General features: G+C 40.7%; 55 protein-coding genes (1 of these 55 running past the window's edge). 17 read left to right on the forward strand and 38 right to left on the reverse strand.

The window, feature by feature from the left end; translation table 11 throughout:
* Positions 1 to 108 precede the first annotated feature (108 nt).
* The gene (locus tag HCN54_RS03405; RefSeq protein ID WP_167596538.1) at positions 109 to 774 is read left to right on the forward strand and encodes a uracil-DNA glycosylase; all 666 of its coding nucleotides are present in this window, start codon (positions 109 to 111) and stop codon (positions 772 to 774) included.
* Between the two features lie 152 nt (positions 775 to 926).
* Here the strand turns inward: HCN54_RS03405 and HCN54_RS03410 are convergent, their stop codons facing one another.
* From HCN54_RS03410 to HCN54_RS03440, 7 genes are all read right to left on the reverse strand, one after another.
* A complete protein-coding gene (locus tag HCN54_RS03410; RefSeq protein ID WP_164916946.1) occupies positions 927 to 1,088 on the reverse strand; it encodes a hypothetical protein in 162 nt (53 codons plus the stop codon).
* A gap of 89 nt (positions 1,089 to 1,177) precedes the next feature.
* Positions 1,178 to 2,029: a substrate-binding domain-containing protein gene (locus HCN54_RS03415; RefSeq protein WP_167596539.1), complete on the reverse strand. Its 852-nt coding sequence runs from the start codon at positions 2,027 to 2,029 to the stop codon at positions 1,178 to 1,180.
* Position 2,030: 1 nt separating this feature from the next.
* Positions 2,031 to 4,085, reverse strand: coding sequence for a polyphosphate kinase 1 (ppk1, locus tag HCN54_RS03420; protein WP_167596540.1), 2,055 nt, complete (start codon positions 4,083 to 4,085; stop codon positions 2,031 to 2,033).
* 69 nt (positions 4,086 to 4,154) lie between these two features.
* Positions 4,155 to 5,027 (reverse strand): nucleoside phosphorylase, encoded by an 873-nt coding sequence (locus HCN54_RS03425; RefSeq protein WP_167596541.1) that lies wholly within the window; start codon positions 5,025 to 5,027, stop codon positions 4,155 to 4,157.
* Position 5,028: 1 nt separating this feature from the next.
* Entirely contained in the window at positions 5,029 to 5,964 is a 936-nt protein-coding gene (locus HCN54_RS03430) for a DUF1835 domain-containing protein (RefSeq protein WP_167596542.1), read from the reverse strand.
* Between the two features lie 16 nt (positions 5,965 to 5,980).
* The gene (locus HCN54_RS03435) at positions 5,981 to 6,313 is read right to left on the reverse strand and encodes a translation initiation factor (protein WP_072984751.1); all 333 of its coding nucleotides are present in this window, start codon (positions 6,311 to 6,313) and stop codon (positions 5,981 to 5,983) included.
* A 4-nt stretch (positions 6,314 to 6,317) separates the two neighbouring features.
* On the reverse strand, positions 6,318 to 7,268 hold the full coding sequence (locus tag HCN54_RS03440; RefSeq protein ID WP_167596543.1) for an isopenicillin N synthase family dioxygenase: 951 nt from the start codon (positions 7,266 to 7,268) through the stop codon (positions 6,318 to 6,320).
* 221 nt (positions 7,269 to 7,489) lie between these two features.
* Between HCN54_RS03440 and HCN54_RS03445 the strand changes: the two genes are divergently transcribed.
* The 12 genes from HCN54_RS03445 (at position 7,490) to HCN54_RS03500 (ending at position 22,993) form a co-directional block, all read left to right on the forward strand.
* Positions 7,490 to 9,490, forward strand: a complete 2,001-nt coding sequence (locus HCN54_RS03445) for a thiamine pyrophosphate-dependent enzyme (protein ID WP_167596544.1) — start codon at positions 7,490 to 7,492, stop codon at positions 9,488 to 9,490.
* A 146-nt stretch (positions 9,491 to 9,636) separates the two neighbouring features.
* Entirely contained in the window at positions 9,637 to 9,795 is a 159-nt protein-coding gene (locus tag HCN54_RS03450) for a DUF1328 domain-containing protein (RefSeq protein WP_072984756.1), read from the forward strand.
* A 26-nt stretch (positions 9,796 to 9,821) separates the two neighbouring features.
* Positions 9,822 to 10,307: a lipocalin family protein gene (locus HCN54_RS03455; protein ID WP_072984758.1), complete on the forward strand. Its 486-nt coding sequence runs from the start codon at positions 9,822 to 9,824 to the stop codon at positions 10,305 to 10,307.
* An 85-nt stretch (positions 10,308 to 10,392) separates the two neighbouring features.
* Positions 10,393 to 11,094, forward strand: coding sequence for an OmpA family protein (locus HCN54_RS03460; RefSeq protein ID WP_167596545.1), 702 nt, complete (start codon positions 10,393 to 10,395; stop codon positions 11,092 to 11,094).
* A gap of 138 nt (positions 11,095 to 11,232) precedes the next feature.
* Positions 11,233 to 12,357 (forward strand): NAD(P)/FAD-dependent oxidoreductase, encoded by a 1,125-nt coding sequence (locus tag HCN54_RS03465; RefSeq protein ID WP_167596546.1) that lies wholly within the window; start codon positions 11,233 to 11,235, stop codon positions 12,355 to 12,357.
* Positions 12,354 to 13,070, forward strand: a complete 717-nt coding sequence (locus HCN54_RS03470; protein ID WP_167596547.1) for a methyltransferase domain-containing protein — start codon at positions 12,354 to 12,356, stop codon at positions 13,068 to 13,070. Before HCN54_RS03465 ends, HCN54_RS03470 begins: the two co-directional genes overlap by 4 nt.
* The gene (locus tag HCN54_RS03475; RefSeq protein WP_167596548.1) at positions 13,031 to 14,098 is read left to right on the forward strand and encodes a type III polyketide synthase; all 1,068 of its coding nucleotides are present in this window, start codon (positions 13,031 to 13,033) and stop codon (positions 14,096 to 14,098) included. Before HCN54_RS03470 ends, HCN54_RS03475 begins: the two co-directional genes overlap by 40 nt.
* Positions 14,092 to 14,901, forward strand: coding sequence for an SDR family oxidoreductase (locus HCN54_RS03480; protein ID WP_167596549.1), 810 nt, complete (start codon positions 14,092 to 14,094; stop codon positions 14,899 to 14,901). Before HCN54_RS03475 ends, HCN54_RS03480 begins: the two co-directional genes overlap by 7 nt.
* 20 nt (positions 14,902 to 14,921) lie before the next feature.
* Positions 14,922 to 15,941 carry a threonine aldolase family protein gene (locus tag HCN54_RS03485; RefSeq protein WP_167596550.1) on the forward strand — a complete coding sequence of 340 codons (1,020 nt, stop codon included), beginning with the start codon at positions 14,922 to 14,924 and terminating at the stop codon, positions 15,939 to 15,941.
* A 222-nt stretch (positions 15,942 to 16,163) separates the two neighbouring features.
* The gene (locus HCN54_RS03490) at positions 16,164 to 19,520 is read left to right on the forward strand and encodes a DUF2126 domain-containing protein (protein ID WP_167596551.1); all 3,357 of its coding nucleotides are present in this window, start codon (positions 16,164 to 16,166) and stop codon (positions 19,518 to 19,520) included.
* 18 nt (positions 19,521 to 19,538) lie between these two features.
* Positions 19,539 to 22,103, forward strand: a complete 2,565-nt coding sequence (locus HCN54_RS03495) for a circularly permuted type 2 ATP-grasp protein (RefSeq protein ID WP_167596552.1) — start codon at positions 19,539 to 19,541, stop codon at positions 22,101 to 22,103.
* A complete protein-coding gene (locus HCN54_RS03500; protein ID WP_167596553.1) occupies positions 22,103 to 22,993 on the forward strand; it encodes a transglutaminase N-terminal domain-containing protein in 891 nt (296 codons plus the stop codon). Before HCN54_RS03495 ends, HCN54_RS03500 begins: the two co-directional genes overlap by 1 nt.
* Here HCN54_RS03500 and HCN54_RS03505 read toward each other — a convergent pair.
* From HCN54_RS03505 to HCN54_RS03530, 6 genes are all read right to left on the reverse strand, one after another.
* Entirely contained in the window at positions 22,990 to 23,448 is a 459-nt protein-coding gene (locus HCN54_RS03505; protein WP_072984775.1) for a GNAT family N-acetyltransferase, read from the reverse strand. The genes HCN54_RS03500 and HCN54_RS03505 overlap by 4 nt on opposite strands.
* Positions 23,449 to 23,765: 317 nt before the next feature.
* Positions 23,766 to 24,638, reverse strand: a complete 873-nt coding sequence (locus tag HCN54_RS03510; protein ID WP_167596554.1) for an alpha/beta hydrolase — start codon at positions 24,636 to 24,638, stop codon at positions 23,766 to 23,768.
* 204 nt (positions 24,639 to 24,842) lie between these two features.
* Positions 24,843 to 25,061, reverse strand: coding sequence for a hypothetical protein (locus HCN54_RS03515; RefSeq protein WP_072984779.1), 219 nt, complete (start codon positions 25,059 to 25,061; stop codon positions 24,843 to 24,845).
* Positions 25,062 to 25,235: 174 nt separating this feature from the next.
* Positions 25,236 to 25,613 (reverse strand): PH domain-containing protein, encoded by a 378-nt coding sequence (locus HCN54_RS03520; protein ID WP_072984781.1) that lies wholly within the window; start codon positions 25,611 to 25,613, stop codon positions 25,236 to 25,238.
* A 135-nt stretch (positions 25,614 to 25,748) separates the two neighbouring features.
* Entirely contained in the window at positions 25,749 to 27,059 is a 1,311-nt protein-coding gene (gene xylA, locus HCN54_RS03525; RefSeq protein ID WP_205881697.1) for a xylose isomerase, read from the reverse strand.
* Positions 27,059 to 28,549, reverse strand: coding sequence for a xylulokinase (locus tag HCN54_RS03530; RefSeq protein WP_167596555.1), 1,491 nt, complete (start codon positions 28,547 to 28,549; stop codon positions 27,059 to 27,061). The genes xylA and HCN54_RS03530 overlap by 1 nt, the downstream gene beginning before the upstream one ends.
* 137 nt (positions 28,550 to 28,686) lie before the next feature.
* Between HCN54_RS03530 and HCN54_RS03535 the strand changes: the two genes are divergently transcribed.
* The gene (locus HCN54_RS03535; RefSeq protein ID WP_167596556.1) at positions 28,687 to 29,382 is read left to right on the forward strand and encodes an NUDIX hydrolase; all 696 of its coding nucleotides are present in this window, start codon (positions 28,687 to 28,689) and stop codon (positions 29,380 to 29,382) included.
* A gap of 55 nt (positions 29,383 to 29,437) precedes the next feature.
* Here HCN54_RS03535 and HCN54_RS03540 read toward each other — a convergent pair whose 3' ends face one another.
* The 3 genes from HCN54_RS03540 to HCN54_RS03550 all read right to left on the reverse strand — a co-directional run bounded on the left by HCN54_RS03540 (position 29,438) and on the right by HCN54_RS03550 (position 35,374).
* Positions 29,438 to 30,964 (reverse strand): TolC family protein, encoded by a 1,527-nt coding sequence (locus HCN54_RS03540; RefSeq protein WP_167596557.1) that lies wholly within the window; start codon positions 30,962 to 30,964, stop codon positions 29,438 to 29,440.
* 15 nt (positions 30,965 to 30,979) lie between these two features.
* Positions 30,980 to 34,165: an efflux RND transporter permease subunit gene (locus HCN54_RS03545; protein WP_167596558.1), complete on the reverse strand. Its 3,186-nt coding sequence runs from the start codon at positions 34,163 to 34,165 to the stop codon at positions 30,980 to 30,982.
* Between the two features lie 63 nt (positions 34,166 to 34,228).
* Positions 34,229 to 35,374 (reverse strand): efflux RND transporter periplasmic adaptor subunit, encoded by a 1,146-nt coding sequence (locus HCN54_RS03550; RefSeq protein WP_167596559.1) that lies wholly within the window; start codon positions 35,372 to 35,374, stop codon positions 34,229 to 34,231.
* Between the two features lie 385 nt (positions 35,375 to 35,759).
* Here HCN54_RS03550 and HCN54_RS03555 point away from each other — a divergent pair, with 385 nt between their 5' ends.
* Complete coding sequence (locus tag HCN54_RS03555) at positions 35,760 to 36,266, forward strand: hypothetical protein (protein WP_167596560.1); 507 nt, start codon at positions 35,760 to 35,762, stop codon at positions 36,264 to 36,266.
* 64 nt (positions 36,267 to 36,330) lie between these two features.
* Here the strand turns inward: HCN54_RS03555 and HCN54_RS03560 are convergent, their stop codons facing one another.
* The 14 genes from HCN54_RS03560 to folE form a co-directional block, all read right to left on the reverse strand.
* Positions 36,331 to 38,037, reverse strand: coding sequence for a TonB-dependent receptor plug domain-containing protein (locus HCN54_RS03560; protein WP_317172018.1), 1,707 nt, complete (start codon positions 38,035 to 38,037; stop codon positions 36,331 to 36,333).
* Positions 37,977 to 38,498 (reverse strand): carboxypeptidase-like regulatory domain-containing protein, encoded by a 522-nt coding sequence (locus HCN54_RS17555; protein ID WP_317172006.1) that lies wholly within the window; start codon positions 38,496 to 38,498, stop codon positions 37,977 to 37,979. The genes HCN54_RS03560 and HCN54_RS17555 overlap by 61 nt, the downstream gene beginning before the upstream one ends.
* Before the next feature lie 70 nt (positions 38,499 to 38,568).
* Entirely contained in the window at positions 38,569 to 38,874 is a 306-nt protein-coding gene (locus HCN54_RS03565; protein ID WP_167596561.1) for a hypothetical protein, read from the reverse strand.
* Positions 38,875 to 38,923: 49 nt separating this feature from the next.
* The gene (locus tag HCN54_RS03570) at positions 38,924 to 40,336 is read right to left on the reverse strand and encodes an alkaline phosphatase (RefSeq protein WP_167596562.1); all 1,413 of its coding nucleotides are present in this window, start codon (positions 40,334 to 40,336) and stop codon (positions 38,924 to 38,926) included.
* Between the two features lie 21 nt (positions 40,337 to 40,357).
* The gene (locus HCN54_RS03575; protein ID WP_240924942.1) at positions 40,358 to 40,891 is read right to left on the reverse strand and encodes a hypothetical protein; all 534 of its coding nucleotides are present in this window, start codon (positions 40,889 to 40,891) and stop codon (positions 40,358 to 40,360) included.
* Positions 40,881 to 42,140, reverse strand: a complete 1,260-nt coding sequence (locus HCN54_RS03580; RefSeq protein WP_167596563.1) for an ABC transporter permease — start codon at positions 42,138 to 42,140, stop codon at positions 40,881 to 40,883. The genes HCN54_RS03575 and HCN54_RS03580 overlap by 11 nt, the downstream gene beginning before the upstream one ends.
* Entirely contained in the window at positions 42,137 to 42,766 is a 630-nt protein-coding gene (locus HCN54_RS03585) for an ATP-binding cassette domain-containing protein (protein WP_167596564.1), read from the reverse strand. Before HCN54_RS03585 ends, HCN54_RS03580 begins: the two co-directional genes overlap by 4 nt.
* Before the next feature lie 17 nt (positions 42,767 to 42,783).
* On the reverse strand, positions 42,784 to 43,590 hold the full coding sequence (locus HCN54_RS03590) for a hypothetical protein (protein ID WP_167596565.1): 807 nt from the start codon (positions 43,588 to 43,590) through the stop codon (positions 42,784 to 42,786).
* A gap of 26 nt (positions 43,591 to 43,616) precedes the next feature.
* Positions 43,617 to 44,465 carry a DUF5829 family protein gene (locus HCN54_RS03595; protein WP_167596566.1) on the reverse strand — a complete coding sequence of 283 codons (849 nt, stop codon included), beginning with the start codon at positions 44,463 to 44,465 and terminating at the stop codon, positions 43,617 to 43,619.
* Positions 44,466 to 44,737: 272 nt separating this feature from the next.
* The gene (locus HCN54_RS03600; protein WP_167596567.1) at positions 44,738 to 45,046 is read right to left on the reverse strand and encodes a hypothetical protein; all 309 of its coding nucleotides are present in this window, start codon (positions 45,044 to 45,046) and stop codon (positions 44,738 to 44,740) included.
* Between the two features lie 52 nt (positions 45,047 to 45,098).
* A complete protein-coding gene (locus tag HCN54_RS03605) occupies positions 45,099 to 46,013 on the reverse strand; it encodes an NAD(P)/FAD-dependent oxidoreductase (RefSeq protein ID WP_167596568.1) in 915 nt (304 codons plus the stop codon).
* A gap of 9 nt (positions 46,014 to 46,022) precedes the next feature.
* Positions 46,023 to 47,234, reverse strand: coding sequence for a GTP-binding protein (locus HCN54_RS03610; RefSeq protein ID WP_167596569.1), 1,212 nt, complete (start codon positions 47,232 to 47,234; stop codon positions 46,023 to 46,025).
* A 5-nt stretch (positions 47,235 to 47,239) separates the two neighbouring features.
* Positions 47,240 to 47,578 (reverse strand): MerC domain-containing protein, encoded by a 339-nt coding sequence (locus HCN54_RS03615; RefSeq protein ID WP_167596570.1) that lies wholly within the window; start codon positions 47,576 to 47,578, stop codon positions 47,240 to 47,242.
* A gap of 100 nt (positions 47,579 to 47,678) precedes the next feature.
* Complete coding sequence (folE, locus tag HCN54_RS03620) at positions 47,679 to 48,347, reverse strand: GTP cyclohydrolase I FolE (RefSeq protein WP_167596571.1); 669 nt, start codon at positions 48,345 to 48,347, stop codon at positions 47,679 to 47,681.
* A 124-nt stretch (positions 48,348 to 48,471) separates the two neighbouring features.
* Here folE and HCN54_RS03625 point away from each other — a divergent pair, with 124 nt between their 5' ends.
* Positions 48,472 to 48,852 carry a Fur family transcriptional regulator gene (locus HCN54_RS03625; protein ID WP_167596572.1) on the forward strand — a complete coding sequence of 127 codons (381 nt, stop codon included), beginning with the start codon at positions 48,472 to 48,474 and terminating at the stop codon, positions 48,850 to 48,852.
* A gap of 129 nt (positions 48,853 to 48,981) precedes the next feature.
* Here the strand turns inward: HCN54_RS03625 and HCN54_RS03630 are convergent, their stop codons facing one another.
* From HCN54_RS03630 to HCN54_RS03660, 7 genes are all read right to left on the reverse strand, one after another.
* Complete coding sequence (locus HCN54_RS03630; RefSeq protein WP_167596573.1) at positions 48,982 to 50,238, reverse strand: DUF4374 domain-containing protein; 1,257 nt, start codon at positions 50,236 to 50,238, stop codon at positions 48,982 to 48,984.
* A 22-nt stretch (positions 50,239 to 50,260) separates the two neighbouring features.
* On the reverse strand, positions 50,261 to 52,621 hold the full coding sequence (locus HCN54_RS03635; protein WP_167596574.1) for a TonB-dependent receptor: 2,361 nt from the start codon (positions 52,619 to 52,621) through the stop codon (positions 50,261 to 50,263).
* A 32-nt stretch (positions 52,622 to 52,653) separates the two neighbouring features.
* On the reverse strand, positions 52,654 to 53,325 hold the full coding sequence (locus HCN54_RS03640) for a class I SAM-dependent methyltransferase (protein ID WP_167596575.1): 672 nt from the start codon (positions 53,323 to 53,325) through the stop codon (positions 52,654 to 52,656).
* Between the two features lie 124 nt (positions 53,326 to 53,449).
* On the reverse strand, positions 53,450 to 55,060 hold the full coding sequence (locus HCN54_RS03645) for a PepSY-associated TM helix domain-containing protein (RefSeq protein ID WP_167596576.1): 1,611 nt from the start codon (positions 55,058 to 55,060) through the stop codon (positions 53,450 to 53,452).
* A gap of 15 nt (positions 55,061 to 55,075) precedes the next feature.
* Complete coding sequence (locus HCN54_RS03650) at positions 55,076 to 55,354, reverse strand: hypothetical protein (RefSeq protein WP_072984828.1); 279 nt, start codon at positions 55,352 to 55,354, stop codon at positions 55,076 to 55,078.
* 2 nt (positions 55,355 to 55,356) lie between these two features.
* The gene (locus HCN54_RS03655; protein WP_167596577.1) at positions 55,357 to 55,617 is read right to left on the reverse strand and encodes a hypothetical protein; all 261 of its coding nucleotides are present in this window, start codon (positions 55,615 to 55,617) and stop codon (positions 55,357 to 55,359) included.
* A gap of 196 nt (positions 55,618 to 55,813) precedes the next feature.
* A complete protein-coding gene (locus tag HCN54_RS03660) occupies positions 55,814 to 56,164 on the reverse strand; it encodes a hypothetical protein (RefSeq protein ID WP_167596578.1) in 351 nt (116 codons plus the stop codon).
* 80 nt (positions 56,165 to 56,244) lie between these two features.
* Between HCN54_RS03660 and HCN54_RS03665 the strand changes: the two genes are divergently transcribed.
* A complete protein-coding gene (locus tag HCN54_RS03665) occupies positions 56,245 to 57,258 on the forward strand; it encodes a helix-turn-helix transcriptional regulator (RefSeq protein ID WP_167596579.1) in 1,014 nt (337 codons plus the stop codon).
* 249 nt (positions 57,259 to 57,507) lie between these two features.
* On the opposite strand, the gene HCN54_RS03670 is transcribed toward HCN54_RS03665, so the two are convergent.
* Positions 57,508 to 57,671: the 3' end of a hypothetical protein gene (locus tag HCN54_RS03670; protein WP_167596580.1), read on the reverse strand. 394 nt of this gene lie beyond the right edge of the window; the window shows 164 of its 558 coding nt (coding positions 395–558); its start codon lies off the right edge, out of view; it ends in the stop codon at positions 57,508 to 57,510.

Consider the following 57,671-nt stretch of genomic DNA (forward strand, 5'->3'; position numbering starts at 1 on the left):
TAGAACACGATGTTCACTAGTCTTTAAACAGTCCTCTTGTATTTAATGAGTATTCTGCTTTGGTTCTAAAGCTCCTTTACCGACTTTTACTGCAAATTTAAGATTTTCATGAACGTTGACATACACCCAAGCTGGAAAGCACTTTTAGCTGAAGAATTTGATAAACCGTATTTTAAGGATTTGGTAGACTTTGTAAAAACTGAGTATACACAGCATACGTGTTATCCCAAAGGGAAAGATATTTTTAAAGCTTTTGATCTGTGTAGTTTTGATGATCTTAAAGTGGTCATCATAGGTCAAGATCCCTATCACGGTCCGGGCCAGGCGCACGGACTTTGTTTTTCGGTGCCCAATGGAGTTGCGCCACCGCCGTCATTGATCAATATTTATAAGGAACTTGAGACAGATCTAAGCATAAGTGCTCCTGCAAACGGAAATCTGGAGCGTTGGGCTGAGCAAGGTGTTTTGCTGCTTAATGCTACGCTTACCGTGCGTGCGCATCAGGCGGGATCTCATCAAGGCAAAGGCTGGGAGCAGTTTACAGACCGAGTAATTGAATTGATCTCAGAACAAAAAGAAAATGTGGTGTTTTTACTTTGGGGAGGTTTTGCAAAGAAAAAGGCTGCAAAAGTAAACAAGCAAAAACATCATATTTTAACTAGCGGTCACCCATCACCCTTAAGTGCAAACCGCGGGTATTGGTTCGGGAATCAGCATTTCAGCAAAACAAATGCACTTTTGCAGCAGCAAGGTCTAGTGCCTATACAATGGTAGTGATTAACCTCAATGCTAGTTCTCTAGTTGGTGTGCAGAAATACCATTTTAATTTCAAAGCAAGCCTAAGGATCAAGTTCTTTGGCAGAGCCAAATAAAAAAAGCAGCTTTCAAAAAAGCTGCTTTTCTAGATGTTGGATTTGAGGTCAAAATTAAGACGCTTTGTTAAAAGCTAAAGGCTGTCTTAAATCCTTTTGTTTAGGGGTTACATGCTTTCGTGGTTTTTCAGCCACCGGACCCCCTGCTACACTAAATTTAAATAACAAAACATTAATGATCAGCAGGGCACCCAAAATAATTAAAAATGTAACCATAGTTCAAAAATTTTGATTGCTCAATTAATTCGGGGGTAAAATTGTACATTTTTTTCCAGCTAATCGCTAAAAAAAAGATAAAACTTATATTAAATCTTTTTTAAATATTGTTGAGAATCAGACGTTTTATCGACCATATCCAGTTTTTTAAGGTATTTCAATACCAGATCGCGCTCAGAATTTTCTAATTGATTTTGAGACCAACTCGTTATCGATAACCACTTTTTAATGTCTTCTAAATTTTGCTGGTACCGCTCAGCAAGTTGTGTTTCTATACGGCTGAGGCCTTTAAACACACTTGTTTTTGCATTTATAACTTCTAAGACAATACGCAAAATTTCTGATTGATCTTCAATGGCTTTATCGGTGGCGGCAATCACAAAACTAGACCAAGGTGTGGGGAAATCTCCTACGCGTCTAAAGATTCCCTTATCGACTAAAGGTTTAGTCGTGAAGTGTTCCCACATAAAATAATCAGCATCTTTTTGAGCTAATGCCTCAACAGCAGTATCTATGTTGTTGACGACTACACATTCAATTTTTGAAGTATCCCAACCTAATTCATTGGCCTGTACGTAAGCCATCACGTGACTTCCGGAGCCGTATCTGCTTATGGCAGGACGCTTGTCTTCAAGATCTGCGATGGTGTGAAAATCACTTTTTGAAGCCACGTGAACTCCCCAGCGCAACGGACTAGAAACATAATTCTGAATGATTTTAGACGGATTTCCGTTTGCGATATCTTTGATAATCCCTTCGGTGAGAATGATGGCAAGGTCAATTTCATCATTGCGTAAAGCCGCATTCATAGCGCCGGTTCCTCCCGGAAATTCAACCCATTCTACGTGAATTCCTTTTTCGGAAAAAAGCCCTTCTTCAATACATAAATGAATAGGAAGATTAAAATGTTCTGGTACTCCACCAATACGTATCGTGGTCATGCTAGTGATTTTTAAGTTTTAGATAATCATAAATTTCATATTGCGACCGTATGCGCTTATCTCCAGATTTCTGTTTTACATATACATTACTTTCGGCTTCATCTTGAATTCTGGCTTTGACATTATCGGCGAGTTGAAGCACTAAAATATCTTTAAGTTCAGCAAACAGGTCTTTATCATAAACTGGCGTAAGCACCTCAATCCTACGGTCAAGATTGCGCGTCATCCAGTCGGCAGAGCCCATATACATTTGCTCATCGCCGCCATTATAAAACAGGTAAATACGGCCGTGCTCTAAATAACGGTCAACAATTGAAGTCATATATATGTTTTCACTTAAGCCTTTAACTCCCGGAATAAGGCACGTGAATCCACGTACAATTAGTCTGATTTGTACGCCGGCCTGACTCGCTTTATACAACAGCTGAATCATATCTGGATCTTCAAGACTGTTCATTTTTGCAGTGATCTGAGCCTTTTTACCGGCTTGTGCGGCTTCGATCTCATTATGAATGAGTTTCTCAAAAGTTCTACGCGTCGTAAAAGGAGAAATTAAGAGGTGTTTATTCCGTGGAATAATTAGCTCTCCCTCAAGCACTCTAAAAACGCGCCCCAGCTCTTTAGTGATTTTTTTATGCGCAGTAAATAAACCGTGATCACAGTAAATTTTAGACGTTTCGCCGTTAAAATTTCCGGTGCCAATATAGGCGTAACGTACCGGTTTGTCTTGCTCTTCACGAATGATCATCAAAATTTTTGAATGAACTTTAATCCGGGGATAGCTATAAATTACGCGGGCTCCTTGTTCTTCAAATTTGCGTCCCCAAGTGATGTTATTCTCTTCATCAAAACGGGCTTTGGCTTCAATGAAAATCGTTACTTTCTTTCCGTTTTTGATGGCTTTCAGCAGTGCCGAAGTAAGAACAGATTCATCAGCAACGCGATATAACGAAATTTTAATATGCGTCACAGCATCATCTGCTGCGGCTTGCTCCACAAAGCGTTCTACATAATTAAAACTCATAAACGGGAAGTGTACGAGTTGGTCTTTTTCGGCAATTGCTTTGAAGAAGTCCGGAGCTTTCTCGAGAGTGCGGTGTTTTATAAAGGCTTTGTTTTCGTAATGCAGCTCGGGGTTATTGGTAGGGTCTGGGAATTTAAAAAAGTCATTAAAATTGTGATAGCGTCCGCCGGGCATCATATCGATCTTCCCTAAATTTAGTAGTTTGCGCAAGCGCTTAGCTACCGGTTTTGGCATTGCTGCATCATAGAGCAACCGTGTGGGTTGTCCTTCCTGACGTTGTTCTAAAGATTTATAAATACGTTCGGCTAAAATTCCGCCTAATTCATCATCAATGTAAAGTTCGGCATCACGAGAAAGTTTGATCTCATAAACACCATCAATGGTTTCAGAATTAAAAATATTATGAATTTCGTACCTAATGATATCATCTAGAAATGTGATGTGATAGGTGCCTTCGACTTTTCCTAAATCTACAAAGCGATCGTTAGTTTGCGTTGGAATTTTTACAAAACCTATATTTTTTGAATCAGAAAAGGTTACGCATAGATACAAGCTCTGATTTTCAAGAAAAATCTCTTTTTCTTTTGAAGGATCAATGACTTTGGTTTCCAGATTATTCTTGATGTGTGCAATGAACCAAATGTTAGCCAATTGAGCCTGAATGTTAGTATACTGCTCTGAAGGAACCAAAACAATATTGTTCTTGGCAAGTTCAGGCAAGATTTCTTCATTGTAAATTTTACCAAAAGCCTCTTGTTGCTCTTTAACTATCGCGAGAATTTGTTTTACGGTTCTGTTAGGCTTCAGCGCAAGCTTTTTTCTGATGCTTTTTTCAACGCGTTTCATCTGGCGAAGCTGACTAACACGTACCCTAAAATATTCATCAAGATTTGAGGAATAAATGGCTAAAAATTTCATCCGCTCATAAAGCGGGTTGTTCTCTTTATCTTGAGCTTCTTGTAAAACACGAGCATTAAAACTGAGCCAGTTTAAATCTCTGTGAATTAAATTATCAGCCAGATCATTTTCCATATTTTGATAGGTTTTCTTCAAAAATACGAAAGCCCTTAACGGTCTGAATTAAGCTTTTGTTAAAAGAGGTTAGAGCAATGCAATACGGTCTAACGCGGCTATGATCATCTGATTTACGGTGTTGGCAGGATTTTTACTAAAAACACCGGTAGCTCTGTTGGCTAAGATCGCATTTACAGAAAGTGCCTGATGCCCTAGAAGTGTACTCAAGCCGTAAATCCCTGAAGTTTCCATCTCCAAGTTGGTAATGCGTTCTCCTTTGTGTTCAAAGGTTTCTAATTTATTATTGAGCGCGCTGTCTTCGGTTTTTAGTCGAAGTTGTCTGCCTTGAGGACCATAAAATCCGACATTAGTAGCTGTGATTCCTGTATAATGCGCTTCTGTTTTAAAATGCTTTAAGAGGGAAGCACTTGCCGAAACAGCATATGGAATACTTTTTTCCGGATTCCAATTGGTATGAGCAACAAAAGCTTGTTCAAGATCTTGATCTCTTACGGTTTTGCTTTGGTAAAAATGAAGTAAAGCATCAAAGCCCAAAGCTTTTTCGCTCAACAAAACCGCATCAACCGGAATATCTTTCTGGATAGAGCCACTAGTACCCAGCCGAATAATTTGCAGTGCGGTATGCTCAGGTTTAAGCATCTGCGTTTTAAAATCAATGTTGACAAGCGCATCTAATTCATTTAATACGATATCAATATTGTCTGTGCCAATTCCCGTTGAAATAACCGTGATTCGCTTGCCTTGATAAACACCGGTTGTGGTTTTAAACTCCCGCTTTTGAACAGAACATTCAATGCTGTCAAAATGTTGTGTAACCGTATCCACCCGATCTGGATCTCCAACGGTGATTATGGTTTGCGCGATTTGATGGGGTAGGAGGTGAAGGTGATAAATGCTACCATCTTCATTGAGTATAAATTCAGAAGGGGCCAGCGTCATTCTAGCTGTATTTTAAAAGTTCGTGACTTGCAGGATTGTATAAAAAGGAATATTTGTGAGTTCCGCCATAGGTAGATTGATCTTTTACAATATCATAATAATTCTCCGATCCTTCCAGCACGTTTTTACCTTTGGTATTTAAAACTAATTTGCCCTCGTACATTCTAAAAAAGGGCTTTAGCGCCTTGATCATTCTGCTGATTTGCATATCGCCGTAGCCGTAATAACCTTGATAGTTTAGAACAAAACCGCAAAGTTGCTGCTTAGAAGTAATATCGTGTAGATCTATAAGTTTTAAAATATTAGTCTCAAGGGTGTTGAGACCGGTATTCTTGTTAGGAAAACGTTCAATATGTGCTCTGATGCAACTGGACAAATATTTGAAATTAGAGCTTTTTTTAATCTCTGCTTTAAGTTCTATGGGTTTCTCATCACAATACAACTGCCAGATGTGATGCGCAATTTTTAGATCTTCGGGAGCTAGTCTAATCTTCTTATCGTAATGCATAAAAAGCTGCTCGTCTGTTAACTCTGAAAGACCTTTTAATTGGGATTGTCCTTTCACCCAACCGCTACACACAATATAAATGGGCATAGCGCTCTTGTGCTGAATAAGATAACTTATCGCAGCCAGCATATTGATATGGCAAAATAAGTCAAACTCAAACCAAAGAATCACTTCGTCGTACGCGTTGATCGCATTTAGCTTCTTCAACTGACTCACGAATTTTTGCTCGTAGTCTGTTTCAGAGATTTTATAGGTTTCCTTGAGGAATTTCTTTCGCGCTGCGATAAATTCAGCTGAACCTACTTTTTCAACCGTAGGACCTTCACAAAGCATTTCACGCCAAATGACCAGATCACCGTCTAAATCTAGCGTGTTTAAACGATCAGTAAGACTGTCACCATTGGTGATATGCAATGTGTTTTTTTTCATAAGAAAGGGTTCTTAATTAGCCGCCTACACGTTTCACTTTAAAACCCTTGTCTTTTAAAAACGTCATGATTTTATCGCGATAATCTCCTTGAATTATTATTTGTTCTTTTTTAAAACTTCCGCCTACGCCTAACATTTTTTTGAGCTCTTTAGACAGAATTTTAAAATCTGAATCGGCACCGGTATAGCCTTCAATAATGGTAATAGGCTTTCCTTTGCGTTTTTCATATTTACACAGCAGCGGATCTTCTTGCATCCAGATCCCTAGATCATTAGGGTCTTCCTCGTGTTGATCCGGTTCGGGTTCGTGATCAGGAAATAAATTTTTGAGCTGGTCTTGTAAGTCCATTCAATTATTTTTTAATCAAGCCTATTTCAACAAGACGTTGGTGTAAAAATTCGCCTGCAGTAATATCAGGATAGGCTTTTGGATGGGTATCATCAACACATTCCTCTAAACAATTCAGCGGCATTTCGCTGCGCGGATGCATAAAAAACGGAATGGAATAACGCGGTGTATCCCACTGTTCTTTTGGCGGATTGGTAACGCGGTGAATCGTTGATCTTAGTTTATTATTGGTGTGACGCTCCAGCATATCACCCACGTTGATCACCAGTTCGTCTTCATTAGGAATGGCATCAATCCACTCGCCATCATTTCTCAAAACTTGCAGCCCACCTGCTGAGGCACCCATCAACAATGTGATTAAGTTGATATCACCGTGTGCACCGGCACGCACAGCGCCTTTAGGTTCTTCAGTAATGGGAGGATAGTGTATAGGGCGCAAAATACTATTGCCGTTTCTTGCCCATTTATCAAAATAAAACTCGTCTAAACCAATGTAAAGAGCCAAAGCGCGTAATACATAAATTCCGGTTTTTTCAAGCATTTTATACGCTTCCATCCCGGTTTTATTGAAGTTTTCTAGTTCTTTGACTTCAACATTTTCAGGGTATTCTTCGATCAAATTAGCATCAGCATCCGGTTCTTGACCAAAATGCCAAAATTCTTTCAGATCCCCTTCTTTTTTACCTTTAGCGTGTTCTTTTCCAAAAGAGATATAGCCGCGCTGGCCACCAAGACCGTCAATTTCATACTTCTGTTTTGTTGCTTCGGGAAGGTCAAAAAAGGATTTTACTTCACTATATAGAGCATCGACTAAAGCATCATCAAGAAAATGATTTTTTAAGGAAACAAATCCTATTTCTTCGTAAGCTTTACCAATCTCATCAACAAATTTCTGCTTCTTTGCTGGGTCTTCACTTAAAAAGTCTGCGAGGTTAACGCTGGGTATATTATTCATAATTTAGAGGTACATTCAATGTTTGCAATATGTAAAGATATTAAATATTTACGGCTCCAATTTTTAAACAATCCTTAAAATATAAGTCGCTCACTATCATTTGTGTATAAATTAAATTCTAGGGGCGAAATATATAAAAGCAGGTGAAGTTTAGGTGAAACATAAGCCTCAGTCAAAAAACAATTAGTTTTCAAAGCACCGGCATTGTATAAATTTAAAGTATGAATATAGAAGAAAACCTGCAGCGCGCATTACAGTCTTATGATTTGAACAGCGAGACTTTATTAAAACTGTATGAGCATGTGTTGCGACCAAGACGCATTGAAGAAAAGATGTTGATTCTTTTACGCCAAGGAAAAATTTCTAAATGGTTTAGTGGAATTGGGCAAGAAGCGATAGCTGTTGGTGTGACCTTGGCGTTGCATAGCGATGAATATATTTTACCTATGCATCGCAATCTGGGGGTTTTTACGAGTAGGGAAATTCCGCTGGATCGGCTTTTTAGTCAATGGCAAGGAAAATCTAATGGATTTACTAAAGGAAGAGACCGAAGTTTTCATTTTGGAACACAAGACTATAAAATAGTGGGTATGATTTCGCATCTGGGGCCACAACTCGGAGTCGCAGACGGAATCGCTTTAGCGCACAAGTTGAGCAATGAAGCAAAGATCACGGCTGTTTTTACGGGCGAAGGCGGTACCAGCGAAGGTGATTTTCACGAGGCTTTAAATGTAGCATCGGTGTGGGATTTACCGGTGCTATTTTGTATTGAGAACAACGGTTACGGACTTTCTACACCCACATCAGAGCAATACCGCTGTGAGCATCTGGCAGATCGAGCCAAAGGTTACGGGATGGAAAGCCACATTATAGATGGCAATAATATTCTTGATGTGTTTACAAAGCTCAGCACTATTGCGCAATCAGTAAGAGAGCGACCACGACCGGTTTTGATCGAGTTTAAAACTTTTAGAATGCGTGGGCACGAGGAGGCGAGCGGTGTAAAATATGTACCGGAAACTTTATTAGACACTTGGGCATTGCGCGATCCTGTGACTAATTTTGAATCGTATTTAATAGAAAAAGGCTTGTTAACCGAAGCTTTAAAGCACGATATTGAGGATAAGATTCATCAAGAAATTGAACAAGCTTTGCAAAAGGTTGCTGCAGAACTAGCTGTAAATGCTGATCTGCATACCGAACTCAACGATGTTTTTGCTCCAGTCGAATTTATCCAAATAAAACCTGGTGAGGCTACACAGCAGGTTCGGTTTATAGATGCCATTCAACTAGGGCTTCGTCAAAGTTTAGAGCGTTTTGAGAATCTCGTTTTAATGGGGCAAGACGTAGCTGCATACGGCGGTGTGTTTAAAATAACCGAAGGTTTTGTGGAGAAATTTGGGGTAGAACGCATTAGAAATACTCCAATTTGTGAGTCGGCAATCGTTGAAACCGCAATGGGCTTGGCCATTATTGGATATAAAGCCATAGTTGAAATGCAATTTGCAGATTTTGTAAGTAGTGGCTTTAATCCTATCGTTAATTATTTGGCCAAAAGTTATTACCGCTGGGGCCAATCGGCAGACGTGGTGATCAGAATGCCGTGCGGTGCAGGAGTAGGGGCAGGACCATTTCACAGCCAGACTAACGAGGCGTGGTTTACCCATACTGCCGGCCTTAAAGTCGTATATCCCGCTTTTCCATATGATGCCAAAGGCTTACTCGCAGCAGCAATAGAAGATCAGAACCCTGTGTTGTTTTTTGAGCATAAGGCTTTGTATAGAACCATTACTCAAGAGATTCCTGAAGACTATTACACCTTGCCTTTGGGGAAAGCTTCGGTGGTGCAGGAAGGCTCAAAAATCACACTCATTACTTACGGCGCTCCTGTGCATTGGGCGATAGAAGTTTTAAATGATCATAAAGATTGGTCTGTTGAGCTCATAGATTTGCGTAGTTTGATTCCGTTAGATTATGATACGATTAAAGCTTCCGTAGCAAAAACAGGAAAGGTTTTATTGGTGACCGAAGATGTACACTTCGGAAGCGTAACTGCTGATATTTCAGCCTACATTGCGGAGGAGTGCTTCACTTATTTAGACGCCCCGATCAAGCGATTATCAAGTTTAGATACGCCCATACCTTTTGCGCAGCCTCTTGAAAATCAGTACCTGGCAAAGCGTAAATTGGCAGAAGCTATCGAAGCATTACTTGCTTATTAATGTTAAAATTTTATCGGAATCAAAAGTGTGCAAACTATTCCTTAACGCATTTTAACAGCGCATAGTTAAACACTATTAATTCTAAAAAATCGACTGTGGCTTCTCTATATTTTTGGACTATTACTAACCAATAAATCTTAAAAATTATGTTGAAGTGGACAGTTATATTTATCATTATTGCGATCGTAGCAGCAATCTTTGGATTCGGTGGAATCGCATCTGGAGCAGAGAGTATTGCTAAAATACTTTTCTTCATTTTTATCGTTTTATTCTTGATTAGTTTACTTTCAAGACTATTTAGATAAAACTTAGTTTAATCAATATTTAATTTATGAAACGGATTATCACAGTATTGCTTTTAAGTGTGTTTTTGGTCTCTTGCGGAAGCAGCGATCAAGTTGTAAAACAATCAAGAAAAACCCTTAAAGGTTATTGGAATTTAGATAATATCAATTACAACAACGCTCCGGGAGTTTACGATGTGACGCTTTTTGGCGATGCTTCATCTGAGTGTATGGTGGGAAGTACCTGGAGGTTCATCCCAAATAACAACTTTGGTAATTATGAAATTACCGATGGAAGCTGTGCATTAGGCAAACGCTATTTTGTTTGGAGTATTCCCGCTCAAGAGAGTGCGACTTCTTATGATATTTTGCTAAAGCCCACAGATGAGAAAATGAAATCAACAATGAACAATGCCGGTTTTCGTTTAAATATCAACTATTTGTCTGATAACGAATTAACCTTTACGCAGACGGTTCAAGTAGATGGAAAACCATTTACGATTGTAATGAACTTTTCTAAAATCTCTGAATAAGTTTAATAAATTGATATGCTTTTAGATTGAACCTAAAACTTCAAGCTAAAAGCATATTTTTATATAAATTATCAATAAAACAATTATGAAAAATATACTTAAAAATGTTTCGGTACTTGCGATCGCTATCACGATGCTAACGGGATGTGAGGCCACAAGAAATGCAAATAATCAACAAAAAGGTACCGTAATTGGTGCAGCTGGTGGTGCTATTTTAGGCGCTGTAATTGGTAACAATGTTGGTAAAAAAGGCGACGGTGGTGAGCTGGGAGCTGTTATAGGTGGTGTTGTAGGTGGTGCTGCCGGTAACGTGATCGGTAAAAAGATGGATAAGCAAGCACAACGTATTGAGGAAGAAATTCCTGGAGCTGAAGTGGAACGTGTAGATGATGGTATCGTAGTAAATTTTGATGAGAATAGTGGGGTGTATTTTGCAACCAACAAGTATGACATCAACAGCGCATCTCAAGAAACCTTAAATGGTCTTGCACGTGTAATGCAAGAATATCCACAGACCAATGTTTTGGTAGTTGGGCATACTGATAGTACCGGTTCTGCAGATTATAACATGACGCTTTCTAAAAACCGTGCGCAAGCGGTTACTAACTATTTAGTGACGCAAGGGATTGCTTCCGGTCGTTTTACTACGCAATGGTATGGTGAAGAGCAACCAAAATATACTAACGACACTGCAGAAGGACGTTCTAAAAACCGTCGTGTAACTCTAGCAATCGTACCTAACCAAGAGATGGTAAACGAGGCTAAGCAAGAAGCAGGTGAAAATTAAAAAGCTTATACTAAGATTCCTTTTTTAGGATGCTTAATTGAGAGAACTCCTTACATTGGTTGATGTAAGGAGTTTTTTTATATGCCTAATCGTCCTAGGCTTGTCCTGATGTTGTTTAAATCGTAATTTGAATCTCGATTGAAAAAGTCGTTTAACATAGCAATTATTGGTGCAGGACTGGCCGGTTTAACTGCCGCAATTCATTTGCGCAAGTCTGGATTTGATGTCTTGCTTTTTGAGAAAGAGCACTATCCAAAACATAAAGTTTGCGGTGAGTACCTCTCTAACGAAATTTTACCGTATTGGAATTACCTGGGCGTTGATCCTTTTCAATGGGGCGCGGTCGCAATTGATCATTTAGCGCTGTCTGCGGTCAATGGAAACTCGCTTGATATTAAATTGCCTCTAGGCGGATTTGGTATAAGTAGATATCAGTTAGATCATCATCTTTTAGAGTACGCCAATAGTTTAGGATGCACCTTGATCGCTCAGACTGTTGAGAATGTTCATTTTGCTGAAAATACATTTTCTATATCAACTAAAGATCAGCAAGAGTTTAACGCCGATTTGGTGATTGGCGCCTTTGGAAAACGTTCTAATTTAGACTTTAAACTGGACCGAAAGTTTACAGCAAGTAAGAACAATTGGTTGGCGGTTAAAGCCCATTATGCTGGGGAAATTCGTTCAGATCAAGTGAGTCTGCATAATTTTAAAGGTGGTTACTGCGGAATTTCTAGGGTGGAAGATCATAAAGTAAATGTCTGCTATCTAACCCGTACCGAAGCGTTCAAACCTTTTAAGAATATTGAAACGTTTCAGCAACAGGTGCTTTGTGAAAATCCGAATTTGAATGACTTCTTTGCACACGCTCAACCACTTTTTGACCAACCCATCAGTATCAGTCAGATCGCTTTTCAATCAAAACCGAGCGTAGAAAATCATATGTTGATGTGTGGCGACAGTGCCGGACTCATTCATCCCTTATGCGGAAACGGTATGGCGATGGCGGTTATTTCGGCTAAATTAGCTTCAGAATGTATTGTTGAGTACGCTAATCAAGATTGGTCTCGTAGCGAACTAGAGCAACGCTATGAGCAGCTCTGGAAGCAAACGTTTATAAGTCGCTTGCGTGTCGGAAACCTGTTGCAGCATGCATTGCAAAATGATTCACTCACATCCACAGGAATACAAGTACTAAAATACTTACCAAAAGTGACACAAAAACTCATTCAAACAACCCACGGAAAACCTTTAAAAATTTGAAGTATCGCAAATTAACCCCGGAATTGATGGACGACCCCAACGTGGATGAAGCTACTTTAAAAGCCGCGTTGGCAGAGGTTACTCGTGTAAATAAATACTTGGGGGGTCAGCAAGTAACACTAGAGGGTTTGCGCTATTTTTTTGATCGGTTTCCACAAAAAAGTTACACCATTCTCGATGTAGGTTGTGGCGACGGTGCAATGCTGCGCAGCATCGCCAACTTGGCCAGAAAGCGCTCTATTGCTGTAAAACTGATAGGGATTGATATCAATCCTAAAAGTATTGCTTTGGCACAAAAACGCTCACAAGATTTTCCGGAGCTGTCGTTTCAAGTTCAAGATGTTTTTAAGCTGAATGAAACCCATCTGGAAATAGACATAATCACTTCAACCTTAACCATGCATCACTTTACTGATGCTGAAATTTTAAAGTTCCTAGCGCAGTTTTTAAAGTTGGCTAACTTAGGAGTAGTGATCAATGATTTACAGCGAAGTACGATTGCATATCGATTGTTTCAGGCGTATAGTCGTGTATTTATGAGAAGCGCAATGGCACGGCACGATGGTTTAATTTCTATAGAACGCGCTTTTACAAAAAACGAATTGCTATCTTTTACATCAAAACTCGGGGTACAGTCGTTTAGTATAAAATGGCGCTGGGCGTTCAGATATTTATGGATACTAGAAAATCAAAAGTCGCAATCGCAGGTGTAGCCAAAGCTGTCCCGCAATATAGCCGGGAAACCCAAGAGATTCTCCCGTTGGTCACCCAATGGATGGCAGGGCAGGAGGAGCGTTTTCAACGTAAAGTAAAAAAGATTTTTACCAATGCCGGGGTAGATAAGCGCTACAGTATTATGGCTCCCGATGAGGTATTTACCGCGACTTCTTTTGAGCATAAAAACAACATTTATAAACGCGAAGTAATCCAACTTGGAGAAGATGCTCTGCGCTCAGCACTTGAAAAAACAGGTTGGGAACCGCAATCCCTAGATTACATCATCACCGTGAGTTGCACGGGAATTATGATTCCGTCGCTTGATGCCTATCTCATTAACCACTTAAAGCTGAGACAAGATATTACCCGATTACCGGTCACCGAAATGGGTTGCGCCGCAGGAATTTCCGGGATGTTGTATGCTGATGATTTTCTAAAAGCCAATCCCGGTAAACGTGCTGCGGTAATTGCGGTCGAAAGTCCTACGGCAACTTTTCAGCTAGATGATTTTTCGATGGCTAATATTGTGAGTGCGGCGATTTTTGGTGATGGCGCGGCCTGTGTATTGCTTTCTTCAGAAGAACAGGCGTTAGGACCAAAAATCATCGATACCGAAATGTATCATTTTTACGATGCCGAACAGATGATGGGATTTGACCTGACAAACAACGGACTCAAAATGATTCTAGACAAATCGGTTCCGGAAACTATAGCAGCGCACTTTCCGCAGATTATCAATCCGTTTCTCGCTAAGAATAGCATAAGTATTTCAGAGGTTAATAATTTGGTATTTCATCCCGGCGGAAAGAAGATCGTTCAGACCGTGGAAAGCTTGTTTGGCGCTTCCGGAAAAAATATTGACGATACTAAAGAAGTTCTTCGCCTTTATGGCAATATGAGCAGTGTAACGGTGTTGTATGTTTTAGAACGTTTCTTAAATCGAAAAATTCCTGCCGAAGATTATGGATTGATGCTTAGTTTTGGTCCCGGTTTTTCAGCACAACGTATATTGTTACAATGGTAAATACTTTTGAATTTAATACCGAAGAAACGGCTAACAGCTGGGCGCTGATCTTGGGTGGAAGCAGCGGTTTAGGTTTTGCTTCGGCAAAAAAACTCGCCGCTAAGGGTTTACATCTTTGCATCGTGCACCGCACGCGCAGAAGCAAGCTCGAGGAATTTAACCATACGATTGAAGCTTTGCGCGAAACAGGAATTCAGATCGAAAGCTTTAATCTCGATGCGCTCAACCCGGCAACTATTGATAAGGTAAAAGATTTCTTTACAGATCGCAATGCTTCAGTAAAAGTGTTATTGCACAGTATTGCCAAAGGAAATCTCAAACCTATTTATGCAGAGGACGCTTCCGTAGCTAAACTTTCCGGGAAGGATTTTATACTTACTGCCGAAGCGATGGCGGTGAGTTTATACGACTGGGCGAGCGCATTTGCAAACGCTGGTTTATTTGAAGAAAACGGGAAAATCCTAACCTTTACCAGTGAGGGAAGTACAAAACCTTTGCCTAATTACGCGGCAGTTTCCGCAGCTAAAGCGGCTTTAGAGGCCATAATTCGCAGTTTAGCATTTGAATTGGCACCATTAAAGATCACGGCAAATTGTATTCAAGCCGGCGTAACCAATACCGAAAGTTTACAATTGATCCCGGGAAGTGATCAGCTCATTGCTCAGGCACTAGAGCGCAACCCGCAAAAGCGATTGACCACTCCGGAAGATGTTGCCAATGTGGTGTACTTGTTGACCAAACCCGAAGCCAACTGGATCAACGGAGCGGTGATTCCGGTTGATGGCGGAGAACATTTAAGATAATTAAGAAAATATAATATAGAATGAAAATAGACCTGCGTAGCGATACGATCACAAAACCCACTCCGGGAATGTTAGATGCAATGATGCACGCTGAAGTAGGAGATGATGTATATAAAGAAGATCCCAGCGTTAATAAACTAGAAGCGCATATTGCCGAATTATTTGGGATGGACTCGGCGCTGTATTTCCCAACCGGTTCAATGACCAATCAGGCAGCTATAAAAATCCATACCCAACCCGGCGAGCAACTCATCGCAGATAAATATGCGCACGTGTACAATTATGAAGGAGGTGGAGTTTCGTTCAATAGCGGCGTTTCGTGTAAGCTCGTTGATGGGCATCGCGGGATGATCACGGCAGATCAGGTGGAGGAACATATCAATCCGCCAGATTTTTATCACAGTCCGTTGACGTCTCTGGTGTGCCTTGAAAATACCACCAATAAAGGAGGCGGAGCCTGTTATGATTTTAGAGAAATACTAAAAATCAGAAAGATCTGTGACGATCACGGTTTAGGTTTTCATCTTGACGGAGCACGACTATGGAACGCGCTCGTAGTAACCGATGAATCTCCTAAAGATTATGGGGCTGCGTTTGATACAATTTCGGTGTGTTTGTCTAAAGGCTTAGGCGCGCCAATGGGTTCTGTGCTCGTGGGTAAACAAAAATTTATGGATAAAGCGATGCGCGTACGCAAAGTTTTAGGAGGCGGTATGCGTCAGGTAGGTTTTGCTGCGGCGGCTGGGCTGTACGGTATTGAGCATCATTGGCAGCGTATGGCAGATGATCACAAACGCGCTCAAGAACTTTCAATTGCTTTAAATCAGCATCCTGAAGTAGCACACGTAGAGCCGGTAGAAACCAATATTTTGATCTTTAACCTGCGCGCAGATGCAGATGAATTACAGTTTATAGAACGCCTCAAAGCCGAAGATATTCACATCAGCGCCTTAGGAAAAGGTAAACTTCGTATCGTAACACATTACGATTATACCGAAGCGATGCATCAGCATTTCTTGGCATTTTTAAAACAAGAATAAACCACACTTTTTGGTTTTTGATATTCTGATTTTTAGAATAAATGCTGGTAATTGATTAATGATATAAGTCTGATGCAGGCTTAAATTATTAATTACTCAAAAATAGGTCGTAAAGAATTAGTTTTTTAAGCTTCCTGCTTAATTTACTGTGTGGTATGCTATCTTAGTATATAGTTAACCCGCGGGCGCTTTGTGCGTTATTCAATATAAAACCAGTTCTTTATGGCCTTAAAAGTTGCGATCTCTCATAAGACGAAATACAAATATGATAAACGTATTTCGCTTTCGCCACATATTTTTAGACTGCGCCCTGCGCCCCATAGCAGAACTCCCATTGAGGCCTATTCACTTAAAATAAAGCCGGAAAATCACTTTTTTAACTGGCAGCAAGATCCCTTTGGAAATTACCTGGCGCGTGTGGTTTTTCCTGAAAAAACAGATGAACTTTCTATAGATGTTGAAATCATAGCCGACCTTAAAACGATCAATCCGTTTGATTTTTTTGTGGAAGATTCGGTGGAAGAATTTCCGTTTAAATACAAAGATTCGCTAAAAAAAGAATTACTTCCGTATTTAGAAATAACAGACGACGGACCGCTACTGAAGAAGTTTCTAAAAACTATTGATGTTTCAGAGCAGCTCACGATTTACTTTTTAATCGGTCTCAATCGCCACATTAATGAGTACCTCAATTATACCGTGCGTATGGAACCCGGCGTACAATCTTGTGAAGAAACACTCGAGAAAAAATTAGGTTCTTGTCGGGATTTTGCCTGGTTACTCGTGCAAAGTTTACGGCATTTAGGATTGGCAGCACGATTTGTTTCGGGCTATTTGGTACAGTTAAAATCTGATGAAAAATCGTTAGATGGTCCTTCCGGTCCAGAAGAAGATTTTACTGATTTGCACGCCTGGGCAGAAGTATATATTCCGGGAGCCGGCTGGATTGGTTTGGATTCCACTTCGGGTTTATTGGCTGGGGAAGGACATATTCCGTTAGCGTGTACGCCTTCTTTTGAGAGCGCTGCGCCCGTGGTTGGCTTTTCTGATCCTGCCGAAACGGAGTTTGAATTTGATAATTCCGTTACTCGAATATTTGAATCTCCACGAGTCACCAAGCCCTATACAGAAGCGCAATGGAACGCAATTTATGAGTTAGGCTTTGAGGTAGAAAAGGAATTGCAAGCAGGCGATGTGCGTCTTACGATGGGAGGGGAGCCCACTTTTGTTTCTATAGATGATATGGAATCTGAGCAGTGGAATACCGCCGCAGACGGTCCAGAAAAGCGTAAACTTTCTGAAGGACTTTCTAAACGTTTGCTGCATAAATTTGGTCAAGGCGGAATGTTTCACCACGCGCAGGGAAAATGGTATCCGGGCGAACCTATTCCACGCTGGTCAATAGGTTTACATTGGCGTAAAGACGGTATTCCTATTTGGAAAGATGAGTCACTTATGGCATCTTTTAATGAGGAATATGATTTGCCGGAAGGAATTACCAAGACTTTTTTACAAGAATTAGCGCTCAACCTCGGGATCCGTTTAGAATACATCACACCGGCGTACGAAGACGTGTTTTATTTTATGTGGGAAGAAGGAAGGCTGCCTGTAGATGTTGATCCGTTGAAAGGCGATGATGTTGCGACTTCGGTGCGTAATCGTCTCAATAAAGTTTTAGAGCAAGGATTGGATAAAAAGATTGGCCACGTAATGCCTCTGGCCAATATTCAAGGAAAATGGGTTACGAGTCCGTGGCGTTTCCGAAGAAATCATCTTTTCCTCATTCCTGGGAATTCTCCGGTAGGTTTACGATTACCGCTTAATTCGCTTATTGAAGAACCCGATGTGCCTACACAACCCATTGCAGATCCTGATCTTTTTGACAAGCGAAAGCCTTTTGGGCCGTACGGTGAAGCCTTAGAAAAACGTAAAGCCGCCGAAAAGCCTAAAATGAAAAATGGCAAGGTTGATTATAATGCAGATAAGCAAGAAAAGAATCCGTTTGCACGCACTGCGATTTGTGCTGAGGTACGGGATAAAAAGCTTTATTTATTTCTTCCGCCTTTAGACAATGCGGAAACGTTTATTGACTTAATGGCTTCGGTGGAAGCTGCTGCAAAAAAGCTAAGCGTGCCTGTATTGATCGAAGGTTATGAACCGCCACGAGATAACCGTCTTGAGGTATTGAAAGTTACGCCAGATCCCGGAGTTATTGAAGTGAATGTTCACCCGGCGAAGAATTGGGACGAACTTACTAAAAATACACTCACGCTGTATGAAGAGGCTAAAAAGAGCCGCTTGGGCACCGAAAAATTTATGCTCGACGGAAAACACACAGGCACCGGTGGAGGTAACCACGTGACTTTAGGCGGTGTCACTCCGGCTGACAGTCCGTTGTTGCGACGACCTGATTTATTGCGCAGTTTGCTTACATTCTGGCAGCATCATCCGGGACTTTCCTATTTATTTTCAGGCGGATTTATAGGTTCTACGAGTCAGGCTCCCCGTGTAGATGAAGGCCGCCAGGAAAATTTATACGAACTGGAAATCGCATTCAATCAAATTCCGGAGGATGAAGATGTACCGTTTTGGTTGACCGATCGATTATTCAGGCATTTGCTTACTGATATCACCGGAAATACGCATCGTGCAGAGTTTTGTATCGATAAATTATATTCGCCAGATTCGTCTTCCGGCAGGTTAGGAATTCTTGAATTACGGGCGTTTGATATGCCGCCACACGCCCAAATGAGTTTAATGCAAATGCTGCTCGTACGCACACTGGTCAGCTGGTTTTGGAACGAACCGTACAAGCACAAACTCACCCGTTGGGGCACACAATTGCACGATAAATTCCTGATGGAACATTATGTGCGAGATGATATTAAAGATATTGTCGAGCAGCTTAACGCAGCAGGATATCCTTTCAAATTAGATTGGTTTGATCCGTTTTTTGAATTCCGTTTTCCATTGTACGGTTTGGTTGATATTAAAGATATGAAGGTCGAATTGCGTGCCGCGATAGAACCGTGGAATGTACTGGGAGAAGAAATGACCGGTGGTGGGACTTCGCGTTATGTTGATTCGTCTTTAGAACGCGTGCAGATCAAAGTCTCAAACTTCAACGACGAGCGTTATGTGTTGACCTGCAACGGCGTGAAAGTACAACTGAGCAACACCGGTGTTAAAGGAGAATATGTTGCCGGCGTGCGCTATAAAGCTTGGCAACCGTGGTCAGCTTTGCACCCAACAATTCCGGTAGATACGCCTCTGGTTTTTGACATTGTTGATTTATGGAATCAGCGCTCCATAGGCGGCTGTACATATTTTGTGTCGCATCCGGGAGGGCGCAATTATGAGACGTACCCGATTAACAGTTTAGAAGCTGAATCTAGAAGAATTAATCGTTTCTGGGATATTGGTCATACGCAAGGAACTTTAGTATATACCGAAAAAGAACCCGATACCAAGCTGGCAGGCCGAACTTTAAAATCAACTTCTTCAGATAAAACCTTTAATTTTAAGGAAATTCCGGTGAATCCAGAATTCCCACATTTGCTAGATTTGCGAAAGAAATAATTATTTACAACCCTGAATATGACCGTGGCTACTAATGCTTGGTTTACCAAGTATTTTACAGATTATACCTACGATGAGATGTTTACCCCAGATCTCAGCGTTAAGGAAGATTGGCAGGAGCTTTTAGAGAACTTTAAGCGTATAGGGATTGACGGCTTGACACAACGTCAAAACGATATCAACTGGCTGCTGGAAGAAAACGGGGTGACTTATAATGTGTATAATGATCCCAATGGGTTAAACCGCCCTTGGAATCTCAATGTAGTTCCTTTAATTCTTCAGGCTAAGGAATGGCAGAAAATTGAAAAAGGCCTCAAACAACGGGCGCACTTGTTAGACTTAGTGCTAAAAGATGTTTATGGAGAGCGCAAGTTGATCAAAGAAGGTATTGTCCCGCACGAAGTGATCTACGGGCATCGCGGGTTTTTAAGGCAATGTGATAAAATTCAGTATAAGATTGATAAGCATTTATTGCTGTATGCTGCAGATCTCGCCCGCGGAACTGATGGTAGAATGTGGGTAGTGAACGACCGCTCTCAGGCGCCCTCAGGAATGGGATATGCTCTCGAGAACCGCTCAACGGCAAACCGGGTACTTTCTAATATTTTTGCTGAGATGAACATCAAGCGACTTTCAGAATTCTTCAAAGAATTCAACGAGTTATTGCTTGAAGCTTCTCCTGATAAAGTCGAAAACCCCAATATTGTTATTCTCACTCCGGGCTCGCATAACGAGACCTATTTTGAACACGCCTATTTAGCGTCCTTTTTAGGTTATCCGTTAGTTCAGGGAAATGACTTGGTGGTGCGTGATGGATTTCTCTTTATGAAATCACTCAAGGGGTTGAAAAAAGTACACGTGGTCTTACGGCGCGTTGACGATGTGTTTACAGACCCGTTGGAGTTGCGTGAAGATTCTCACTTGGGGGTCGCCGGCTTACTTGATGTGGTACGCAGACAGAATGTGGCGGTGGTAAATCCTATTGGGAGCGGCGTATTAGAAAATCCGGGTCTTATTCCTTTTATGCCGGCAATTTGTAAATATTTTTTAAAGGAAGAATTACAGCTTCCGCAAATTGCGAGTTGGTGGTGTGGGCAAGAAAAAGAGAAAGATTATGTGCTGAAGAATTTAGCAAATCTGGTGATTAAGCCGATTGATCGTACCAATCGCGAACATATACATTTTGGTTCTCAAATGACCGAAGAAGAGCTGGCAACACTTCGGAAAGAAATTTTAAAAAAGCCTTATCATTTTGTGGCGCAGGAACGTATTAGTTTTTCAACAGCACCTAATTATTCAAAAGGAACTTTTGAACCGCGTAATATGGTTGCGCGTACATTTACTATTGCCGGTAAAAACGGTTACAATGTGATGCCCGGCGGACTCGTGCGTGTGGCTCCCGAACGTGGTAAATTGAGAGTTTCTAACCAACGTGGAGGGACTAGCAAGGATTTTTGGATCATCGGCGATCTTAAAAGTGAAGAAACCGCAAATTACAGCTGGAATCGTAAATCGGCTGTATCGGCGAGTGGTCTTGATGACCTCCCCAGTTTAACTGCGGAAAATTTATATTGGGCAGGACGTTATGTGGGGCGCACTTTAGTCAACGCCCGTTTTCTAAGAATGGTGCTCAAGCAAATGAACACGCCCGAAATATCTTCAAATCAGCAAACCTGCTCGGTAAAGATGAATATTCTCTATAAAGCAGTGACGCAGATGACCGGCACGTATCCCGGCTTTATGGAGAAAAACAAAGAGGGTGTTTACGCGATAGATAATCCGTTGAAAGAAATGATGGCCGTAGTGCTCGACCGAAATAAAATAGGAAGTCTGGCCAATTCGATGATGATGTTCAGCAACAGCTATTATTCGATCAGAAATCTGTGGAGCAGCGATATGTGGCGGGTTTTTGAGAATATTCAAAAGTTGTGGCGCAATCTTGAAAATGAGAAAGAGATCACCGTCAATAAAATGATCAAAACCTTAAATCAATTGATCACACGCTTGATCGCTTTTATGGGCCTCATTGAAGAAAGCATTATGGTCGAACAAGGCTTATTGCTTTATTTTATAGGCCTTCAGTTAGAACAGAGTATGCTTACGATTACAAAATGCCGCTCGCTTGTGGTGATCAAACAATCTGGGCAAACCGAATATGAAGTGCTAGAATCCTTGTTGAGCAGTCACGAAAGCTTAAATATTTACCGCTACAGTTACAGATCGTATATACGCGTAGAACCGGTGATTAGTCTTTTGCTTATGGATTTAAAATATCCACGATCGTTGACCTTTCAGCTTGGACGGTTACAAAAAGATATTTCGCGTTTACCGCATTCGCAAAAGTCTGACGCGCTTATGCACTATGAAAAATATGTATTTGAAGCCTTTTCTAAACTGCGCTTGGCAAACTCAGATCAGCTGGCAACAGTAAAGGACAACGACGGAAATATTCGAAAGGATTTGGATAAACTTTTAGAAGAATTGAGCGATTTATTATTTGCCACTTCTCAGGCAATTTCTAACACCTACTTTAATCATACATATAAGCAGAGTCAGCTTGTAGATCAAAACTTTCCGCTCTAATGTTGTATTCCGTTACGCATACCACAAAATATGATTATGATGCGCCTGTGAGCTACTGTCATAATATCGCAGTATTAAAGCCAAGGCGTTCGCTAGGGCAGGAGTTGCTAGAATATAAAATGAGCATAGCGCCGGAAGCCGATGAGGTTTCTGAACGTGTAGATTTCTTCGGAAATTTCATCACGCGCTTTTCGATTCAGAAAGAGCACAAACAGCTCAAAGTAACTACTAAAAGTAAACTGCGAAGAGAGTATGAGCAGTACAAAACCGAATTTAGATCTGACCGTTGTACTAAAGTAAGCCTCGAGCAGGCTAAGGAAAATTTATTGAAAACAGATCTTGAAATTCTTGATGCAAAACAGTTTGTTTTAGATTCTATTTTTATCAATAAAACTGGTGAAGCCGTTGAAAAATATGCCCGCGAAAGCTTTAAACCCAACCGTTCTGTTTTTGAAGCTGCAGAAGAATTAATGCAGCGCATTTATAAAGATTTTAAGTTCGTATCTGGCTTTACCAGTGTGTCAACGCCTATAGACGTGGTGATACAAGAACGCAAAGGCGTTTGTCAGGATTTTGCTCAAATCGCGATCGCTTGCATCCGAGCAATTGGCTTACCTGCGCGATACATAAGCGGGTATATTGAAACGCTTCCGCCTCCCGGTCAGGAAAAGCTAATAGGAGCAGACGCCTCTCACGCGTGGTTTTCTATTTTTATTCCGGGTTTTGGATGGGTAGATTTTGATCCTACCAATAATCAAATCCCCGGCGACCAGCATCTGGTCGTAGGTTGGGGAAGAGATTATTATGATGTACCTCCTTTAAAAGGAGTGGTTTATGGTAGTGGAAAAAGCAGACTGAGTGTTGAGGTTGATATCGCTCGTGTGGTTTAACTCGCTGCTAGATACTTTAAGAAACACATACTGCCGCCAACACCGCTGTATTGCCCGTAATTAGGGATTACATCGTACTGGCGCTTTTTGTATAAAGCAATTGCAGGTGGCTGAAAAATTCCGGTTTCAAGCACGCATTTATTGTATCCTATTTCTATAGCCCAGTTCTCTAAAGCCTCAAGAATGGCGCTGGCATATCCGCGTTTGCGGTACAATGGCTTGGTATACATGCGTTTGATCTCAACGCTTCTGGGACCATATTCTCTAAATGCGCCACAAGCAACAGGAATTCCGCTGTCATACGCGACTATTACATTCTTAATTCGGTCTAAAGCATTAAACTGATTGTAAAATGCGTGATCATCACCATCAGTGACTTTGAGGGTTTGATCCAGTTCTTTTACCATTTTCAAAAAATCAGGATTTTTTGAATCGGTACGTACAAGATTTAACATAGTATTGTTTTTCGGGTGGTTGAATTCGAAAGATACATTTCTCTTGTTCCAAAAAAAAGATTTCAAATAAGAATTTCTTAAACGCTTTTCAACATAAAAGCAAAATCTGGTTTTTTGTACAAATGTATAAGCAAACGCATCGTTTGCAGATTTATGAATTTTGGAAATGGAAGCAATTTATGGACGCTGCCGAAGGGTTGAATACTCAGTCCCGTTAGCTATCGGGATGCCTTAAAATTGAAAATTTGTTTCCAAGTAAATTAGACTTGCCCTAACATAGTTTACTTGGAAGAAAAGCAAACACAGCCTGCTCCATCTCACTCACTCACTTCGAGGTAAATATTGATAAAGTTTTCCAATTTAGATTGAAGGTCTAATTGATCTTCGTTGCTCCAGTTCCCGTGGCCTCCGTTATAAATAGTTAGGCTATTGACTACGCTGAATTCCTCTAAGCGTTCTTGCATAAAAGTCGCGTTGGTTACTGGTACTAAAGGATCATCGTTGCCATAAAACATTAGCGTAGGGCTGGTAGCTGTACTTACCTGATATGCCGGACTCACCGCTTGTGTCAACGTATCTGCTTCGGGATATGCGTTTGCATCAATGAGTTGCGGGATGGCGACGCTATATTCAGGATTATTTTGATAGAATTCATCGTCAAGGTTTGTGGGACCTACAATACTGCAAACACCTTTGACCTGATCATTTTCATCATAAACCGAATCATAATACAGTGCGAGATGTGCTCCTGCACTCATCCCAATTAAGATGAATTCTGCACGTACTTGAAGGGTTTCTACGTTTTCTGAAATTTCGGTCAGCGCGAGACCAATTTCTTCAAATTGTTGTGGAAAGGCCGTAGTCTCCGGCGGATTTGCCAAAGTATAATTTATATTAAGAATAGCATGCTCAGGAAAATTCTCTTGTAAGAAAGGAATATACGCTTGCATATCTCTTTTGTCACCGTCAATCCAGCCACCTCCGTGAATCAGCACAAGCACTTTGGTTTTATTGCGGCTACGTGCTTCAGGAAGATACAGGTCATAGATTTGCTGATTTCCCGGCCCATAAGAAGAGTTGGACAACGTTTGGGCTGGCAGATCAGTGGCTACATCAATGGTAGCCGGCACTTCCTCATTAGTACAGGACCATAAGATGCAGGCAAGAACTATAAGCAAAGCATTTTTCATAATAGGGCAAGGGTTTAAAAGTATAACGTGAAAACAAGTAATTAGTATAAAAAAAGCCTGCTAAAAAGCAGGCTAAGATATACAGTGATTTGGGTTCATTGGCACCGCCAAAGGGTTTTATACTCAATCCCGATAGTTATCGGGATGCCACGAAATTAAAAATTTGTTCGCAATGAAAGCCGAGTGAGCTTGCCCCGAGGTAGTTTACTTGATTGGTTTATATTCTCCAACCGAAAGCCCTAAGCAATTCAGTTCATTTTTAATGCGTTCATAAACGCTGGGTTTTGCATAATCAACAGCGATAATGTTTTTTTTGAGGTTGATCTCTAAAACGCGAACCTCCATAATTCGGTTTAAACAGCGGCTGATCGCATCTTGCGAACCGGTGAAGTTCTTTTCGGAAATTTGAAGCGTAGCTTTCATAAATTCTTAGATAATTGGCGGTTAGACTGAAGCGGTCTTATAAAATTACAACAGGTTTGTTTAAGTAGTGTTAATAAAACGTTGCAAAAACAGTGATTTACAAGGTTTTAGTGTTAAAATTTTAAGCTAAACCGGTTTAGCCGAAAAGCACATTTTACAAGTGTTTTGCTTACACTAGAGCACTTTTGCCGCTAAATAGCGTTGAATTGCATAAACATCTATTTGTTTGGTGAACTTTTTGCTTACACTAGGCACATTTTCACTGCTGATCCAGATTTTTAATTCGGCATCTAAATCAAAAGTCCCTGCTGTTTCTAATGAAAAGCGTGAAATATTTTTATACGGTAAGCTTTTGTATTCCACTTTGCTACCGGTGACACCCTGCACATCAATAAGAATTAAACGCTTTGTAGTAAATATAAAAACGTCTCTCAGCAGTTTAAAGCCAAGCTCAACCTGTTCACTATCGGTAAGTAAGCGTTCATATTTAGTACTTAATTCTTCCGCTGGGATCTCACTGGCGTTCCCTAATATTCTTCCTAATAAACTCATAGCACTAATTTTTGATCTAAAGGTTATAAAAGAAAGTTTTAAGAACTGTGAGCGTCGTGCCAATTAACAGCGATTTAATAGTAGTAAATAAAAAAAGCCTCCGGATGGAGGCTTTTCAATTCTAGAGGTAGATCCCTAAAATGCATTAGCAATAAGCTGCTCGAACAACTCTTGCTTTCCGCTGTATGGTTTTGGTTCTCCGGTTTGGTGTCCCAAGGTACTGAGCGCTTCTAGCGATAAAGCGCCAGATTCAAATTTTGCACCATTCCCCTGATCAAAAGAAGCATAGCGGTTTTTGCGGAGTTCTTTATAAGAAGTATGCTGAAGCACGTGATCTGCAGCGATCAGTCCGCGGGCAAAAGTATCCATGCCGGCGATATGGGCGATAAATTTATCTTCAAGATCAGTAGAATTACGGCGCACTTTAGCGTCAAAGTTGATGCCGCCGCCTTGAATTCCACCACCTTCAAGAATAACCAACATTGCTTGAGTCGCTTCATACACATCAATAGGAAACTGATCTGTATCCCAACCGTTTTGGTAGTCGCCGCGATTGGCATCAATACTGCCTAACATTCCAGCGTCAACAGCTACTTGCAATTCGTGCTCAAATGTATGACTTGCCAAGGTTGCGTGATTCACTTCAAGATTCAGTTTAAAATCATCTTGTAGTCCGTATTTATTAATGAAGCCTAAACTCGTTGCGGCATCAAAATCATATTGATGCTTGGTAGGTTCCATAGGTTTAGGTTCGATTAAAAAGTTTCCTTGAAACCCTTGTTTACGCGCATAATCACGGGCAATGGTAAGAAACTGCGCCAGATGATCCTGCTCGCGTTTCATATCGGTGTTGAGCAAGCTCATATAGCCTTCACGACCACCCCAAAACACATAATTCTCACCACCCAACGCAAGAGTTGCGTCAATGGCAATTTTAAGCTGCGCACCGGCATAGGCCACCACATCAAAATTAGGATTGGTTGCAGCACCATTCATATAACGCGGATTACTAAAGAGGTTTGATGTTCCCCAAAGCAGTTTAATACCGCTTTCTTGCTGTTTGGTTTTTGCATAGTCTACAACCGCAGCAATGCGTTTTTCAAACTCCCCAAGACTAGGAGCTTCATCTACAAGATCTACATCGTGAAAGCAGTAGTACGGCAGACCTAGCTTGGTCATAAATTCAAAAGCGGCATCCATTTTATCCTTAGCACGTATTACAGGATCGGGGTTGGCATCCCAGGCAAAATTTTCGGTGGGAGCGCCAAAAGGATCTCCACCTTTATTGTTAAGCGTGTGCCAGTAGGCCATCGCAAAACGCATATGCTCTTTTAGTGTTTTTCCTGCGACTACTTTGTTTTCATCGTAGTATTTAAAGGCAAGTGGATTGTCGCTTTCTTTTCCTTCAAATTTGATTGGGTCTATGTTTTTAAAATAGGTACTCATTATGCTATTATTTGAATATTATTTTTCCAGGTTTGATATAAATCGGTGTACTGTTGTTTTAATTCGGGTTGAGGTTCCTGAGTGCTTAATAACTCTAGTCCGTGAGCGGCTTCGTCCAGACTGGTATAAAATCCATAGCCGTGGGCTGCTCCTCGCGCAGCACCTTCAGCGCCATTGGTTTTGTACAGCGCTAAGGTAGTTTGCGTGGTATTTACAAAAATGTCTCTGAATACCGGACTCAGGAATAAATTGGCTTTTGTTGCCTTTACGGAATGTCCCCCTGCGCCAATATGCTGCATTACCTCAAAGCCGTAGTTCATCGCATAAACAATTCCTTCACAAGCCGCACGAACCATATGGGTGGCTCCGTGCCTGTTGAAATCTAAATTCTGTAATCCGCTAAAGGATTTCTTATTATTAAAAATGCGTTCCACTCCATTGCCAAAAGGGTAAAAGTTAAGTCCGGCACTACCCGGACCAGCCTGCGCTGCTTGCGCATTAAGGAAATCGTAGGACAACAACTCATCTTTTCCGGTGGAAAGTATTTTACGCAACCACTGATACAAGATCCCTGAACCATTAATACAGAGTAATACGCCGTTGCGTTTTTGAGTTTCAGTATTATTCACGTGCAAAAAGGTGTTGATGCGATTTTCGGTATCAAAAGCATCTTGATCGGTCACCGAATAGATTACTGCGGAAGTTCCGGCAGTAGTGGCGATTTCTCCGGGTTGATTTACGTTAAGTGCGAGCGCATTATTAGGTTGATCTCCTGCGCGATAAGTGATTTCTACGTCTTTAGAAAGGCCCAAATACTCAGCGATTTGAGGAGCAATAGTCGCCTGATGACTAAAATTAGCTACGACCTCAGGAATCACCGCACGCGAAAGATCTAAAGCAGCGAGGACCTCTTGGGCTAAGGCATTCTTTTTAAAATTCCAAAGCGCTGCTTCAGAAAGCCCCGATTTGCTGGTTTGTGCTACGCCCGAAAATTTAGCGGCCAGATAATCTCCCGGAAGCATCATATGTGCGACCTGATCAAAAAGCTCTGGTTCGTGTTGCTGCACCCACTTTAACTTTGATGCGGTAAAATTCCCCGGACTTTGCAAAACCCGGTCTTGAAAAAATGCTGCTCCTTTCTCCTGATAGTATTTTTCGCCAATAGGCGCAGCACGGCTATCACACCAGATGATAGAAGGCCGCAATACATTAAGATCTTTGTCGGTAAGTACCAGACCGTGCATCTGATACGAAATCCCAATGGCTTTAATTACGCTAATGTCAACACCTTGATGTTTTAATTTTTTTATTCCCGTACAGGTGTACTCCCACCAAAGCTGCGGATCTTGCTCAGCCCAGCCGCTTTGAGGCGCTTTGATGATCATCTCGTGATCAGGAACCGTGCAACTGCCTATTGATTTGCCGGTGTTGGCATCAAGTACGGCAAGCTTGATTGAAGAACTTCCCAGATCGATTCCTAAAAAATACATATGCGTTTAAATTAAATCTCTTATTTTAGTCCAGAAGACAACTTATGGTTTTTATGACTACAAGTATACTTATAAAATATGGAATCTCATAACCGCTCTAAAAAATTTATCGATATTAGCGATTGATAACCAGAATTATGGCAAAACAATACGAAACGACCATTTTAGACAGTATAACCATTGATTGTGTCATATTTGGGTTCAATCAAGGGGCTTTAGAAGTGCTTTTAGTCAAGCACGCTGATGGTATTAGTAAAGATAAATGGGGGTTGCCCGGAGGATGGATTTTTACTGATGAAAGCACAGATGCTGCTGCTAACCGATTGCTGCTCGAACTTACCGGAATTAAAGATGTTTATCTCGAGCAGTTGCGCGCTTTTAGTGAACCTGATCGTTTTCCGGTGTCGCGGGTGATTACAGTGGGATATTACGCGTTAATAAAAAAGCAAGACTGGACGGGCTTAAAACCTGGAGCTACCGCTTCTGAAGTAGCGTGGTTTAAGGTTTCTGAAGTGGAAACGCTAATTTATGACCACCTTCATATTTTAGAAGTTGGCTTGCGCAGATTGCGCCGGAGAATTAAACAAGAGCCTATTGGATTCAATTTATTACCCGAAAAATTTACGTTGCTTCAGTTGATGCATTTGTACGAAGAGATTCTAGGTTATGAAATGGACAAGCCCAACTTCAGAAGAAAAATTCTTAGAATGAATTTACTAACGGCGCTAGATGAAAAGCAGAAAGACGTTTCCCATCGGGCCGCTACACTTTATAAATTCAATCCTGAAACCTATCAAAAGTTGTTAGAAAAGGGATTTAATTTTGAGTTTTAAACTAAAAAAAAGCCGCAATCACAAGATTGCGGCTTTGCTTTTTGTAAACTTCAGTTTATTGCCATCCACCACCAAGACTGCGGTAGAGTTCAATGTTTGCAATTAAGATCTGCTTTTTAGTATTGATTTCATTCAATTCACTTTCTAAGGCATCGCTCTGTGCGGTGATCACCTCGAGGTAATTGGCAAATCCACCTCTAAATAACAAAGCAGCATCTTTAAGACCTTTTTGCGTAACCTCGATACGCTCTTGTGCGATCTTATATTCCTGAGTCAGTTTATTGATTCGGGTAAGCGAATTAGATACATCTTCAACCGCACCAATTAAATTATCCTTAAACTCCAATTGTGCAATCTCACGTTCTGTGAGTGCGACACGATAATTGGTTTTCAGTTTACGGTTATTGAAAATCGGCTGAAAAATAGAACCGTTGAGCAATGCAAAAGCTGAACTTACCGGATCGAAAAAATTCTCCAATTCAAACGAATTTAAACCCAATCCCGCACCAATACTTAGCGACGGATATTTTAAAGCTTCGGCTACGCCCGTGCGAGCATTTTGAGCGATAAGTTCGTATTCCGCCATCGCCACATCGGGACGGTTTTTAACCAATTCGATAGGAACACCGGTTTTATATTTTTCCTGAAATTGAATATCATCAAAATTGGCAGTAAGCTCAATGGCACGAGGCGATCTTCCTAAAAGACGGTTCAACTTATTTTCCTGAACGGTATATTGACGCTCCAATTGCGGAATTAAGGATTGAGCTTTTAACTGCTGCGACTTGGTTTGTTGCAGTGCTAGCGAAGTAGTCTCGCCCGCATCGTATTGCAGCTTTACAATATTATAGGTACTATCATTAAGTGCGTAGTTCTTTTCGGCAACTTCAACCTGAGACTTCAGCATTATTAAATTATAATAGGTCGAAGCAACTTCGGCGATCAATTCGGTTTGTACTGCTTTTTTAAATTCTTGGCTCTTCATAAAATCGGCACGAGCCGCTTCTTTTTGCCATCTCAGTTTTCCCCAAATGTCAATTTCCCAATCAGCTTGCAGCGCAGAAGTATACTCTAATCTTTCGGTATACAAACTGGTAGGCGGCGTTTCACCGTGGTTACGTCTGGCGCGGTTAGAACCGTAATTATTGTAGTTCTCAGAATAATATTCTCTTCTAAACCCCGCCGGAGTCGCGTTTACTGAAGGCAAAAAGTTTGCTTTAGATTGGGCTAAATATTCCATCCCAATATCCATATTGCGCATTGCTTTTTGCAAGTCGATATTGTTTACCAAAGCGGTATCTATAAGAGCAATCAAGATGCTGTCCTCTATAAACTCTCTCCACGGAATATGCGACATCATCAGGCTATCGCGAGTGATCGCAGCTTCGGCCAGAGAATCATTCAATACAGAATCTTTCACATAAAACTCTTCAGAAACATCATCAAATTGAGGACGCTCGTATTGTTGACCTACTTTACAACTTCCGAGGATCAGTAAGATCAACAAGATGCAACTCGCACTCAGATAGCGGTTTATATTCGGTTTTCTTTTTATCGTATGTATATCAATTATCTTTTTCATTGTGGTTAGGTTAGGTTATTCTTCAATTTCTTTATCTCCGTAGCGCTCTAAGTTATACTTATCGTGCAACATCTGGAAGATGTAAGCCATTACAGGAATCACAAAAATTCCTAAAACAATACCACCTACCATTCCGCCGGCAGTACCTATACTTACAGAGTGGTTTCCTTGCGCCGAAGAACCTTCAGCAAACATAAGCGGAACAAGCCCCACGGTAAATGCCAGCGACGTCATAATAATAGGTCTGATACGCAGCGCACTCGCTTCGAGCACCGCATCAAAAGCTGAAAGGCCGGCACGTCTTTTTTGCGCAACGAATTCTACAATTAGAATCGCATTCTTTGCCAAAAGACCAATTAACATAATAATACCTATTTGTACGTAAATATTATTGTCTAGTCCGGCTAAATTGATCGCAGCAAATACACCAAAAATCCCAACAGGAAGCGATAGCATTACCGCTAGCGGAAGTAAGAAACTCTCGTATTGTGAAGCCAAAATAAAGTAAACGAGAAGAATAATGATGATGAATACAATGATGGTATCGCCACCTGAATTTTTCTCCTCCAAACTCATACTGGTCCACTCATAACTTAAACTCGCAGGCAGTTTTTCGCTGGTTAATTCTTCAATCTTTTTCATTACGTCACCAGTACTGTATCCTTTTGCCGGAGTCACGTTAATTTTTGCTGCGTTATACAGGTTATAACGGTTCACCACCTCAGGACCATAAGCCTGCTCCAGACGTACAATAGTGTTAACAGGGACCATTTCACCTTTGTCATTCTTCACAAAAATACTGTTGAAGGATTCTGGTGATTCTCTATATGGAATATCGGCCTGCATATACACACCGTACTGACGGCTGAAGCGGTTAAAATCCCCCGGTTGTACACGACCAAAATAGGACTGTACCGTAAACATCATATCCTTTACACTTACGCCTAAAGCCTTAGCTTTTTCATAGTCGATCTTAAGACGATATTGTGGGAAGTTAGGATTAAAAGAGGTAAATGCGTTATCCACTTCTTTCTGATTGCTCAGGGTGTTGATGAACTCATTTACGATCTGCCCAAACTCTCCCAAGTCACCATCAGCACGGTCTTGCAGCATAAACTGAACCCCGTCAAAGTTACCAAAACCTTGAATGGTAGGTCTTGGATACATATTAAAGTCGGTTTCAGGAATTTGATTTAATTCCGATAGTAAGTGTTTAATTACCTCTTGAATCTCTTGAATTTCGCCACGATCTGCAGCGTGTTTCAATTGCACATATCCTAAACCTGAAGACGGACTATTTGCATTATCTACAACATTAAAACCAGATACGGTATTTACGCCTTTTACAGCGGGATCACGTTGCAAGATAGAATCTGCTTTTCTCAAGGCAGCATTAGTTCTGTGAAGTGAAGAACCCTCAGGCATTTTCATCGAGAAAATCAAGAAGTTATCATCTTCAGTAGGAATAAATGCACTTGGTGTAATTCTAGAAAGCAACACCGTAGCAACGATGATCAAGACTAACGATCCTACACCAATCCATTTATGATTTAAGAACCAGCGTACCACGTTAAGATATTTGCCGGTGAATTTGTCAAAACCACTGTCAAACTTACGCAGTCCTTTACGCTTCGCTACTTTAGCTTTACGTACTTGGCGCAGTTCAGAAACGGTTTTGGCCATTCCGCGTTTTTTCTTGGTACGCTTTTTCTTTCCGAAGAAAATTTTAGTCAGTACCGGCGTTAGCGTCAATGCATTAATTGCAGAGATCAGTACGGCAAAAATGATGGTGTACGCAAACTCTTGATAAAATACTCCCACAGGACCACTCAAGAACGCAACCGGTAAAAATACCGCAGCAATAACCACTGTAATAGAAATAATTGCGCCTGTAATTTCATCCATAGCGGCAGAAACTGCTTTTCGGGCAGAAAGGCCGTGATGCGTCATTTTCTCGTGAATTGCTTCCATCACTACAATTGCGTCATCTACCACAATACCAATGGCAAGTACCAGCGATAACATACTGAGTACGTTCATCGAGGCGCCAATTATATTTAGGAAGAAAAACGTACCTAAAAGGGAAACCGGAATTGAAATAGCTGTAATAATGGTTGCACGGAAGTCCTGCAGGAATATAAATACTACAATAAATACCAGAATAAAAGCCTCTACAAGGGTGTGCATCACCTGACTCATAGACTCATCGATCTGGTCTCGTACACTGTAGGTAATCTCATAATCGATACCTTCAGGGAATAATTTTTTCTGTTCTTCGAGTATTTCTCTAATGCGCTCATCAATGGTTTTTGCGTTTGCACCATTCATTTGCACAATATCAATAGTTACCGAAGGTTTACCGTCAAGACGGTTTTCACTGGTGTAGTTAGAAGCACCAAACTCAATACGGGCGACATCTTTAAGACGTAATTGAGCACCATCTTCATTAGTTTTAATGACGAGGTTTTCATATTCTTCGATCTCGCTGAAACGCCCGTCGTACTTCATTACAATTTCAAAAAGCTCATCAGAATTTTCACCGAATTTACCCGGTGCTGCTTCAAAGTTTTGATCTTTTACCTGATTGTAAACCTCTCTTGGGGTGAGGTTATAAGAAGCCATTTTTTGCGGATTCAACCAAATACGCATCGCATAATCTCGCTGACGTAAGATGGATGCTTCGGCTAAACCTTCTACACGTTTAAGTTCACGTCGAATATTGATCCGGGTGTACGCGTTAAGAAAGGTTTCGTCATAAGTAGAATCACGACTAAAAATATTAATGGTCATAATACTACCTTTCATCCTTTTGGTCACTGAAATACCGGCCTCCGTAACTTCCGGCGGTATTTTTTCAGTAATTACAGAAATTCGGTTTTGGATATCTACGGCTGCCTGATCGGGATTGGTTCCCGGTTTAAAGTAAATGGTAACTCGACCACGACCGGAGTTGGTCGCTGTAGAGTTAGCGTAGGTCATATTTTCGGTACCGTTCAACGCTTCTTCAATAGGTAACAAAACTGATTTTGCTACGGTCTCGGCATTACCACCAGGGTAATATACTGCGACACTCACACTAGGCGGTGCAATTTCAGGGAAACGTTCTACGGGTAGGGAAGTGATACTAGCGGCTCCCGCAAGTACCAATACTATCGTGATCACCAGCGTAAACACCGGCTTTTTTATAATCTTTTTAAACATAGGTTAGTTGTTTCGGTATTAGACTTAATACGAAATAAGAACTCTTAATATGGGTCTGAAATGTTACAGACTGCTGGTAAGTTGACCTCTTTGAAGCGGTTTAACTTTGATGCCTGAAGCCAATTTATCTAAGCCCGAAACAACAATGCGATCTTTAGGAGATAAGCTTTTAGAGTCTACAATATAGTTGTCACCTGAGCGTCCTTTTGTAATGATCTCGCGGCGTTGAGCAATATTGTTTTCATCAAGAATAAAGACGAATTTCTTATCCTGAATAAAGGTAGTGGCACTCTGAGGAACAAGGATGGCACTTTGATAAATTTCTTCCATAAGAATTTTACCGGTGTTCCCTGATCGTAATAAAGTATCTGGATTGTTGAATTTTGCTCTCAGTGTGATCGAACCTGTAGAACGGTCGATCTGACCTGAATTTGCATCAATTTTACCTCCGTGCTCATAGATTGAACCGTCGGCCAATACAAGTTTTACCTGATCGTTAACTTTATTCTTTTTAGAAAGCGTATCATTTTTAGCACGCTCAAAATAAAGATAATCAGATTCACTCATAGAGAAATAGACGTATATGTCATTTACGTTTGAAAGATTGGTCAATGGCTCAGAATCTGTTTTCTTAACCACGTTACCAATAGATTTTGGGATACGTCCCATAAAGCCGTTTACCGGCGCTTTAATGGTTGTAAAATCAAGATTAATACGCATATTGGCAGCCTGAGCTTGGGCTTGTTGCAACGAAGAAAGTGCTACCTGATAATCTGCTTTTACAGATTTCATACGCACTTCAGAAATTACTTCATTATCGATTAGCGGCTGTAAGCGCTCAACATCACTTTGTGCTTTTTCAAGTTTAGCCTTCTCTAGGTTTACGTTGGCCATTGCGTTTTTATAGTCTTCCATATACGGTTGACTGTTGATTTTAAAAAGAGGCTGTCCTTTTTCAACAAACTCTCCTTCATCAACATATATTTCTTCTAGAATTCCATCTACTTGAGGTCTGATCTCAACAGACTCAACGCCTTCAATGGAGCCGATGTATTCAAAATTTTTAGCTGCGCTGGTTTCTTGTAAACTGATTACCGGAAGTGGCAATCCTTCATCTTCTACTTCTTCTTCACGACAAGAAGCAAAAACGGTAAGACAAAGCACTAGGAGTACAGCAAACTTTGTATTAGGGTTATTCAAATAATTCATTTTTCAATTTTTTAGGTTTCCGAATAGAATTATTCAAGAATAAGACCCAAACTGAAGAATTGAATGATTTAATCTGTTTTGCTTGTAAAACAAGAGTTTACGGGGAAAGGCGTTCAAGTGCCGTGTGCGCTGTTGAGGGTAAAAGTGTGGACTTATTCTACACTTTTGTAGAATTTTACAGAAGTCAACACTCTTCTTAAGAAGAAGCACTGTTACAACGAAAACGTTATTGTTGTAGTATTTATTGTTGGCGGAATTTAAAGGCAGTGCAGAGGCTTGAATACTAGAAGTAGTTATTTGGCTTCAAGTAAAATTTTTTCTGTGTTTAATCTTTTTAAGATACTCAAGTCTAGTATTTTACTATATTTCGACCAAATTAAAAATTATGAAAACTATATCTAGAACATTACTTAGCTTTTTTACATTCTTACTGGTATTAGTAGGATGTGAGAACACTCAAAAGAAAGAACTTTCCGCAAAGTTTGACAAGTTAGAAATGCAACATGACAGTCTTGAGCAGGTGCATGCCGAGTTCAAAACGGTGCATAGTGAAATGACTCAGAAACATCAAGAGTTCACAACTGCACTTGAAGGGATGGAATTACAAGATTCTACCATTCTTGAAGATGTTGCTAAACACGAGGCAATTTTGAAAAAACACGAGGCTACTATTGAGGGGCACGATGCAATGATCGCAGCACATGAAGAATTAAAGGCAGGTTTTGAAGAAAAATCTGAAGCTGAAATGGAAGCACAACTTGAAGAAATGATGGATAATCATCAGCAACTTATGAGTGAACACGAAGAAATGGAAAGCGAACACAAAATGATGATGGATGAGCATCAGGCTATTCTGGCTAAAGTAGATACCACTACAACTGCAGAAATGTAAAAGCTTGCGATAGTAATTGTAAAGACCCGCCAAGAGTGCTCTTGGCGGGTTTTCTATTTTAAGGCTATAACTTTAATTTAAAACCGCCGTTGATTACAAAGCCATCAACGGGAGCGTAAATATCTCTGAAATTTGGATCATTCAGTGTACCGGTATAAATCGTGTCAAAACGGGATTGACGCGTATCTAAAAAGTTCTCAAAATTGAGGAATACTGAAAATTTCTCCCCAAGTTTCTTTTCAGTCATTACGCCAAGAATCCAATAGGATTGACCGGTGGTGCCGTCATTTAACTTCTGCGGACTGTAATAATAGCCTTCTAAACCTATCCAGAAGTTGTCGTGTTTTTCATACATCAACACATTATTTAAGCGATGTTGAGACACTAAAGGATATTGCTCGCTTGCCCCGTTGTAATGCTGATTGACATCGGCCAGCGTATAACCTACAAACAATTTAAAATCTTTGTACTTCCAGCGCATATTAGCCTCGATGCCCTGACTGCAAATATGACCACCCGGTTGAACAAACTCATATAGTGCTCCCGAAGTGCGGTTGAGAACCAGCGGATCGTCAATACGTGTGTAAAACAGAAGCACGTTAGTTGACAAATTCAGGTCATTAGTGATAGACCATTTGTAATTTCCGTCCAGGTTGAAGCCAATCGAGCGTTCAGCGTCAGTCTCATCGATATTGATGGGTTTCACACTTCTAAATTGTAAGCGCTCCACATCTTCAGTAAAAACCGTGGGCGTTTTATAACCCATACCACCACCTATTCTAAAGGTGAGCAAATTAGTAGGCTCAAACATCAATGATAAACGCGGCAAAACAAATACCCCATAATCGCTCTGATAATCGGTACGCAAACCGGTTTCCAGCGTCCATCGTTCTTGAATATCCCAAATATTTTGTGCAAAAACTCCGGCGGTATAATTGGTGAAACTTAAGTCCTGAGCAGGATCACCTTGCTGTTGTTTAAAATTTTCGGTCCATAAGTTGGCACCGGCAACCCATTCAGTTTTGGTAAGGCTTGTTGCAATATTAATTTCAGAAAATGACGAGGTTTGCCTTCCGGCGAAAGTATAACTGGGAATATCAATTTCGCGTTCAAAAAAGCTAATACTGTTTTTAATCGTCAGCGCCGTGTTATCGCTTAACTGATGACTTCCCAATATTTGCGTTGAAAGTCGGTCTGTTTTATTCCGCTCAAAATAACCGGTTTCACTATCGCCTTTTACATAATCCATCGCGCCACCCAGGCGGTCCTCGTTTACATAGTTAAAACCTACATTCAAATTGGTTTTCTCATTGAGATACAGATAAAACTTTGGATTTAACGTAAAGCGCTCAAATTTTGGAATAGCCGTCAGTCCATTATCTGCCGGGTCGTAAGGTGTTCCCAAGTTATAGGATGCAAAAACCGTTGTTCCGGTTTTACCGTATTTTTGTGAGTAAAATCCGTTAAGGTCCAATCCCAGGGCAGAAGTTCCGTTTGCCATAAAACTCAATTCGGGTTCGTCTTCCGGAGTCTTCGAGATTAGATTGACGAGTCCGGCAATCGCACCGCCACCGTAAAGCGTAGACGAAGCTCCTTTTATCACTTCCACTTGCTTGAGGTCAAGCGGAGCGATCTGCATTAAACTCAATCCGCCGGAATATCCCGAATATAGTGGGAGTCCGTCCCGAAGTAATTGCGTGTATTTACCGTCTAACCCCTGAATACGAATGCTAGAATTGTAACTCGTCGCAGAGGTTTGTTGCGTCTGGATCCCGTACTTTCGCTGAGCAACATCCTGATATCGCCCGGTTTCATATTGCCTTTTTCGGCAAGTTCTTCGCCAGCAATAAATTCCAGGCGAGTGGGAATATCTTGAAAGGTACGCGAACTACGAGTAGACTGGATCACGACTTCTTCCATTACTTCCTCTGCGTGATGCAGGTAAAAGGTCTGATCGTTTTCTCCCGCACTCAACGGAAAAGTTCTGGTGATGTTTTGGGTATCAAAACCCATATAGCGCAGCTCAAGCGTATAAGTCCCGTTAGGGATATTCTCGATGCGCACAAGCCCTTCAGCATTAGAAATTGCGCCTTTATTTAATATTTTGATACTTGCCGAAACTCCATAAAGCGGTTCTTGCGTTTCAGCATTTTTAAGGGTTGCCACAAATGTATTTTGGGCAAAAGCTGCACTGCAACACAGCAGCAACAGCCATAAATGAAGATGTTTCATTTAAAGAATTTAAGATGATTAAAATGAGATTTCATTTCGCTTAAAGCGAAAAAAACAAAGCAAATTTTAATCACGCCTGGGGAGGCCGAAAGGAAGAATCGTAAAATTCTCCTGCTCTTAAATAACTGATTGAAATGATTTTTTTAGTAGGAATTTTTACTTGATTAAAGTCAAGATTTTCAAACTCTAGCACAGAAAATCCTGTACAAGTACCGCAGTTGAAAAAGGGAGAGCACGGCTCCTCACACGGGCCATCTTCACAATCATCCTCATCGTCTTGATGATACTCTACACCCGCAATATTTCCCACACAGCAAGTAACCGCCGAAAGGGAAAAAGTAAGTAGCGCAAAAAGTATCACTAGGATTTTCATCACTTCAAAAGTAAAACTTTTTGCGCCACTTCATCATTGGTTCAATGAATATCTAAAACACATTTTCAACTTCTGCGGCTTTGAGCATTAAATAATGTAAATCTGTATTTTTTACAAAAGGTTGCAAAAGTTCGCTTCCCGGCCCATACATCGCGAGTTCAACATAATCTGCTGAGTGCTGCATACTGATCCATCCTACGGAGTTGTAGCGTTTTTGAATATCTGCAAGCACCCCGAAAGGCAAATGCCGCGGATTGTACAAACCATCTTCAGCAACCAAATCATCATAATACTGCACAATAGTCTGCGCTTCTTCATCGGTGATGCCTATTCCATTAGCATAGTTAATACGTTCTTTGATTTGACTTAAAGTCGTATTCGGGTTAAACCCATTTAAGATCCATTCGTTAGAATGTTTGTAGTGCTGTATAGAATCAAAATGGTCATTGGCGTCTCCGCCATAGATCAGGCCGGGATTGGCATTTCCGTGGTCTGTGGTGATGATCACAAGGGTTTCTTTATCCTTTTCGGCAAAATCAATCGCTGTCTTAATGGCTTCGTCAAAAGCGATCTGGTCAAAAATGAGACCGGCGATGTCGTTGCCGTGTGCCGCCCAGTCCACTTTTCCACCTTCTACCAGTAAGGTAAATCCTTGTTTGTGGTCTTTCATCGCATCGATTGCCGTTTGGGTCATTTCTGCGAGAGATGGAGTTTCCTTTTTTAGCGTTTCCTCATTTTCACGGTCAATGGAATAGGGCAGGGCATCATTGCCAAAAACGCCAAGAATTGGTTTTCTGCGTTTAGCATTGAGCATTTCCTTACGGTTTTTAAAAACGTGATAGCCGGCATTTTCAAAAGCAGCGAATACATCTTTTTTATCTTTTCTCGCTTCCGCGGAAAAATACTTTTGTGCACCGCCCATCACCACATCAAATCGATGTTCCAGATACATTTCGGCTATTTCTTCCATCGTATTTCGTGATTTAGAATTCACACAAAATCCGGCCGGTGTAGCGTGTGTCGCCGGAACGGTGGTTACCGTTCCCGCTTTCTTTCCTGCTTTTTTAAATTTTTGCCATAAGGGTAAATGCTGTTCTCCGTTTTGGCTCACGTTGAGTGCGCCATTGGGCACGCGCACACCGCCGCCCCAAGAAGAAGCTGCCGCCGCCGAATCTGTTACTATTGAACTCGCCGAAGCGGTATCCATCAGTGCACGGGTCACTTTATTGTCGCTATACAGTTGCATCCAGTTGCTGCTGTCGCCGGTGTGTCTCCGCAGGTGCAAATCGGCCATATTTAGCGTTCCGGTGCTCATTCCATCACTCACCAGCATAATGATGTTTTTAGCCTTTTTGTTCTTGAAACTCAAGGCGTGCTCCGCAGCTTGTAGCGAGTTAAAAGGGGTAAGCAATGATGTACCTAGCGCTCCTAAAGTCGTATTTCTAAAAAAGTGTCTTCTGTTCATTTTTAATTGATTTTATAGGGGTTATTTAGCACGTTTTACGGTGCAATCGGTTAAAATGTAATTGAAATGGTTGATGTCATCGGCGTTGAGATTGAGTACGCCTGTAACTGTCACCACGTCATCAGTTCTATACTTTGATGGATTGTCAAACTGTAATTCTATGGCGGTTTCCGGGCCTGCAGCCCCACAGAAAAAACAAGAAGCCATTGGTGATTTTGAGAGAATATAAATGTCGTTTTCCGGATCGATATTTAAGAAGAAGCCGGTAATGGTCACTTGTTTTCCTTCCATCGCTTTGAGTGAATCTTCAAAATGTGGATACAGAAAATATTCTCCATAAGTTTCAAAATATTTCTCTTCAAAGTTCACTTGGGCAAGATCCTGCCAGATGATGTTTTTTTGGCTATAGCCAAAAAATGAAACCAGTAGGAATAGGCCTAAACAGAGTTTATTGGTGCCGCCAAAGGGTTTAATACTCCGTGGCTTGCCTCGAAATTGAAAATTCTTTTTCAACCAATGCCTAACGGGATTGCTCTGAGGTTGTTTACTTTTCATTGCTTAATATTTTTGAGACGTTCATTTTTAAAATGGGGAGTATGGCGAGTAAAATGGCGATGCCTACCATTACGAGTATTAAAATCACCGTTTTGACCATTTGCGTATAGGGTAATTTTAATAGTATGTTTTGATTGTAGCCACTTTTAAATGCTGAAAATGCAAAGTGCAACCCAACTTGCGACAGCAGTACCCCGACAAATAGAGAAACGAACACAAGCAAAAAGCCTTCATATGCCACGATGCGTACCAATTGAAAGTTGCTCGCGCCGTACGTGCGCATCAATGCCAAGTCAAAAGCACGCTCGCGTACAATTTTAAAGAGACTGATAAAAATGGTGACACAGGAAATCGCTAGGATGATATAGGCAATCCACGATACAGCCCTAACACCAACACCGGTGAAACTAAACAAGCGCTCCATCTCATAATTGGGTAGCGCCGCCTGCATATTGGTCTCTTTGTTGATGCGCCTGGGCATTGTTAACATCCCCATCGCATTGCGAAAAGAAACGAGCATAGCGGTAATTTCCTTTTCAGATTCCTTGTGATGATGTTCCTCGTCATCGTGATAATGTTCTTCTTCTTGATGGGGAGCAGTACTGGCGTGTGCTTCCTCATTATGTTCTTCTCCGTGATCGTGAACATCCCAGATGCTTTCTAACCGGGTCACAATAAGTTTATCAATGACTTTGTAGGTAGGTTTGTAGATACCCACAACGGTCAATGGGTGATTGTGCACTTCTACCGTGTTTTCTGTAAGTCCGTGTGAACTCATAAACGTATCGCCTATTTTCAAATCGGTTTCTTCGGCCACGGTGCTGCCCAAGAGTACTTCCATAGATTTTGACGGTTCACGGCCAGCTGCGAGTTTGGCTTCATACAAACCGGTAAATGCATCATTGCTTCCTAAGATTCTATACCCTTGATAATTGTCGCCATAAGAGATGGGCACCGCCTTTTTTATCAGCGGATTCTTGGTGATTTTTTCGGCTTCCGCCAAAGAGATATTTCCGGTAGGGTTGTCCATATGCAGTACACTGGCGAGCACCAATTGTAGCGGACTCCCTTTCGCGCCAAGCACCATATCAACATCACCCAGACTATTTTCAAATTGATATTTAATGGAAGCATCCAACTGCTGAATTCCCAACAACAAACCAATACTGATGGAAAGCGAAAGCACGATTAGCAAAGCATAGAGCGGTTTGTGAAAAATATTGCTTAAGCTGATTTTCCAGATATTCATAAGGTAATTTGGTTTTGAAATAGGGGTTTTACTCGGGCGTCGTGGGTGATGACCACCAGATTGGCATTTTGCTGCGCAGCTTGTTCTAAAAGCAATTGCATCACTACTTCACAATTTTCATCATCCAGACTTGAAGTAGGTTCATCTGCGAGAATCACCTGGGGCTGATGCACCACTGCAAGAGCAATACCTAGGCGCTGCAACTGTCCTTCGCTCAACTGATGTATTTTTTTGTTTTTATGCGTTGCTAAATCCAGTTGATCAAGCAGGTCGTGTAAACGTTCTCTTTTGGCTTTAAGCCCGGTAAAAAGCAATCGGGCTTCTAAATTTTGCATCACATCAAGCGAGCGAATCGCATAGTTTTTTTGAAAAACCAACCCAATATGCTGACCCACAAACCGGTCTCTTTTTTTAGCGGAAAGCGAGTGTAGTGTAATATTTTCAAGGTTTACGGTCCCTGTTTTAGGCTGGAGCAACCCTGCTAAAAGATGTAGCAGGGTCGTCTTGCCTATTCCTGATTTTCCCAAAATCAGAAGATTTTCCTCTCGTTCCAAAAGAAGATCCGGAAACCGCAAAGTTTCAAGAGTAGGGGCGTGTTGAAAAGAGAGGTTATGCGTTTGAATCATATGCTAAGGGTAATCAATTATTTAAGAGTCACAGTACGTTCTACCGTGTTGAAAGCTCCGGGAAGCACTTGGCCATCTTTGTCAAGCAGCTCTAGTTTTACGGTAGCTTCACCTTTAGGAAGTCCTTTTACTACGTAAGGCACCCATTCGGTCAGCTTGAATTCTTCACCGTTTAAGGTGGCTTTTACATAGTTACCACCTTCAGAAAGGGTTGTGTTTAAGAGGTAGAAATCTAACAGAAGGTTTTCGGTCACATCACCGGTGTATTCCCCTTTAGGGCGACTGTAAATCAAAGTAGGCTCACTCAGGTCAACCTCTGGAGCATCAGCAGATTCAGAACCTACGACCAATTTTTTAGCGATAAAAGCATTTGGGTTTTTTACGCTCTCGTGATACGAACGGCTCAAAAAAGCAACCAGATAATGCGTGCCATCTTCTAGTTCCTTTTTAAAAGTAGGCTCATAATGCGCGGAATAAGGGTCGTTGTCCACGATAAAGTGAATATGCTGTCCTTTGTCTGAGTTGGCTAGAGTCCCGGTCAAATCAGAATCGGTTTGTGCGCCCAACTCATAGTTTTGCACATCAAAAGCAAAATCGATTCCACCTGAAGTGGCTTTTACTGTTTCGGCGGTAGGTTTTGTGATTTTGAGCGAAGCTTCAGCATAGGCAGGTGACTCTTCTAATTTTTCAATAGTGATCGGGGTTTCAGCAGTTTCCTCAACCGCTTCAACTTCGGTTTCTGTTTCGGTTTCTTTTGGCTTGTCTTTGCAGCTAATGGCTAAAACGGTTAAAAGGGTAAAAAGGCTTACAAATTTGATTTTCATAATGTTTAGTGTTTAAAATGTTAGTGTTAATTAAGCGACCACACGGTTTGATATCCCGTGTTTTTTATGGTAAGGTTTTTAAAGGTTATAGTGCGGTGATCTGGCGCATTGAGCGTTGCAGCAATCGTAGTAATCTTACTTTTGTCTAAGGTCACATCGAGTCTAATACTCAGCTTGATACCGTCAACCACATAGAGCAGATCATTGTTGTTTTTACCCGCTATGGTACAGCCTAGCAATTGCAGTTCGCGCGCAATTCTAAAGTGATCGGCAAGGTTGCAATGCATTTCTATACCGGTAATCTCATTGAATAATTTATTGGGGTGATAAGCAGTTTTTAAAAAGGCTTGGCTGGTATATTCTGAGATTTCCTCATCGTGCAAATGCCCTAAAAATTCCGGATTGTAATAAGCGTACCAAGTGCTGAGATTGGTGGCCATTCCATAGGTGTAAAAGGCCTTGTACCACACCGCAGCGGTGTTGTTGATACTGAACGAAACCGTATCTGCCGCTTTGAGAAACTTGGTTCCGGTCTCGTGAAGTTTAGGAGCGTTTGCGAGTGAGAAGCCTTTTTTTTCGCTTAAAGCGAAACCAATACCGCTTTTTCCCACGGGTTCGTTAAATGCATTTTGTGGACCTAGAATCTCAATATATTGGCGCTTTCCTCGTAAGTATGCCGAAGTTGAACTGGCGTTGATAGGCGTAAAATCAGGAATGCCTTGATCTAGGTTGGCGTATTGTGAATTGATGAAATCACTGCCTTTTAGTTGGGTAAAAGTCACGCTGTCCAGAGTGATGTAAAAGTGGTCTAAACTGACGGTATTTAATGCTTTCTTGAACGTGTCTACAATGCGTTTTTCGTTGATGATAGACACATTATCTTGTTTGGTAGTGTTATTGCAACTTGTACAAAACAAAAGAGGAGTGAGTAAAAAATATAACAAAAGTCTGGCCATAACAATGCCATTTTGAAACCTGAAAATGCGGTTCTGTTCTACGGAAAATCAAATAGGTGTTGCAAGCGGTTTTGCTTGTAGAGGACTCTTTAGGATATTGAAATTGATTATACGTGTAGTGTTTTCGCGTAAAGCGAATAAAAAAAATAACAACACTGCGTATAAAACGCAATTATCCTAAAACTAAAGAATTACGCCTGAGCTGGAGGAGGGCGGGAGAACAGTGGGTTTGCGATGAAGTTATCGCAAAAAGTAAAAGCATAGCGGTCAACAATTTGGATGGTTGCCGGAGCTTGCGGAGTTAAAACTTGAAATGCTGTGTCATCAGAAAGTAACGCAGGATTGTAATGGTCGCCTACAACTGCGTGCTCGCACAATTTACAATGCACAAAATGCTCTTGATCACCGTCGTGCGCAAGTACGTGCAGCCCTAGCATTTTCATCGAAATGAAGAGCGCCAGCAATACAAGCGAAATTCTATGTTTTACGGTTTTGTGCATATCGAGTATCTAACAAATGTATAAAACGATTTAATAGAAATCTCAGATGCCTCTAAAAATCTTCTTGCGTCAACTCGTTATTAACCATAGCGCCTACGATATTCCCTGTTGAAACAGCATAAGCCACAGAGCGCATTCTGCTGGTGTTGTCGCCACAGGCGTAAATTCCCGGCACTTCTGTTTTTTGAAATAGATCTACTTTGAGGTGACCCGTTTCCGTAAGGGAGCAGCCCAATTGTTGCGGAATATCAGAATGTTGCTCAAAGGGCAAACCGGCATAAACGGCTTTTAAAGTCAGGGAAGTACCATCTTCTAGAATCACTTTTTCGAGCGTACCGTTTTGATGTTCAAACTTTGTAACCGGAGTTTCAATAATGTTGATGTCGTGCTTTTTAAGTTTTGCACGTTGGTTTTCATCAAAATCTGGTGTTCCTTGCGTAAGAATTGTGAGATCATCTGTGAGGTTATTCACCAAACTTGCAATATGAAAAGCGTGCTCGCCGTTGGCCATGATGGCTGTTTTATCAGATTTGAATTCGTACCCGTGACAATAGGGGCAGTGAATTGCGGTGATTCCCCAGCATGCTGAAAAGCCTTCAATATCTGGCATTACATCTTTGATTCCAGTAGCAAAAATGAGCTTTCTGGCCCTAAAGGTTTTCCCGGATTCGGTGCTGATTACAAAACCATTTTCAGCTTTGTTTCCGCTTAAAGCGAAATCTTCCAAGAAATGAACAGTGTCATAATTGAGCACTTGTTCTTTAGCTTTTTGGGCAATGACGTGCGGTTTTTCGCCATCGTGCGTGATAAAATTATGCGAGTGCGGCGTTTGTTTATTGCAAGGATTTCCACCATCTATGATTAATACTGAACGTAACGAACGCCCTAGCGCCATCGCGGCTGAAAGACCAGAATAGCTTCCACCAATGATGATGACTTCGTATGTAGTTTTGAATTGGGTTTTCATAATGTCACTTTATAAATTTTGATATTTCGGAATGGGCCAATTATCGATGGCCTCTAAGTTACCGGTTTTCCATTGGGCTAATTCGTCATCTGCTAATAAACACGCTTCAAGTTGTTGGGTAATACGATCCACCTCAAGATGCTGCCCGATGAATACGAGTTCGATCTTTCGATCTCCAAAATGCGTATCCCATTCACTTTCAATAAGCGCTTGATTATTTACAAAAGCCGCATAGCTGATGCGCTCGGCAAAAGACATTGAAGCCCACCATACGCCGGCAGGATCAGTTTTTAACGAACCGCCAGCCGAACTCCATATAATCGCCTGGTCAGGTCTTGAAGCTAACCAGAATAAGCCTTTGCTACGGATGATACTACTTGGAAATTGATGCTGAACAAATGCTAAGAAACGTTCAGGATGAAACGGTTTTTTACTACGAAAAACAAAAGAGCCAATGCCATATTCTTCAGTCTCCGGAGTATGCTCATTTTCTAGCTCGCGAATCCATCCCGCAGAAGCTTCGGCTTTTTCAAAATCAAAAAGTCCGGTATTGATCACTTCGTGTAAATCGATCTCAGAATTTTTGGTAGGGATAATACGTGCTTCAGGATTCAGCTTATGCAGGATATCGTATAGGTTACGGAGTTCGGCTTCGGTGACGAGGTCAACTTTGTTCAGTAAAATTACATTGGCAAATTCGACCTGATCTGTAAGTAAATTTACAATGGTGCGGTTATCTCCGTCAATATCGGTGAGATTGCGGTCTACCAAATATTGCGGACTAGAAAAATCTTTAAGGAAATTAAACGCATCAACTACGGTGACCATCGTATCCACATAACTGAAGGTACTCAGGTCAATGCTGCCATCCTCACTTTCAAAACTAAAAGTTTGTGCCACAGGGATAGGTTCTGAAATTCCTGTGCTCTCGATGAGGAGATAGTCAAACTTTTGGGCGTTAGCCAGTTTTTCAACTTCGACGATAAGATCTTCTCGTAGGGTGCAGCAAATGCAACCGTTGCTCATCTCCACCAGTTTTTCTTCGGTACGAGAAAGCGTGTTTTCGTTTTCAACCAACTGTGCGTCAATATTCACATCGCTCATATCATTGACGATCACGGCAACTTTTAGACCCTGTTTGTTATGTAAAATATGATTGAGCAGGGTGGTCTTTCCTGCGCCTAAAAATCCGCTAAGAACGGTGACCGGGAGTTTTTTCATAATCCTTAATGTTTGTGGTTGCTATAATTGATAAGATGCCCGGTGATGAGTCCGCCGGCACCAAAAAAGATCAGAACAGATTCTTGATGAAACACGCTTTCTAATAATACCGCCACCAATACAACTGTCCAAGAAATGGCCAGGAGCACTTTAATATACAGGGGCGCTGCGCTGCGCATCACCTTTATTACCGGAAAAATCCCAATGGTTAAAAAGCTAATGTCAATTATGGGATTGTGCGAAAATCCTAAAGGAAGTAAAAACAGTACCGGAGCCAACACACAGTGAATAAGGCATAGAAAGGCGGCATAAACGCCAATCATATCAAAATATTTTTCTTTCATTGAACTGGTTTTAATGTATCTATTTTCACGACACCTGCGCCCCAATCTTTCTGTGCGCTTAACACGTCTTCTTTTGTGATCATCAGTTGGTCTTTAAAGGTTATTCTATCGGGTTCAAGCAAGCCAAAAACTCATTACGGATTTCAGTATTTTCAAAGGCACCGCCATATTCTACAGTAATGGTAGAACTGGTTTTATCTTTGATTCCGCGGGAAGAAACGCAGAGATGTTCGGCATTGATCATTACAATAACGCTTTGCGTATTGAGCGTTTCTTGTAAATCTTTTAGGATCTGTAAGCACAAGCGTTCCTGTACCTGCGGGCGGTGTGCATAATAATTCACCAAACGGTTGATTTTAGAAAGCCCTATTACCTTTTCCTCAGGAATGTAACCCACGTGAGCAAAGCCGGTAATGGGTAAAAAATGATGCTCGCAGGCAGAGTCTATACTGATGTTTTGTTCCACAAGCATTTTACGATAACCATATTTATTGTTGAATGTGGAAAGCTTGGGTTTGTTAGCAGGGTTCAGCCCATAAAACAATTCTTTTACATACATCTTGGCTACGCGATACGGTGTCCCCGAAAGACTGTCGTCTGTGATATCGAGACCTAATTCTTCCATGATTTTTTTAAAATGCTTTTGAATGGCTTCAATTTTCTCTTCGTCAGATTTTACAAAGGCATCCTGGCGCAGTGGAGTATCTACATTATCAGAGTAGTGTGAATCTCCAATGGCTTCTAAAAGCTCGAGGTCAGTGTTTTTCATAATATTGAATTAATAAGGACTGATACGTTTTGCACTAAGGGCACATTTAATTCCTTATTGCAATTGAGTTGCAAAAGTAAATAATTTGGTTGTCAATGCAACCTAATTGCAATAAATTTGCAATATGGCAATTGTTAGAAAGACAAAATCTGTACACACGCTGCTTGAAGTAATGAAGCAAGCCGGGGAGGCCTTGTCTGTGGTTGATCTGGTAAACAGATTAGATCAAGAGATGAATAAAACCACAGTGTACCGTATTTTAGACCGGTTAGAAGATGAAGGGCTTTTGCATTCGTTTCAAGGAAAAGACGGCTTAAAATGGTATGCACAGTGTCAAGGCTGCTCGACCGAGCATCATACTGATATGCATCCGCACTTTCAATGTGTGCAATGCGGAAAAACTACATGTCTGCCGCTGGATGTGACCATCCCTAAAGTTCCCAATGTCAAGATTGAGTCAGCTTCTTTGCTGCTCACCGGCTTGTGTGAAGAATGTTTGACTTAATCACAGCTTGAGCGCTGTAGCCAAAGCGTGCGTGGTTCCCTGTGAACACTTATTTTAAAACTCAAAATTTACGACATAAAAAAAGCAGGCCTAAGCCTGCTTTTCTGCGTGTTATTGTGGCATTATCAATTATTCAACAACATCAAGTTTACTGATAGCGGTAATGGTACCACCTACAACCTCTTTACCTTGAGTAGCCGTTGCACTTGCTACATCAATATTATAGATCCAGCTTCCGGTTTCTGTGGTGATTCCTACGCTTACGGTGCTTTTATCGTCAGAAACGTAGTTACTTTTGCTTGAAGTGAGCACTACAGTTTCAGGATTTGGTGTACCACTTACAGGAGTTACAGTTTGATTGTAAACATCAATAATGGCATACTGATTTCCGCTGGCGTAAGCAGATGTTCTTTCAGAAGCCATAATTCCCACAAATTTACCGTTTCCTACATAGACCTGGTCTGTAACATACAAGCCGCCACTCGCTTCTTCTATGTTGAAGTAGTAATCGTCAAATTCAGTACTTCCGCTAGGAATACGAGTTACCGCAGAAGGTAAAGTAGAAGAGAGTTCGCCGTTTGTTGTAGCTACCGAAGAAGAAAATGCATAAGCATCCCCATTCTCATCAACACTTAATCCGTTTACGAAATAACGCCCAATAAAGCTGGTACGCTCATCGTGAATAGTAGTCTCATATTCCATTTCTGGATAAGAATAAACTGCGATGTTTGCTTCGTTAGGATAGATGGTTCCAAAAGAATCACTACAGCATCCTTTCATTGTGAAATAAGGTAGGTAAACTTTATCGCCCACCTGCGTTATCCAAGTAAAGAAAGCTAATTCGCCAGATTCTTTATCAGCCAATTCTTGTGTGTTGATCTGCCCTTCAGCAACAAATTGTAAAGTATTTGTATCAAAACGATACCAAGAAGCGATAGGAGAATCTGCATTTCTTGAAATTTTGATCAACAAGATTTCATCATCTACAGCAGCAAATGCCTGAACAGTTTCAGATTGAAAATCAGATAATTTCTCAAGCGAACCTTCAGCGTTCAATTCGTATGAAGTTACCGCACCAGGATTCCCCTGACCGTAAAGCATACTGAAGAATTTGTTATTTGTAGTGATATAATATCTGTATGTACCATCTTGTTCGATACCGTTTCCGGCGGTACTTATAGAACCTTCATTAATTGCATCTGTAGTTAAAATATAATCGGCAACACCTTCTGAACCCGCGGCAGTAGGCGTAGCAGTAATGATGTATTTTGATTCAACACCGGCTTCAGGATTCTCAGGAGATGTACCGTCATCATTGCTATCACAGGCTGTAAATAGCAAGCCCAATAGACCTAAAGTTCCAAAGATTAATTTTTCTTTTTTCATTGTTTACTTAATTAAGAGTTGTTTATAGAATTGTGTATTTGATTTTTCCGAAGAATGCACGACCGGGTTTCTGCAATGAGAAATTATCATAGAGGTTGCGATCGGTTATATTTCGGCACTCCAGCGTGAACTGTAGTTTTTTATTAAGCGTGTAGGTAAGGGTTACATCGTGCGCTAGCTGTTCTGGGATAACCAGTTTTTCACTTCCCTGACTAGGCCAGTACAAATAGAACTCGTGCACATAAAGCAGGTTATACCCTATATTGAAATTGTCGTCCTTTCTTAAGACGTTAAAAAAAGTATAGTTAGCGTCAGCATTTCCGTAGAGGTAAGGCATATTGGGAATTCTGTCGCGGTATACGATGCTTTCTACAGTTTGATCTCCCACAAAGCGGGTATCATTTCTGAGCTCTTGATAGGTGACGCTAAGACCGGCAGCAAATGATTTGCCGTGCTGATAGCGTATTTCACTTTCGATACCGGCATTGGTAACGCTAGCAAGATTGCCCATTACCTGCTTCGTCTGATTTTGATTAAGTTCAGGACGAATAAAATCGCTAGCATCGCGATAAAACGTGTTCAGATTAAAATTGATGAGATCCTGCTTAAAAGTTAGCCAATAGCTCGTACCTAAGTTATAGTTGTAACTGTATTCTGGTTTAAGATCTGTATTACCTTGAAGGTTGATCACATCACCAAAAAGTTCGTTAGCTGCTGGAAGTCTGTATGTTTTTTCAAAAGAAGCTTTAAACTGAAGATTCTTATGTAAGAAATAGGTTAGTGCAGTACCATAACCTATATGGTTAAAAGTATTGATGGTATTGTAATACGCCACATCACCATAGTTACCCGTAGGATTGTAAGAAGCGGTAAACTCATTTTGCTGAAAGAAATTCTTCATAAATACCGAAGCGTTCCAGTTCTCTTGCTCATAAGTATAACCAAGCCCCAATACGTTTTTCATCGTTTTTCTAGGTTCATCATAACGATCATTGTCAGGGTTGGCTTCGTCTTCTCCTTTTCGGTTAAAGGTGTTAAAGGTGTTGCTTAAAGCAATAGTTTGATGGTCATCTATTTTGTAATCAAAAGACGCTGTAGCAATACCATTATTGTTGCGGTACTTGTATAAGGAGTAGGAGCGCTCACCACCGGCTCCTTCATATTCTTTAAATTGCCCCAACCAGTTATATCTGCGGTTTAGCGTATCAATATTTTGTTCAGAGCCTAGGTTGTAGTTGGCACTAATACGCGCATTTAATTTCTTGATGATAAAATCATCCTTCTTATATTTTAAACTAGGCATCACAATATTGGCTCTACGGTGCCAGCCTCCAAAAACACTTACCAAACGTGCTCCGGTTTGAATTTCCTGATAGCTCTTGCCTAAAGTAACTCCTAACAAGAGCTGATCTGCATACGATTTATTAACCACCCCAACATTAATAATAGCAGTCTCGTTATGATACTGATCATTAAAGCGCTCTACTTCTTGATTAGGGTAATACTCTCCCGTATTGATATCTGCGACATCTACGTCAACTTTATAGGTGTTATCAGAATAATTTTGAAATGCATTGACCTGAGCGGTAAAACCAGAATCTGAAACATAAATGGCATTTACAGTGCTTCTATGGGTATTAAATGAGCCGTATGAATAGGATGCTTCTAGATGATTCTGCGTATACGAATTGGTAACAATATTAACCGCTCCACCTAATGCATCAGCACCAAGACCAATGGGTACCACACCTTTATAGACTTCTATGCGATCAGCGAGATTTACAGGAATATTATTCAGTTGAAAGGCTGAACCGAAATTTTCCATAGGAATTCCATCAAGAAAAAATTTGATCTGTCTTCCTCTGAATCCATTTATCGAAAAATTCATTTGTGATCCAACTCCTCCGTTTTCACGCACGCGCACCCCGCTCACTTTGTCTAGAGCGTGACCCAAATCTAAAGTGGTGTTGCTCAACTTTTTTGTGTCCACTACACTTACGTTAAAGGCTTTATCACGCACTTGCTGAACCACGCTTTTTCCTGTAACCGTAACTTCATCAAGAGCGTTTGTAGCTTCTTCGAGCGTAATGTTTAGCGTTAATTGCGTATTTCCTGTAAGTTCGATCGCTTGGCTAAATGTTTTAAAGCCCATAAAAGAGGCCTCTAAAGTAAACCTGCCTTTTTGCGATGATTTTAATTGGTACGAACCATTGTCTGCGGTTAAAGTACCGGTGGTGGTATTCTTGATTAAAACAGTAGCTCCGGGAATAGGTTCTTGATTTTGATCCAAGATTTTACCTGTGATCACATTTTGAGCATTACCTGCTATACCGATGAGCATTAAGGTAAAAGCAATCACAAGATTGCGTAGTTGTTTAGACATATGGCGTCGTAAATTGATTGTTGAAAATTGAATTATTTAGTAACCTTGAGAATGGTATAATCGCGTTCTACTGCGGTTCCCATTTTACTCAAGACTGAATCTGTATGCACTTTTAGTTGAAAATTAGAGAAGCCGCACTTTTCCAAAAGGCTTAATAGCTCTACTGAATCATAAAGCTCAAACCCATGCTGAGTAAAAGGCAACTGCTCCATAAATTTGCGTTCTGCATAACCTAACACCAGTGCACCACCTTTTTTTAAGAGCTTATAAAGTTGGGAGATTATTTTAGCAGGTTCTTGCCAGAAATACAGTGTGTTTACAGCAATAATCTTATCAAATTCAGCCTCTGAAAAATCTAAGAGTTTGCCATTATAGGCTTTAAACTCTAGTGCTTGTTGTTTAGCGAATGCGCTATTGTATTTTTTTGCTTCTTCGATCATTAAAGTTGAAATATCGAGGCCTGTATAGGTGAGGTTCTTTTTGTTTTTTAATACGTGAGAAAGGTGCCAACCATTTCCCGGACCCAATTCTAATATGTTATTGTTATGTTGTACATCAAGCGCAGTGAACGCGTTGATAACCATTTCTTTATTTGATTCTTGCATGCGCCGCGCAACGGCAATTCCTTGAGGTCCTGAAGGACATCCCAGCTGGTTAGAAAGCTCTATTAAATCTTGTGTACTCCATTTTTTATATGTTTCCATAACCTTATTATTTAGATTGAATACAAATTAGCACAAAGCTAGGAGCATTCTTTTTATTCCAACTACGCAAGGCGGAGAATGAGCTACGTCATACGGATTATATACTAGTGTTTCAGTTTTAGATTTATGCTCGTGAGCGTTTAACAGTTGAAGCTTTTGAGATGTCTTTATTTTTCAGTTTAAAGACCACAGCGATAGAGCTCAAACTCATCAAGATCCAAAAGAGATCAACCACAAAAATCTGACTGAAGCCTGAACTCCAAGATACCCAAGGCCAATTCCCGGTTACAAGTCCGTTGGCGACAGGAACACTTAGCGCTAGGATACTTCCAAGAATGAGACAAATTTTATTGATGAGGTAATTATTTCTAAGGGCAATTAAAACTAAGCTTAGGCCTAACCAGCTGTAAAAGAATACGTGATATATAAAGGTCTGGCGCATGTCACCTAGATCACTACCAAAAACTTTGATCGCTGTGAATGTAGCTGCCGTAATAGGATATAGACTCAGGCAGGCAGCCATATAAATATGAACTAACCATTTATTAAATATGCGTTTTGCAGGGGCAACATGTTTTTTATCTCGGGCCACAAGCCAAATGAGCACACCACTTAGGATTACAAAACATGTAATAAACCCAAGTAGGAGGTAAATAAGTTTCATGCCGTAACCTCCAAAATCACCATAATGTAACCTGCGCAGCAGATTGAGTGAACCTTCGGCATAAGAGATTTTTCCGTAGGGATCTTTAGTGTTTACCACTTGACCATCTTGAACACGATAAGTGATATGACCGGTACCTAAAAGCTTTTGGTCAAAATCTGGCGCCCCATAGATCTTTACATGCATACTTTGGTCACCGTAGTTAATGACATCAAGCGCGGTAAGCTTAATGTCAGGCCATTTGTTAAGCGTTCTGGCAACAAAATCGTTTATAGATGGTACAGTTTCTAACGGCTGGTACGTAAACTCATAAGTTGGATTTTCTTCATACTGAATATCCTTGGTAAAAGCTTGTACATCATCACCATAAATAAAGGATTGAACTGGTGGAAACATAACCATATAGCCTATAATCAAGAAGCAACCCGTAAGTGCAAACATAAACTGGTACGGCAAGCCAATCATCCCAAGGGCCACGTGAGCATCAGTCCATATATTTTTCCATTTTCCTTTAGGACGGAATACATAAAAGCTAGGAATGATTTTTTTCCAATGCACAATAACACCGGTGATCACAGCAAACAAAAAGAAAAATGCAACAAAGCCCGAAAGGTAGTACCCTGATCTGCTAAAAAAATTAAGCTGTGCAAAAAAATGCAACCTGTAAAAGAACTCTCCAAGACTATAATTAGAAGTGTAATCTTCTTTTTTAAAGGTATCCATATCCATATAAAAGAAGTTTCCTCTACGACCGCGTTGAGGTGCATCTTGTATGGTGGTATCTTTAGATTTAGTCATTGTCGCCCCTAATCTGCGCTCAAAATAGCGGTGGTTGAACATCAAGTCTCTACCATATAAAGGCTTGTCTGTGCTCAATTCGTTTAAGGCCTGATCAAAATCTATTGTACTAAAATAAGCAGACTTAATGGGTTCATTGCGTTCCCAAGCATTGATCTCATCTCTTAAAAATGAAATGGATCCCGTAAAAAAGATAACATAAAGTAATGCGCTTATTACAATACCACTAATGGTATGCGTATGAAAAAACACATTGTATAATCGTTGTCCCATAGAAGGAGTTTAGCGTTAGATTAAATTGATGAGACTATATAATACTGCACAGAGTAGTGCATATAGGGCTAGAATTTTATATCCGTTTTCAACGAGATAGACCACTAAAAAGAGCGTTACCCAAACCGCAAAACCAGCGTACTGAAGCGTGATCAGTGTTTCGGTAGGTGCGGCAAATTTTAGAATAAGCATAAAAAGCAGTTGCGTGATGCAATAGCCACCTACAAATCCGGCAATAAGTTTAGCGAGTCGTTGCCACGGGGAACGGGTAAGGTGTTTTTTGTTAGCCGGCATAGTTATAAGAATAATTCAAGAATTAGCGCTAGTAAAAAAACTACAGCCAGTTGTTTACTATTGGTAATAAATAAGGGCCCTATCAGCACTTGAATGCTTGCGATGGTCATTAGAATTACGAGAAAAGAAAAACTTCCGGATCCAAGCCCTAGATTAATCACACATAAAATAAGGCCAAGCGTCATCAAAAATAGCCCTAAGTATTTACTGGTTTTTGCATTTGAAGATGCCCATAGGACTACCGGATTTCCCTTTGGTAGCATAGCTCGTTTTGACGTGCTGTAGCAGCAATAAAAGCCAAGAGCGGTTAATAGAATACTTAAGCTGAGCATAGCAGGTTATTAAAATTTACTTTTTGCGGCTGCAAATATGTACGGAATTAGAATGGTTCTAAATACGCGAGGCGGAGAAATAGATACGTCAGGCGGAATTTAGTCTCTAGCATTTCGCTAAAGCTGTTCAAGAATCAATCTCATGATTCTTTAAAGTTTCCTGCATTTCAATGTGAAACGTAGCTCCTACAAGAAGTTCTTCAAAATCAGCTAAAAGCAGCGGGTCTACCATAAGACAGAGTTCACTATTGGTGTCAGGTAAGTATAATTTATCAGGTAGTTTGCCTTGACAATTTTCGCAGTAACACGGCTGAAAATAGGACCTCACAATATTTAGAAGGGAATAAATATCTTTTTTAGACATAAAAATTCCCATCGAGTCGATTACCAATTGATAGTTGCATTTAGGATTGGGTGCATCAGAAATCGTGAAGACTGAACCGTACGGATTCTTGTAAATCAATGACATATATGACATAACTAAAAGCTTTTAGTTTATTTACTATTTAGATTAAATAAAAATAATATTTTTGTGGTTATTACATCGATTTATAAGAAATGATACATACGCGAGCGGGAGAAATTAGATCAAGGGTTGAGGAAGTTGCGCGTAGTATTGTTCTAACATCGCGAAACGAAATTGAACAAGCTGGAGCGCGTTTTTCACTAGAGCGCATTAATGCAGCGCATCTTGAGAGCACGGCTACCTTACAGGAAAATGATTTAGATCTTAAAATTACAGATGCCTTTCTTGAAGAGTTTGCGATAACCCGCGTACAACTTACATCATATAAAACGGCACTTCTGCAATGGCCGCAGCAGGATGAAGCTTCGGTAAAAATTGTTCTTTTATTAAAAGGGAAAATAGTGTTGTCTGTAGCTAATAATCTTGTTACGCTGCAACCAGATCATCTAAATATGATTTATCAGCGTACAGATGCCTTGTCATTGATGCATGAAACAGGTGCTACCGATTTTGTGGTGTTGACCTTATCTGAAAATTTCATAAAAACGCTTATTCCGCAAACAGAGCACGATGTATTTGATAAGGATACTCAGTTAAAAATATTCTTTGAGTCTGGATTTAAAAAGTCTGCTGTGATGTCTGACTTAATCATCCATATTTTAGATTACAAATGTCCTAAATATCTTAAACGCATTCACTTGCAATCTAAAATAACCGAGTTGTTTTTCCAGTTGTTATTGGTTTATTCAGAGAAGCAAGCGACCGTTACACAGATGCCGGTACATATAGAAAAGCAAATGTATGAGGCTCGGCAACAAATTATTGAGAACATCAGAAATCCGTATACACTAAAGACGCTAGCCAGAACTATAGGGACTAACGAGTATGAACTAAAACGCAATTTTAAGCAAACCTTTGGGGTGACGGTTTTTGGGTATATCAATGAAGTACGTATGCAACGCGCTCAAAAGTATTTAAAAAGTTCGCATTTGAGTATTGCCCAAATAGCAGATAAAATAGGCTACAAAAATCCCCAGCATTTTTCTACGGCTTTTAAAAAGAGTACGGGTGTGACACCAAGTGCCTATAGAGATAAACTTAATTGAATTTACCTGAATTATATCCGCATAAAAAAAGCAGCTACAAATTAATGTAACTGCTTTTTTAAGTAGCGAGAGGGGGGCACGATCCCCCGACCTCCGGGTTATGAATCCGCTTTTTTGCCACTTTAGAACGTAAACACTGGGGTTGCAGCGTGTTATTTTATGAAATATGCTGTTATAGTATTCGATTTAGTATGCGATTCAGTAAGCGTATTTTTGCCATTTGAGCACCGGGTTTATCCTTATGCTCAACTATTTATCGCTATTTACTGTCTTAATAATTAACTCTAAAGTTTCTTTAATTTCTCTATCTAACTTAGATTTTATATCATCTTCTAGATAGCCTTCATCCGTATAAATTCTGACTTTAGAAATTTTGTTTTTTAAAAGATCACTAAAACCTGATTCAGAATAAA

Origin of the sequence: Leeuwenhoekiella sp. ZYFB001, from assembly GCF_011784865.1 — a bacterium.
GTDB classification, from domain to species: Bacteria; Bacteroidota; Bacteroidia; order Flavobacteriales; family Flavobacteriaceae; genus Leeuwenhoekiella; species Leeuwenhoekiella palythoae.

What these genes read in the sequence shown, in the direction of transcription:
- HCN54_RS03410 (WP_164916946.1), bottom strand. Translation starts at nt 1,088, where the DNA reads ATGGTTACATTTTTAATTATTTTGGGTGCCCTGCTGATCATTAATGTT.
- HCN54_RS03515 (WP_072984779.1), bottom strand. Translation starts at nt 25,061, where the DNA reads ATGAAAGCTACGCTTCAAATTTCCGAAAAGAACTTCACCGGTTCGCAA.
- HCN54_RS03585 (WP_167596564.1), bottom strand. Translation starts at nt 42,766, where the DNA reads ATGATTCAAACGCATAACCTCTCTTTTCAACACGCCCCTACTCTTGAA.
- ppk1 (WP_167596540.1), bottom strand. Translation starts at nt 4,085, where the DNA reads ATGGAAAATGATCTGGCTGATAATTTAATTCACAGAGATTTAAACTGG.
- HCN54_RS03425 (WP_167596541.1), bottom strand. Translation starts at nt 5,027, where the DNA reads ATGACGCTGGCCCCTTCTGAATTTATACTCAATGAAGATGGTAGCATT.
- HCN54_RS03505 (WP_072984775.1), bottom strand. Translation starts at nt 23,448, where the DNA reads ATGTTAAATCTTGTACGTACCGATTCAAAAAATCCTGATTTTTTGAAA.
- folE (WP_167596571.1), bottom strand. Translation starts at nt 48,347, where the DNA reads ATGAAAAACACTGACCTCGAGCTTTTAGAAGCCATTGGAGATTCACAC.
- HCN54_RS03550 (WP_167596559.1), bottom strand. Translation starts at nt 35,374, where the DNA reads ATGAATTATTTGAATAACCCTAATACAAAGTTTGCTGTACTCCTAGTG.
- HCN54_RS03650 (WP_072984828.1), bottom strand. Translation starts at nt 55,354, where the DNA reads ATGCCGGCTAACAAAAAACACCTTACCCGTTCCCCGTGGCAACGACTC.
- HCN54_RS03605 (WP_167596568.1), bottom strand. Translation starts at nt 46,013, where the DNA reads ATGAAAACCCAATTCAAAACTACATACGAAGTCATCATCATTGGTGGA.
- HCN54_RS03635 (WP_167596574.1), bottom strand. Translation starts at nt 52,621, where the DNA reads ATGTCTAAACAACTACGCAATCTTGTGATTGCTTTTACCTTAATGCTC.
- HCN54_RS03545 (WP_167596558.1), bottom strand. Translation starts at nt 34,165, where the DNA reads ATGTTTAAAAAGATTATAAAAAAGCCGGTGTTTACGCTGGTGATCACG.
- HCN54_RS03600 (WP_167596567.1), bottom strand. Translation starts at nt 45,046, where the DNA reads ATGCACAAAACCGTAAAACATAGAATTTCGCTTGTATTGCTGGCGCTC.
- HCN54_RS03405 (WP_167596538.1), top strand. Translation starts at nt 109, where the DNA reads ATGAACGTTGACATACACCCAAGCTGGAAAGCACTTTTAGCTGAAGAA.
- HCN54_RS03500 (WP_167596553.1), top strand. Translation starts at nt 22,103, where the DNA reads ATGTTGTATTCCGTTACGCATACCACAAAATATGATTATGATGCGCCT.
- HCN54_RS17555 (WP_317172006.1), bottom strand. Translation starts at nt 38,498, where the DNA reads ATGAAACATCTTCATTTATGGCTGTTGCTGCTGTGTTGCAGTGCAGCT.
- HCN54_RS03625 (WP_167596572.1), top strand. Translation starts at nt 48,472, where the DNA reads ATGGCAATTGTTAGAAAGACAAAATCTGTACACACGCTGCTTGAAGTA.
- HCN54_RS03645 (WP_167596576.1), bottom strand. Translation starts at nt 55,060, where the DNA reads ATGGGACAACGATTATACAATGTGTTTTTTCATACGCATACCATTAGT.
- HCN54_RS03570 (WP_167596562.1), bottom strand. Translation starts at nt 40,336, where the DNA reads ATGAACAGAAGACACTTTTTTAGAAATACGACTTTAGGAGCGCTAGGT.
- HCN54_RS03480 (WP_167596549.1), top strand. Translation starts at nt 14,092, where the DNA reads ATGGTAAATACTTTTGAATTTAATACCGAAGAAACGGCTAACAGCTGG.
- HCN54_RS03630 (WP_167596573.1), bottom strand. Translation starts at nt 50,238, where the DNA reads ATGAAAAAAGAAAAATTAATCTTTGGAACTTTAGGTCTATTGGGCTTG.
- HCN54_RS03520 (WP_072984781.1), bottom strand. Translation starts at nt 25,613, where the DNA reads ATGAGTTTATTAGGAAGAATATTAGGGAACGCCAGTGAGATCCCAGCG.
- HCN54_RS03660 (WP_167596578.1), bottom strand. Translation starts at nt 56,164, where the DNA reads ATGTCATATATGTCATTGATTTACAAGAATCCGTACGGTTCAGTCTTC.
- HCN54_RS03495 (WP_167596552.1), top strand. Translation starts at nt 19,539, where the DNA reads ATGACCGTGGCTACTAATGCTTGGTTTACCAAGTATTTTACAGATTAT.
- HCN54_RS03575 (WP_240924942.1), bottom strand. Translation starts at nt 40,891, where the DNA reads ATGAAAAGTAAACAACCTCAGAGCAATCCCGTTAGGCATTGGTTGAAA.
- HCN54_RS03440 (WP_167596543.1), bottom strand. Translation starts at nt 7,268, where the DNA reads ATGAATAATATACCCAGCGTTAACCTCGCAGACTTTTTAAGTGAAGAC.
- HCN54_RS03445 (WP_167596544.1), top strand. Translation starts at nt 7,490, where the DNA reads ATGAATATAGAAGAAAACCTGCAGCGCGCATTACAGTCTTATGATTTG.
- HCN54_RS03615 (WP_167596570.1), bottom strand. Translation starts at nt 47,578, where the DNA reads ATGAAAGAAAAATATTTTGATATGATTGGCGTTTATGCCGCCTTTCTA.
- HCN54_RS03460 (WP_167596545.1), top strand. Translation starts at nt 10,393, where the DNA reads ATGAAAAATATACTTAAAAATGTTTCGGTACTTGCGATCGCTATCACG.
- HCN54_RS03580 (WP_167596563.1), bottom strand. Translation starts at nt 42,140, where the DNA reads ATGAATATCTGGAAAATCAGCTTAAGCAATATTTTTCACAAACCGCTC.
- HCN54_RS03530 (WP_167596555.1), bottom strand. Translation starts at nt 28,549, where the DNA reads ATGTATTTTTTAGGAATCGATCTGGGAAGTTCTTCAATCAAGCTTGCC.
- HCN54_RS03590 (WP_167596565.1), bottom strand. Translation starts at nt 43,590, where the DNA reads ATGAAAATCAAATTTGTAAGCCTTTTTACCCTTTTAACCGTTTTAGCC.
- HCN54_RS03510 (WP_167596554.1), bottom strand. Translation starts at nt 24,638, where the DNA reads ATGAAAAATGCTTTGCTTATAGTTCTTGCCTGCATCTTATGGTCCTGT.
- HCN54_RS03415 (WP_167596539.1), bottom strand. Translation starts at nt 2,029, where the DNA reads ATGACCACGATACGTATTGGTGGAGTACCAGAACATTTTAATCTTCCT.
- HCN54_RS03610 (WP_167596569.1), bottom strand. Translation starts at nt 47,234, where the DNA reads ATGAAAAAACTCCCGGTCACCGTTCTTAGCGGATTTTTAGGCGCAGGA.
- HCN54_RS03475 (WP_167596548.1), top strand. Translation starts at nt 13,031, where the DNA reads ATGGATACTAGAAAATCAAAAGTCGCAATCGCAGGTGTAGCCAAAGCT.
- HCN54_RS03485 (WP_167596550.1), top strand. Translation starts at nt 14,922, where the DNA reads ATGAAAATAGACCTGCGTAGCGATACGATCACAAAACCCACTCCGGGA.
- xylA (WP_205881697.1), bottom strand. Translation starts at nt 27,059, where the DNA reads ATGAGTACCTATTTTAAAAACATAGACCCAATCAAATTTGAAGGAAAA.
- HCN54_RS03665 (WP_167596579.1), top strand. Translation starts at nt 56,245, where the DNA reads ATGATACATACGCGAGCGGGAGAAATTAGATCAAGGGTTGAGGAAGTT.
- HCN54_RS03490 (WP_167596551.1), top strand. Translation starts at nt 16,164, where the DNA reads ATGGCCTTAAAAGTTGCGATCTCTCATAAGACGAAATACAAATATGAT.
- HCN54_RS03430 (WP_167596542.1), bottom strand. Translation starts at nt 5,964, where the DNA reads ATGAAAAAAAACACATTGCATATCACCAATGGTGACAGTCTTACTGAT.
- HCN54_RS03555 (WP_167596560.1), top strand. Translation starts at nt 35,760, where the DNA reads ATGAAAACTATATCTAGAACATTACTTAGCTTTTTTACATTCTTACTG.
- HCN54_RS03435 (WP_072984751.1), bottom strand. Translation starts at nt 6,313, where the DNA reads ATGGACTTACAAGACCAGCTCAAAAATTTATTTCCTGATCACGAACCC.
- HCN54_RS03640 (WP_167596575.1), bottom strand. Translation starts at nt 53,325, where the DNA reads ATGGAAACATATAAAAAATGGAGTACACAAGATTTAATAGAGCTTTCT.
- HCN54_RS03455 (WP_072984758.1), top strand. Translation starts at nt 9,822, where the DNA reads ATGAAACGGATTATCACAGTATTGCTTTTAAGTGTGTTTTTGGTCTCT.
- HCN54_RS03540 (WP_167596557.1), bottom strand. Translation starts at nt 30,964, where the DNA reads ATGAAAAAGATAATTGATATACATACGATAAAAAGAAAACCGAATATA.
- HCN54_RS03535 (WP_167596556.1), top strand. Translation starts at nt 28,687, where the DNA reads ATGGCAAAACAATACGAAACGACCATTTTAGACAGTATAACCATTGAT.
- HCN54_RS03450 (WP_072984756.1), top strand. Translation starts at nt 9,637, where the DNA reads ATGTTGAAGTGGACAGTTATATTTATCATTATTGCGATCGTAGCAGCA.
- HCN54_RS03655 (WP_167596577.1), bottom strand. Translation starts at nt 55,617, where the DNA reads ATGCTACCAAAGGGAAATCCGGTAGTCCTATGGGCATCTTCAAATGCA.